Annotated in this window: 58 protein-coding genes (2 of these 58 cut by a window edge); 32 read left to right on the top strand and 26 right to left on the bottom strand. The window is 71.5% G+C overall.

All coding sequences use genetic code 11. From position 1 onward, the window contains the following. The 3 genes in view from ACX9GQ_RS08800 to ACX9GQ_RS08810 are tightly spaced (at most 55 nt apart) and all read right to left on the bottom strand, a layout consistent with a single transcriptional unit that may run on beyond the window. Nucleotides 1-232, bottom strand: partial view of a TRAP transporter substrate-binding protein gene (locus ACX9GQ_RS08800; protein ID WP_459629143.1) — the start only. Its footprint begins 758 nt before the window's first position; 232 of the gene's 990 nt are visible here — the first part of the coding sequence; it begins with the start codon at nucleotides 230-232; the stop codon falls past the left edge of the window. Nucleotides 233-287: 55 nt separating this feature from the next. After that, a complete protein-coding gene (locus ACX9GQ_RS08805) occupies nucleotides 288-1,601 on the bottom strand; it encodes a TRAP transporter large permease (protein ID WP_459629144.1) in 1,314 nt (437 codons plus the stop codon). Nucleotides 1,602-1,604: 3 nt separating this feature from the next. After that, on the bottom strand, nucleotides 1,605-2,147 hold the full coding sequence (locus tag ACX9GQ_RS08810; RefSeq protein WP_459629145.1) for a TRAP transporter small permease: 543 nt from the start codon (nucleotides 2,145-2,147) through the stop codon (nucleotides 1,605-1,607). Nucleotides 2,148-2,367: 220 nt separating this feature from the next. Between ACX9GQ_RS08810 and ACX9GQ_RS08815 the strand changes: the two genes are divergently transcribed. Then, complete coding sequence (locus ACX9GQ_RS08815) at nucleotides 2,368-6,024, top strand: hydantoinase B/oxoprolinase family protein (RefSeq protein WP_459629146.1); 3,657 nt, start codon at nucleotides 2,368-2,370, stop codon at nucleotides 6,022-6,024. Nucleotides 6,025-6,281: 257 nt separating this feature from the next. Here ACX9GQ_RS08815 and ACX9GQ_RS08820 read toward each other — a convergent pair whose 3' ends face one another. Continuing rightward, nucleotides 6,282-6,566, bottom strand: a complete 285-nt coding sequence (locus ACX9GQ_RS08820; protein ID WP_459629147.1) for an accessory factor UbiK family protein — start codon at nucleotides 6,564-6,566, stop codon at nucleotides 6,282-6,284. Nucleotides 6,567-6,880: 314 nt separating this feature from the next. On the opposite strand from ACX9GQ_RS08820, the gene lgt reads away from it, so the two are divergent. The 10 genes from lgt to ACX9GQ_RS08870 all read left to right on the top strand — a co-directional run bounded on the left by lgt (nucleotide 6,881) and on the right by ACX9GQ_RS08870 (nucleotide 14,990). Beyond that, nucleotides 6,881-7,726 (top strand): prolipoprotein diacylglyceryl transferase, encoded by an 846-nt coding sequence (gene lgt, locus ACX9GQ_RS08825; protein ID WP_459629148.1) that lies wholly within the window; start codon nucleotides 6,881-6,883, stop codon nucleotides 7,724-7,726. After that, nucleotides 7,723-8,856 (top strand): class I SAM-dependent methyltransferase, encoded by a 1,134-nt coding sequence (locus ACX9GQ_RS08830; protein ID WP_459629149.1) that lies wholly within the window; start codon nucleotides 7,723-7,725, stop codon nucleotides 8,854-8,856. The genes lgt and ACX9GQ_RS08830 overlap by 4 nt, the downstream gene beginning before the upstream one ends. Continuing rightward, nucleotides 8,853-9,641: a peptidoglycan editing factor PgeF gene (gene pgeF, locus ACX9GQ_RS08835; protein WP_459629150.1), complete on the top strand. Its 789-nt coding sequence runs from the start codon at nucleotides 8,853-8,855 to the stop codon at nucleotides 9,639-9,641. Before ACX9GQ_RS08830 ends, pgeF begins: the two co-directional genes overlap by 4 nt. Nucleotides 9,642-9,780: 139 nt before the next feature. Then, entirely contained in the window at nucleotides 9,781-10,680 is a 900-nt protein-coding gene (locus ACX9GQ_RS08840) for an extensin-like domain-containing protein (protein WP_459629151.1), read from the top strand. A 470-nt stretch (nucleotides 10,681-11,150) separates the two neighbouring features. After that, entirely contained in the window at nucleotides 11,151-11,654 is a 504-nt protein-coding gene (locus tag ACX9GQ_RS08845; protein WP_459629152.1) for a type III secretion system chaperone family protein, read from the top strand. A gap of 161 nt (nucleotides 11,655-11,815) precedes the next feature. Continuing rightward, the gene (proC, locus tag ACX9GQ_RS08850) at nucleotides 11,816-12,655 is read left to right on the top strand and encodes a pyrroline-5-carboxylate reductase (protein ID WP_459629153.1); all 840 of its coding nucleotides are present in this window, start codon (nucleotides 11,816-11,818) and stop codon (nucleotides 12,653-12,655) included. A gap of 89 nt (nucleotides 12,656-12,744) precedes the next feature. Then, nucleotides 12,745-13,533, top strand: a complete 789-nt coding sequence (locus tag ACX9GQ_RS08855) for a TetR family transcriptional regulator (RefSeq protein ID WP_459629154.1) — start codon at nucleotides 12,745-12,747, stop codon at nucleotides 13,531-13,533. 30 nt (nucleotides 13,534-13,563) lie between these two features. Next, nucleotides 13,564-13,923, top strand: coding sequence for a tRNA-binding protein (locus ACX9GQ_RS08860; protein ID WP_459629155.1), 360 nt, complete (start codon nucleotides 13,564-13,566; stop codon nucleotides 13,921-13,923). Between the two features lie 123 nt (nucleotides 13,924-14,046). Next, nucleotides 14,047-14,508: a MaoC family dehydratase gene (locus tag ACX9GQ_RS08865; protein ID WP_459629156.1), complete on the top strand. Its 462-nt coding sequence runs from the start codon at nucleotides 14,047-14,049 to the stop codon at nucleotides 14,506-14,508. Then, complete coding sequence (locus ACX9GQ_RS08870; protein WP_459629157.1) at nucleotides 14,505-14,990, top strand: MaoC family dehydratase; 486 nt, start codon at nucleotides 14,505-14,507, stop codon at nucleotides 14,988-14,990. Before ACX9GQ_RS08865 ends, ACX9GQ_RS08870 begins: the two co-directional genes overlap by 4 nt. Before the next feature lie 11 nt (nucleotides 14,991-15,001). Here the strand turns inward: ACX9GQ_RS08870 and ACX9GQ_RS08875 are convergent, their stop codons facing one another. Next, nucleotides 15,002-15,778: an SDR family NAD(P)-dependent oxidoreductase gene (locus ACX9GQ_RS08875; protein WP_459629158.1), complete on the bottom strand. Its 777-nt coding sequence runs from the start codon at nucleotides 15,776-15,778 to the stop codon at nucleotides 15,002-15,004. Nucleotides 15,779-15,903: 125 nt separating this feature from the next. Between ACX9GQ_RS08875 and ACX9GQ_RS08880 the strand changes: the two genes are divergently transcribed. Then, nucleotides 15,904-16,506, top strand: coding sequence for a hypothetical protein (locus tag ACX9GQ_RS08880; protein ID WP_459629159.1), 603 nt, complete (start codon nucleotides 15,904-15,906; stop codon nucleotides 16,504-16,506). A 174-nt stretch (nucleotides 16,507-16,680) separates the two neighbouring features. Next, a complete protein-coding gene (locus ACX9GQ_RS08885; protein ID WP_459629160.1) occupies nucleotides 16,681-17,625 on the top strand; it encodes a ribose-phosphate pyrophosphokinase in 945 nt (314 codons plus the stop codon). Between the two features lie 10 nt (nucleotides 17,626-17,635). On the opposite strand, the gene ACX9GQ_RS08890 is transcribed toward ACX9GQ_RS08885, so the two are convergent. Next, a complete protein-coding gene (locus ACX9GQ_RS08890) occupies nucleotides 17,636-18,010 on the bottom strand; it encodes a PIN domain-containing protein (protein WP_459629161.1) in 375 nt (124 codons plus the stop codon). After that, a complete protein-coding gene (locus tag ACX9GQ_RS08895) occupies nucleotides 18,010-18,219 on the bottom strand; it encodes an AbrB/MazE/SpoVT family DNA-binding domain-containing protein (protein ID WP_459629162.1) in 210 nt (69 codons plus the stop codon). The genes ACX9GQ_RS08890 and ACX9GQ_RS08895 overlap by 1 nt, the downstream gene beginning before the upstream one ends. A gap of 183 nt (nucleotides 18,220-18,402) precedes the next feature. Between ACX9GQ_RS08895 and ACX9GQ_RS08900 the strand changes: the two genes are divergently transcribed. Continuing rightward, nucleotides 18,403-18,765, top strand: a complete 363-nt coding sequence (locus ACX9GQ_RS08900; protein ID WP_459629163.1) for a YciI family protein — start codon at nucleotides 18,403-18,405, stop codon at nucleotides 18,763-18,765. Further along, nucleotides 18,762-20,000, top strand: coding sequence for an RNA polymerase sigma factor (locus ACX9GQ_RS08905; RefSeq protein WP_459629164.1), 1,239 nt, complete (start codon nucleotides 18,762-18,764; stop codon nucleotides 19,998-20,000). The genes ACX9GQ_RS08900 and ACX9GQ_RS08905 overlap by 4 nt, the downstream gene beginning before the upstream one ends. A gap of 411 nt (nucleotides 20,001-20,411) precedes the next feature. On the opposite strand, the gene ACX9GQ_RS08910 is transcribed toward ACX9GQ_RS08905, so the two are convergent. Beyond that, nucleotides 20,412-20,783, bottom strand: coding sequence for a cupin domain-containing protein (locus ACX9GQ_RS08910; protein WP_459629165.1), 372 nt, complete (start codon nucleotides 20,781-20,783; stop codon nucleotides 20,412-20,414). An 8-nt stretch (nucleotides 20,784-20,791) separates the two neighbouring features. Further along, a complete protein-coding gene (locus ACX9GQ_RS08915) occupies nucleotides 20,792-21,679 on the bottom strand; it encodes a branched-chain amino acid aminotransferase (protein ID WP_459629166.1) in 888 nt (295 codons plus the stop codon). A gap of 187 nt (nucleotides 21,680-21,866) precedes the next feature. Here ACX9GQ_RS08915 and ACX9GQ_RS08920 point away from each other — a divergent pair, with 187 nt between their 5' ends. The 3 genes from ACX9GQ_RS08920 to ACX9GQ_RS08930 are packed head-to-tail and all read left to right on the top strand — an operon-like array spanning nucleotide 21,867 to nucleotide 24,468. After that, a complete protein-coding gene (locus ACX9GQ_RS08920) occupies nucleotides 21,867-22,379 on the top strand; it encodes a MarR family winged helix-turn-helix transcriptional regulator (RefSeq protein ID WP_459629167.1) in 513 nt (170 codons plus the stop codon). Next, nucleotides 22,376-23,095, top strand: a complete 720-nt coding sequence (locus ACX9GQ_RS08925) for a response regulator (RefSeq protein WP_459629168.1) — start codon at nucleotides 22,376-22,378, stop codon at nucleotides 23,093-23,095. Before ACX9GQ_RS08920 ends, ACX9GQ_RS08925 begins: the two co-directional genes overlap by 4 nt. Nucleotides 23,096-23,151: 56 nt before the next feature. Beyond that, the gene (locus ACX9GQ_RS08930; RefSeq protein WP_459629315.1) at nucleotides 23,152-24,468 is read left to right on the top strand and encodes an ATP-binding protein; all 1,317 of its coding nucleotides are present in this window, start codon (nucleotides 23,152-23,154) and stop codon (nucleotides 24,466-24,468) included. Nucleotides 24,469-24,679: 211 nt separating this feature from the next. Here the strand turns inward: ACX9GQ_RS08930 and ychF are convergent, their stop codons facing one another. From ychF to ACX9GQ_RS08970, 8 genes are all read right to left on the bottom strand, one after another. Next, entirely contained in the window at nucleotides 24,680-25,777 is a 1,098-nt protein-coding gene (gene ychF / locus ACX9GQ_RS08935; protein WP_459629169.1) for a redox-regulated ATPase YchF, read from the bottom strand. A gap of 131 nt (nucleotides 25,778-25,908) precedes the next feature. Beyond that, nucleotides 25,909-26,532, bottom strand: a complete 624-nt coding sequence (gene pth / locus ACX9GQ_RS08940) for an aminoacyl-tRNA hydrolase (RefSeq protein ID WP_459629170.1) — start codon at nucleotides 26,530-26,532, stop codon at nucleotides 25,909-25,911. Between the two features lie 119 nt (nucleotides 26,533-26,651). Next, entirely contained in the window at nucleotides 26,652-27,302 is a 651-nt protein-coding gene (locus ACX9GQ_RS08945; protein WP_459629171.1) for a 50S ribosomal protein L25/general stress protein Ctc, read from the bottom strand. 483 nt (nucleotides 27,303-27,785) lie between these two features. Then, a complete protein-coding gene (locus ACX9GQ_RS08950) occupies nucleotides 27,786-28,250 on the bottom strand; it encodes a molybdenum cofactor biosynthesis protein MoaE (protein WP_459629172.1) in 465 nt (154 codons plus the stop codon). Between the two features lies 1 nt (nucleotide 28,251). Next, complete coding sequence (moaD, locus tag ACX9GQ_RS08955; protein ID WP_459629173.1) at nucleotides 28,252-28,503, bottom strand: molybdopterin converting factor subunit 1; 252 nt, start codon at nucleotides 28,501-28,503, stop codon at nucleotides 28,252-28,254. Between the two features lie 4 nt (nucleotides 28,504-28,507). Beyond that, complete coding sequence (pgsA, locus tag ACX9GQ_RS08960) at nucleotides 28,508-29,122, bottom strand: CDP-diacylglycerol--glycerol-3-phosphate 3-phosphatidyltransferase (RefSeq protein WP_459629174.1); 615 nt, start codon at nucleotides 29,120-29,122, stop codon at nucleotides 28,508-28,510. Nucleotides 29,123-29,354: 232 nt separating this feature from the next. Next, nucleotides 29,355-31,577, bottom strand: a complete 2,223-nt coding sequence (gene uvrC, locus ACX9GQ_RS08965; RefSeq protein WP_459629175.1) for an excinuclease ABC subunit UvrC — start codon at nucleotides 31,575-31,577, stop codon at nucleotides 29,355-29,357. A 69-nt stretch (nucleotides 31,578-31,646) separates the two neighbouring features. After that, nucleotides 31,647-32,177, bottom strand: coding sequence for an adenine phosphoribosyltransferase (locus ACX9GQ_RS08970; protein WP_459629176.1), 531 nt, complete (start codon nucleotides 32,175-32,177; stop codon nucleotides 31,647-31,649). Nucleotides 32,178-32,252: 75 nt separating this feature from the next. Between ACX9GQ_RS08970 and ACX9GQ_RS08975 the strand changes: the two genes are divergently transcribed. Both ACX9GQ_RS08975 and ACX9GQ_RS08980 read left to right on the top strand, forming a co-directional pair. Then, nucleotides 32,253-32,468 (top strand): hypothetical protein, encoded by a 216-nt coding sequence (locus ACX9GQ_RS08975; RefSeq protein WP_459629177.1) that lies wholly within the window; start codon nucleotides 32,253-32,255, stop codon nucleotides 32,466-32,468. A gap of 110 nt (nucleotides 32,469-32,578) precedes the next feature. Then, nucleotides 32,579-32,851, top strand: a complete 273-nt coding sequence (locus ACX9GQ_RS08980; RefSeq protein WP_459629178.1) for a hypothetical protein — start codon at nucleotides 32,579-32,581, stop codon at nucleotides 32,849-32,851. Here ACX9GQ_RS08980 and ACX9GQ_RS08985 read toward each other — a convergent pair. The 4 genes from ACX9GQ_RS08985 to petA all read right to left on the bottom strand — a co-directional run bounded on the left by ACX9GQ_RS08985 (nucleotide 32,848) and on the right by petA (nucleotide 36,866). Further along, the gene (locus tag ACX9GQ_RS08985) at nucleotides 32,848-33,720 is read right to left on the bottom strand and encodes an S-methyl-5'-thioadenosine phosphorylase (RefSeq protein WP_459629179.1); all 873 of its coding nucleotides are present in this window, start codon (nucleotides 33,718-33,720) and stop codon (nucleotides 32,848-32,850) included. The two genes, ACX9GQ_RS08980 and ACX9GQ_RS08985, sit on opposite strands and share 4 nt — an antisense overlap. A 408-nt stretch (nucleotides 33,721-34,128) precedes the next feature. Continuing rightward, complete coding sequence (locus tag ACX9GQ_RS08990; protein WP_459629180.1) at nucleotides 34,129-34,998, bottom strand: cytochrome c1; 870 nt, start codon at nucleotides 34,996-34,998, stop codon at nucleotides 34,129-34,131. Nucleotides 34,999-35,011: 13 nt separating this feature from the next. Beyond that, entirely contained in the window at nucleotides 35,012-36,292 is a 1,281-nt protein-coding gene (locus tag ACX9GQ_RS08995) for a cytochrome b (RefSeq protein WP_459629181.1), read from the bottom strand. A 43-nt stretch (nucleotides 36,293-36,335) separates the two neighbouring features. After that, entirely contained in the window at nucleotides 36,336-36,866 is a 531-nt protein-coding gene (petA, locus tag ACX9GQ_RS09000; protein WP_459629182.1) for a ubiquinol-cytochrome c reductase iron-sulfur subunit, read from the bottom strand. A 255-nt stretch (nucleotides 36,867-37,121) separates the two neighbouring features. On the opposite strand from petA, the gene ACX9GQ_RS09005 reads away from it, so the two are divergent. Next, the gene (locus ACX9GQ_RS09005; RefSeq protein WP_459629183.1) at nucleotides 37,122-37,634 is read left to right on the top strand and encodes a tRNA (cytidine(34)-2'-O)-methyltransferase; all 513 of its coding nucleotides are present in this window, start codon (nucleotides 37,122-37,124) and stop codon (nucleotides 37,632-37,634) included. Then, nucleotides 37,631-38,593 (top strand): oxygen-dependent coproporphyrinogen oxidase, encoded by a 963-nt coding sequence (hemF, locus tag ACX9GQ_RS09010; RefSeq protein ID WP_459629184.1) that lies wholly within the window; start codon nucleotides 37,631-37,633, stop codon nucleotides 38,591-38,593. The genes ACX9GQ_RS09005 and hemF overlap by 4 nt, the downstream gene beginning before the upstream one ends. Before the next feature lie 113 nt (nucleotides 38,594-38,706). On the opposite strand, the gene ACX9GQ_RS09015 is transcribed toward hemF, so the two are convergent. After that, nucleotides 38,707-38,844, bottom strand: a complete 138-nt coding sequence (locus ACX9GQ_RS09015) for a hypothetical protein (RefSeq protein WP_459629185.1) — start codon at nucleotides 38,842-38,844, stop codon at nucleotides 38,707-38,709. A gap of 289 nt (nucleotides 38,845-39,133) precedes the next feature. On the opposite strand from ACX9GQ_RS09015, the gene ACX9GQ_RS09020 reads away from it, so the two are divergent. The 9 genes from ACX9GQ_RS09020 (at nucleotide 39,134) to ACX9GQ_RS09060 (ending at nucleotide 49,524) form a co-directional block, all read left to right on the top strand. Continuing rightward, on the top strand, nucleotides 39,134-39,742 hold the full coding sequence (locus ACX9GQ_RS09020) for a DUF1285 domain-containing protein (protein WP_459629186.1): 609 nt from the start codon (nucleotides 39,134-39,136) through the stop codon (nucleotides 39,740-39,742). Beyond that, nucleotides 39,739-40,377 (top strand): CoA pyrophosphatase, encoded by a 639-nt coding sequence (locus ACX9GQ_RS09025; protein WP_459629187.1) that lies wholly within the window; start codon nucleotides 39,739-39,741, stop codon nucleotides 40,375-40,377. The genes ACX9GQ_RS09020 and ACX9GQ_RS09025 overlap by 4 nt, the downstream gene beginning before the upstream one ends. Further along, complete coding sequence (locus tag ACX9GQ_RS09030) at nucleotides 40,374-40,631, top strand: DUF6111 family protein (protein WP_459629188.1); 258 nt, start codon at nucleotides 40,374-40,376, stop codon at nucleotides 40,629-40,631. Before ACX9GQ_RS09025 ends, ACX9GQ_RS09030 begins: the two co-directional genes overlap by 4 nt. Then, nucleotides 40,628-41,881, top strand: a complete 1,254-nt coding sequence (locus ACX9GQ_RS09035) for a CCA tRNA nucleotidyltransferase (RefSeq protein WP_459629189.1) — start codon at nucleotides 40,628-40,630, stop codon at nucleotides 41,879-41,881. The genes ACX9GQ_RS09030 and ACX9GQ_RS09035 overlap by 4 nt, the downstream gene beginning before the upstream one ends. A 130-nt stretch (nucleotides 41,882-42,011) precedes the next feature. Continuing rightward, nucleotides 42,012-42,275, top strand: a complete 264-nt coding sequence (locus tag ACX9GQ_RS09040) for a hypothetical protein (RefSeq protein ID WP_459629190.1) — start codon at nucleotides 42,012-42,014, stop codon at nucleotides 42,273-42,275. A 350-nt stretch (nucleotides 42,276-42,625) separates the two neighbouring features. Beyond that, the gene (locus tag ACX9GQ_RS09045) at nucleotides 42,626-43,630 is read left to right on the top strand and encodes an AAA family ATPase (protein ID WP_459629191.1); all 1,005 of its coding nucleotides are present in this window, start codon (nucleotides 42,626-42,628) and stop codon (nucleotides 43,628-43,630) included. Between the two features lie 11 nt (nucleotides 43,631-43,641). Next, nucleotides 43,642-44,574, top strand: coding sequence for a DUF58 domain-containing protein (locus ACX9GQ_RS09050; protein ID WP_459629192.1), 933 nt, complete (start codon nucleotides 43,642-43,644; stop codon nucleotides 44,572-44,574). Nucleotides 44,575-44,579: 5 nt separating this feature from the next. Then, nucleotides 44,580-47,417 carry a DUF4159 domain-containing protein gene (locus ACX9GQ_RS09055; protein ID WP_459629193.1) on the top strand — a complete coding sequence of 946 codons (2,838 nt, stop codon included), beginning with the start codon at nucleotides 44,580-44,582 and terminating at the stop codon, nucleotides 47,415-47,417. A gap of 13 nt (nucleotides 47,418-47,430) precedes the next feature. Then, complete coding sequence (locus ACX9GQ_RS09060) at nucleotides 47,431-49,524, top strand: hypothetical protein (RefSeq protein ID WP_459629194.1); 2,094 nt, start codon at nucleotides 47,431-47,433, stop codon at nucleotides 49,522-49,524. A 32-nt stretch (nucleotides 49,525-49,556) separates the two neighbouring features. Here ACX9GQ_RS09060 and ACX9GQ_RS09065 read toward each other — a convergent pair whose 3' ends face one another. Together ACX9GQ_RS09065 and ACX9GQ_RS09070 are read right to left on the bottom strand one after the other, a co-directional pair. Then, nucleotides 49,557-50,048, bottom strand: coding sequence for a GNAT family N-acetyltransferase (locus ACX9GQ_RS09065; protein WP_459629195.1), 492 nt, complete (start codon nucleotides 50,046-50,048; stop codon nucleotides 49,557-49,559). Between the two features lie 229 nt (nucleotides 50,049-50,277). Next, entirely contained in the window at nucleotides 50,278-50,766 is a 489-nt protein-coding gene (locus ACX9GQ_RS09070; protein WP_459629196.1) for an NUDIX domain-containing protein, read from the bottom strand. 208 nt (nucleotides 50,767-50,974) lie between these two features. On the opposite strand from ACX9GQ_RS09070, the gene ACX9GQ_RS09075 reads away from it, so the two are divergent. Continuing rightward, nucleotides 50,975-51,853: a metallophosphoesterase family protein gene (locus ACX9GQ_RS09075; RefSeq protein WP_459629197.1), complete on the top strand. Its 879-nt coding sequence runs from the start codon at nucleotides 50,975-50,977 to the stop codon at nucleotides 51,851-51,853. A gap of 17 nt (nucleotides 51,854-51,870) precedes the next feature. Here the strand turns inward: ACX9GQ_RS09075 and ACX9GQ_RS09080 are convergent, their stop codons facing one another. Then, on the bottom strand, nucleotides 51,871-52,512 hold the full coding sequence (locus ACX9GQ_RS09080) for a hypothetical protein (protein ID WP_459629198.1): 642 nt from the start codon (nucleotides 52,510-52,512) through the stop codon (nucleotides 51,871-51,873). Nucleotides 52,513-53,238: 726 nt separating this feature from the next. After that, nucleotides 53,239-53,868: the 3' portion of an SDR family oxidoreductase gene (locus ACX9GQ_RS09085; protein WP_459629199.1), read on the bottom strand. It continues 117 nt past the right edge of the window; only the last 630 of its 747 coding nucleotides appear in the window; its start codon lies off the right edge, out of view — the gene reads right to left on this strand; its stop codon occupies nucleotides 53,239-53,241.

Here is a 53,868-nt window from a genome sequence, read left to right on the forward strand (position 1 = left end):
TCTCCGGCGCCTTGAACAGCGAGGCGTTGGGATGGATCGTGATGCTGAGCTTGCCGCCGGTCGCCTGCTCCACGTCCTTGGCGAACTGGGCGATGTTCTCCGTGTGCAGGTTGTCGGCCGGATAGGCGGTCGGCAGGTTCCACTTGGTCTGCGCGCCGGCGGGGGCGACCAGGGCGAAGCCGGCGATCCCGGCAAGGAGAAGGGCTTGGGTCAGGGTCCTGCGTGTCGTCATCGGTCGGCTCCAGGGGTCGGGGGTTGCGGGGTCGGGGGTTGCGGGAGGGACAGGTTCACTCCGGAAAGGCGAGCCTGGGAAGATACAGCACGATCTGCGGGAACGTCGTGATGATCAGGACCGCGACGTTCAGGAGCAGGAAGAAGGGCAGCGCCGCCTTGGCGATGGTCATCGTGTCCTTCCCGCTCATGTTCTGCAGGACGAACAGGTTGAACCCGACGGGGGGCGTGATCTGGGCCATCTCGACGTGGATGATCAGGTAGACGCCGAACCAGACGAGGTCGAAGCCCGCCTGCTTGACCATCGGCAGCACGATGACCGCCGTGAGCACGATCATCGAGATGCCGTCGATGAGGCAGCCGAGGATGATGTACATGCAGGTCAGCGCCAGCACGAGCATGTGCGGCGAGAGGTTCTGGCCCTTCACCCACTCCGCCAGCGCCGCCGGGATGCCCGTGAAGGCCATCGCCGCGGTGGTGAACGCGGCGCCCGCCAGGATCAGCATGATCATGCAGGTGAGCCGCGTCGCGCTCATGATGCTGTCGAGGAACACCTGCCGGTTCAGCGTTCCGCTCCACCAGGCGAGGATCAGCGCTCCGGTGACGCCCCACGCCGCGCACTCCGTCGCGGTGGCGAAGCCGAGGACGAGGGACAGGAACACCGCGGCGATGAGCAGGAGGCAGGGCAGCAGCTTGGCCGACTGCCGGAACTTCTCCACGAGCGGCATCGGAGGGTCGCGCGGCGGCTGCTTGTCGGGGTTCAGCCACGCCCAGACGATGACGTACCCCATGTAGAGGGCCATCACGAGGAGCCCCGGCAGGAAGCCGCCGAGAAAGACCTGCAGCACCGAGACGTTGGCCGTGACGGCGTAGACCACCATGGGGATGGACGGCGGGATCAGCAGCCCGAGCGTGCCCGACCCGGCGAGGGTGCCGAGACTCAGCCGCTCGTCGTAGCCGCGCTTCTTGAGCTCCGGCAGGGCGATCTTGCCGATGGTGGCGCAGGTCGCGGCGGACGAGCCCGAGACCGCGGCGAAGATGCCGCATCCGACGATGTTGGTGTGGATCAGGCGGCCCGGCAGCCACTGCAGCCACGGCGACAGGCCACGGAACATCTGCTCCGACAGCCGCGTGCGGAACAGGATCTCGCCCATCCAGATGAACAGCGGCAGGGCCGCCAGCGTCCACGACGAGGTGGCGCTCCAAACCGTCGTGGCGAGGACCTGGCCGATGGGCACGTTAGTCGTGAGGACCATGGCCAGCAGCCCGACGAGGCCGAGGCCAATGGCGATCCACACGCCGCTCGCCAGCACGACGACGAGGAAGGCGAGCAGGATGAGCGACAGCTCGGGAAGGGAGAGGACGCCCATGGCTCACACGCCCCCGCCCGAGGCGATGCGCTCGACGAACTCGTCGGGGCTCTCCTCCGGCGGCTCGTAGCTCGGCGGACGCCCCTGCAGCACGGTGACGAGTTCATCGATCACCGCGATGAGCAGGACCGCGAGGCCGACGACGAAGCCGAGCTGCGGGATCCACAGCGGCACGGCGACGGCGCCCTGCGAGATGTCGTTGAAGCGCCACGAGTCGAAGGTGAGGCGGCCGGCCTGCCAGCCGAAGAAGCCGATGAACGCTGCCGCGATGGTGAGCGAGACGATCTCAGCCATCCGCCGCGACCGTCCCTTCAGGCGCTCGATCAGCAGCCCGACGCGGATCATCTCGCCCTTCTTGAAAGTGTGCGCGAGGCCGAGGAACGCCATGGCGACAAGCGACCACGCGGTGAAGTCGTCGCCGGAGGGGATGTTGATCCCGACCTCGCGGCCGAGCGACAGTCCCATCATGAGCAGGAAGATGGCGACGAGGAAGCAGCCGGCGAGGATGCCGGACCCGAGGTAGAGGGCATCCAGGACCTTTCGCATGCGGCTCCCCTCGCCTCTCCAGCAGCCACGATCCGCCGGACCTCGGCCACACACGGGAGCCACGCGGGACGTCGCAGACGACCCGCTCCCCTCCCGCCGTCGGCATTGTCCTGTCCGGCTCTGTGAATGCTAGCGGGGGCGGAATCGCTGTCAACAAAATGTTGACGTTTTGCAGACGAAGGCGTCATTGATCTCCCGCACCTCAGGCAGGGAGTGGGCCATGGCTCGTGCGACGGCGCGCTGGGACTTCTGGATCGACCGCGGCGGCACCTTCACCGACGTCATCGGCCGCGACCCGCAGGGCGGGCTGCATGCCCGCAAGCTCCTCTCCGAGAACCCCGAGGCCTATCGCGACGCCGCGGTGCAGGGCATCCGCGACCTTCTCGGCCTCGCCAAGGGTGCGCCGATCCCGGCCGGCGTCATCGGCGACGTCCGCATGGGCACGACGGTGGCCACCAACGCGCTGCTGGAGCGCAAGGGCGAGCGCACGCTCCTCGTGACCACGCGCGGCTTCCGCGACGCGCTGCGCATCGGCTACCAGGCGCGCCCGCGCATCTTCGACAAGGCCATCGTCAAGCCGGAGCAGCTCTACGCCGGCGTCGTCGAGATCGACGAGCGCGTCCGCGCCGACGGCACCGTCGAGCAGGCGCCGGGCGACGAGGCGGTGCGGGCGGCGCTGCTGCAGGCGATGGTGGAGGGCTTCCGCGCCGTCGCCGTCGTGTTCATGCACGCGTGGAAGTTCCCGGAGCACGAGCGGCAGGTGGCGGCCATCGCCCGCGAGCTCGGCTTCCCGCAGGTGTCCGTGAGCCACGAGGTGAGCCCGCTCATCAAGCTCGTCGGGCGCGGCGACACCACCGTGGTTGACGCCTACCTGACGCCGATCCTGTCGCGCTACGTCGCGCAGGTGGCGGAGGAACTGGACGCGGCGCGCAGCGGCGCGCGGCTGATGTTCATGATGTCGTCGGGCGGCCTCACCGCCGCCGACCTGTTCAAGGGCAAGGACGCCATCTTCTCCGGCCCGGCCGGCGGCGTGGTCGCCCTGGCGCAGACCGGCCGCGAGGCGGGCTTCCCGCGCGTCATCGGCTTCGACATGGGCGGCACCTCGACCGACGTCGCCCACTTCGACGGCGAGTACGAGCGCGCCTTCGAGACGGAGGTCGCCGGCGTGCGCATGCGCGCGCCGATGATGCTGATCCACACGGTCGCCGCGGGCGGCGGGTCGATCCTGCACTTCGACGGCTCGCGCTTCCGCGTCGGCCCCGACTCGGCCGGCGCCAACCCCGGGCCGAAATGCTACCGCCGCGGCGGGCCGCTCGCCGTCACCGACGCCAACGTCATGCTGGGCAAGCTCGACCCGGCCTTCTTCCCGGCGATCTTCGGCCCCGGGCAGGACCAGCCGCTGGAGGTCGAGGCGGTGCGCGAGGCCTTCGCGGCGCTCGCGACCGAGGTCGGCGACGGCCGCTCCCCGGAGGAGGTGGCCGACGGCTTCGTGCAGATCGCGGTCGCCAACATGGCCGAGGCGATCAAGAAGATCTCCGTGGCGCGCGGCTACGACGTCACGCAGTACGCGCTCAACGCCTTCGGCGGCGCGTCCGGCCAGCATGCCTGCCTCGTCGCGGACGCACTCGGCATGACGAAGGTGCTGATCCACCCGTTCTCGTCGCTGCTCTCCGCCTACGGCATGGGCCTCGCCGAAATCCGGGCGAGCCGCCAGCAGGCGGTGGAGGTGCCGTTTGGCGTCGACGCCCTGCCCGTGCTCGCCGCCGAGGCGACGCGCCTCGGCGCGGTGTGCCGCGCGGAGGTCGAGGGCCAGGGCGTCGCGCCCGCCGACGTCACCCTCCACGTGCGCGCCCACGTGCGCTACGCCGGCACGGACACGGCGCTCGAAGTGCCGGTGCCGGTGGAGGCGCTCCTTCGGTCTGCCGCTCCGTCATCCGATGCGGCGCAGGCCCTTCTCGCGACCATGAAGGAGCACTTCCAGGCGGCGCATCGCGCGCGCTTCGGCTTCATCGACGAGACCAAGGCGCTCGTCGTCGAGGCGGTCGGGGTGGAGGCGGTCGGCGGCGGCGCCGAGGTGGGCGTGGCGGAGGCGGATGCCGTTGCGGGCTCGACGCCCTCGGCCTCGGCGCGCACGCGCTTCTTCTCGCAGGGCGCGTGGCACGACGCCCCGGTGTGGCGGCGGGAGGACATCCGACCCGGCGCCGTGATGCCGGGGCCCGGCCTCGTCATCGAGCCGCACCAGACCATCGTGATCGAGGACGGCTGGCGGGCCGAACTGACGGCGCGCGACCACCTCGTGCTGACTCGCGTGGTGCCGCTGGCACGCCGCAGCGCCGTCGGCACCGACGCCGACCCGGTGATGCTGGAGATCTTCAACAACCTCTTCATGTCCATCGCCGAGCAGATGGGCGTGACGCTGCAGAACACCGCCTACTCGGTGAACATCAAGGAGCGGCTCGACTTCTCCTGCGCGGTGTTCGACGCCGACGGCAACCTCGTCGCCAACGCGCCGCACATGCCGGTGCATCTCGGCTCGATGGACAAGTCGGTCGAGACCGTCATCCGCATGAACGGCGACCGCATCCGCCCCGGCGACGTGTTCATGCTGAACGCGCCCTACAACGGCGGCACCCACCTGCCCGACATCACGGTGTGCACGCCCGTGTTCGACGAAGAGGGCCGGCGCATCCTGTTCTGGGTCGCCTCGCGCGGCCACCACGCCGACGTCGGCGGCGTCGCGCCCGGCTCGATGTCGCCGCGCGCCACCACCATCGAGGAGGAAGGCGTCTACATCGACAACTTCCAGATCGTCGAGGAGGGCCGCTTCCGCGAGGCCGAGACGGTGGCGCTGCTCACCGGCGCCACGTGGCCGGTTCGCAACGTGGTGCAGAACGTCAACGACCTGAAGGCGCAGATCGCCGCCAACGAGAAGGGCGTGCGGGAACTGCGCAAGATGGTGGCGGAGTTCGGCCTGCCCGTCGTCGAGGCCTACATGGGCCACGTGCAGGACAACGCGGCCGAGAGCGTGCGCCGCGTGCTCGACCGGCTGCACGACGCGTCGTTCACCTACCCGATGGACCAGGGCTGCGCGATCAACGTGCGCATCCGCGTCGACAAGGCGGCGCGCAAGGCGACCGTCGACTTCACCGGCACTTCGCCGCAGCGGCCCGACAACTTCAACGCGCCGCTGCCGGTGACCCGCGCGGCAGTGCTCTACGTCTTCCGCGTCATGGTGGACGACGAGATCCCGATGAACGCCGGCTGCCTGCGGCCCATCGAGATCGTGGTGCCGGAGGGCACCATGCTGTCGCCGGTCTACCCGGCAGCGGTGGTGGCGGGGAACGTCGAGGTCTCGCAGGCCGTGACGAACTGCCTGTTCGGCGCGCTCGGCGCCATGGCGGCCTCGCAGGGCACCATGAACAACCTCACCTTCGGCAACGACGCCTACCAGTACTACGAGACCATCTGCTCCGGCTCGCCCGCCGGCCCCGGCTGGCACGGCACGTCGGGCGTGCACGTGCACATGACGAACTCGCGACTCACCGACCCGGAGATCCTCGAATACCGCTTCCCGGTGCTGCTGGAGGACTTCCACATCCGCGCCGGCTCGGGCGGGCGGGGCCGCTGGAACGCCGGCGACGGCACGAGCCGCACGATCCGGTTCCTGCAGCCGATGGAGTGCGCGATCCTCTCGTCGCACCGCAAGGTGCGGCCCTTCGGGCTCGAGGGCGGCGAGCCAGGGGAATGCGGGCGCACGCTGGTGCGGCGCAACGACGGCCGCGTCGAGGAACTCGGCGCCTGCGACCAGACGCTGCTGGAGGCCGGCGAGGCCGTGACCGTGATCACGCCCACCGGCGGCGGCTACGGGAAGGCGTAGCCCGGAGGGGCCGCACCGGTCTCACGCCCCGCGCCCCTCATCCGCCCGCTGCGCGGGCACCTTCTCCCCGCAAGCGGGGCGAAGGGGATCCCGGCCATCGCGCTCCTTCCGGCAGCATGCAGACGGCGCGCCGCGGCTCCAGCTCCCGCGCCGGCGCCGGTCCCTTCTCCCCGCCTGCGGGGAGAAGTTGCCCCGAAGGACCGGATGAGGGGTCGTGCCGGCGCCAGGCGGAAACGAATTCCCGTGGGGTCATCGTTTCAGATCTCGCCGGCCTCGTTCTTCGGCGTCTTCGGGATGCCGAGCTTCTCCTCGAGCGCGGCGATGCGGGCGGAGAGGCGCTCGTTCTCGTCGCGGGCGAGGATCGCCATCTCGCGCACCGCCTCGAACTCCTCGCGGCTGACGACGTCCATGTCGCGGATCAGGCGCTCGAGCTGCGCCTTGAACACCCCCTCGGCCTCGCGCCGCACGCCCTGAGCCATGCCGGCGGCGTCGGTGAAGAGGCGGGCGAAGTCGTCCAGGATACGGTTCTGGGCCATGCTCATGCTCCGGTGTCGGCGGCGGACCGGCCGCCTTGCGTGGCGAAGGTCCTAGCACGCGCGTGCAGGGCGCGCACGCCCGGCGACCGACGAGGAGCGAGGCATGGCCTCCCCTTCGCCCGGCGCCCCCTCATCCCCCTCCGCTGCGCTCCGTGACCTTCTCCCCACGGCCGTGGGGAGAAGGGAGGCGCCCGTCCCCCGTTCGGCGACCCGGCCCGCCGCCACGCTTGACGCTGCCGGCGACGCGGCGCATGCACGGGGCCACCCTTGCCTTGCCCACCGCGCGGCGGCCGTGCGTCGCGCCCGTGCCCGGAGCCGCGATGACGACCTTCGTGATCCCCTTCCCGGTGATCGACCCCGTCCTGGTGCAGGTCGGCCCCTTCGCCATCCGCTGGTATGCGCTCGCCTACATCGCCGGCCTGATCGGCGGCTGGCTCTATGCGCGGCGCCTCGCCGCGGATGCGGCGCTGTGGGGCGGGCGGCCGCGGCCGACGGTGGAGGACCTCGACGACCTGCTCGTCTACGCCGCCCTCGGCGTCGTGCTGGGCGGGCGCATCGGCTACGTGCTCTTCTACAACCTCGACTTCTTCCTCCAGCATCCGGGCGAGGCGCTGGCGGTGTGGAAGGGCGGCATGTCCTTCCACGGCGGGCTCATCGGCTGCGGGCTCGCCATGCTGCTGCTGGCGAAGCGGCGCGGGCTGCCGCTGACCAGCCTCTCCGACGTGGCCTGCGCCGTGGTGCCGCTCGGGCTGGGGCTCGGGCGCATCGCCAATTTCATCAACGCGGAGTTGTGGGGGCGCCCCACCGACGTGCCGTGGGCCATGGTGTTCCCCAACGCCGGGCCCCTGCCCCGCCATCCGAGCCAGCTCTACGAGGCCACGCTCGAGGGGCTCGTGCTGCTCGTCGTGCTGTGGCTCGCCATTCGCGCCGGGGCGCTGAAGCGGCCGGGGCTCGTCAGCGGCCTGTTCGGCATGGGCTACGGGCTCGCGCGCATCGTCTGCGAGTTCTTCCGAGAGCCCGACCCGCAGCTCGGCTTCCTCATGGGCGGCGCCACCATGGGCATGCTGCTGTCGCTGCCGCTGGTGGCCGCCGGCCTCGTGCTGGTGCTGCGGGCGCGGCGGGCGGACGCGTCCGCGGCCGCGTCCTCGGAGACCGCCTCCCGGTGACGCCGCTCGGCCGCGAGATCGCCGCGCTGATCGCCGCCGAGGGGCCGATTCCGGTGGAGCGCTACATGGCGCTCTGCCTCGGCCATCCCCGCCACGGCTACTACATGACGCGCGATCCCTTCGGCGCGGAGGGCGACTTCGTCACGGCGCCCGAGGTCTCGCAGATGTTCGGCGAGCTCCTCGGCCTGTGGTGCGTCGACACGTGGCAGCGGATGGGCTCGCCCGCGCCGCTGCGGCTCGTCGAGCTCGGTCCGGGCCGCGGCACGCTGATGGCCGACGCGCTGCGCGCGGCGCGGCTCGTGCCGGCCTTTCTGGCGGCCGCCGACGTCCATTTCGTCGAGACGAGCCCCGTGCTGCGCGCCCGGCAGGCGGCGACGCTGGCAGGCGCGGCGACGCGGCCGGCATGGCACGACGGCCTCGACACGATCCCGCCGGGCCCCGCGATCGTGATCGCCAACGAGTTCTTCGACGCGCTGCCGGTGGCCCAGTTCGTGCGCACGGCACGCGGCTGGTGCGAGCGGCTGGTCGGCCTCGGCGAGGATGGCGCGCTGCGCTTCGGCCTCGCCGCCGAGCCGCACCGCGGCATCGCGCTGGCAGCGCCGGAGGGCGCGGTCGTCGAGGTGCCCGCTGCCGCCACGGCGGTGGTGCGAAGCCTCGCCGCGCGGTTCGCGTCGCAGGGGGGCGCGCTGCTGGCCATCGACTACGGCCACGACGGCGCCGGCATCGGCGACACGCTGCAGGCGGTGAAGCGCCATGCCTTCGTCGACGTCCTCGCCGAGCCGGGCGAGGCGGACGTCACCGTCCACGTCGACTTCGCCGCGCTGGCCCGGGCGGCGGCCGGGTCCGGCGTGCTCGTGCACGGCCCGGTGACGCAGGGCGCGTTCCTCGACGCCCTCGGCCTCGCGGCGCGGGCCGAGAGGCTGGCGCGCGGCGCCGCTCCCGAGCGGGCGGCGGCGGTGCACGCGGCTCGCGAGAGGCTCGCCGGGGGCGGGCCGGGCGGCATGGGAGCATTGTTCAAGGTGATGGCCCTCGGCGACGGCCGGATTGCGGCTCTGGCCGGATTTGACAGGCCCGGCCGTGCCCCGGACGGTGGGGCCGCACCGGGAATCAGCGGAGGCGCGACGGCATGACGGCGCAGGTGGAAGGGGCGGAGGCGATCGAGGCGCGGGAGCTGGACCTTCCCGGCATCCGGCACGGCTTCTTCACCCGCCGCGGCGGCGTCTCGGGCGGCATCTACGAGAGCCTCAACGGCGGCCAGGGCTCGGCCGACGCGCCGGAGGCGGTCGCCGAGAACCGGGCGCGCATGGCCCGCTGGCTCGGCTTGGCGCCGGACCACCTCGTCAACGTGCACCAGATCCACTCGCCCGACGTGGTCGTCGCCGAGGGGCCGTGGACAGGGGCGAAGCCGCGGGCCGACGGGCTCGTCACCCGCACGCCGGGCGTCGGCCTCGCCATCGCCACGGCCGACTGCGGCCCGGTGCTTTTCGCCGACGCCAGGGCCCGCGTGATCGGCGCCTGCCACTCCGGCTGGCGCGGCGCCTTCACCGGCGTGCTGGAGGCGACGCTGGCGGGCATGGAGGCGCTGGGCGCCGAGCGGGCGCATGTCGTGGCGGTGCTCGGCCCCACCATCGGGCCCGACGCCTACGAGGTCGGCCCGGAGTTCGTCGAGCGCTTCGTGTCGCTGCGCGCCGACGATGCGAGCTTCTTCCGGCCGTCGGAGCGGGCGGGGCACAGCCTGTTCGACCTGCCGTCCTACATCGGGCACCGCCTGTCGCATGCCGGCGTCGGCCGCTTCGCGGACCTCGGGCTGTGCACCTATTCCGATCCGGACCGCTTCTTCAGCTACCGGCGCACGGTCCACCGCGGCGAACCGGACTACGGCCGGCTGATCGCGGCGATCACGCTCGCGGCCTGAGAGGCGCGGCCGTCGGCCCCGTCTCCCGACGCGCCTGCCAAAGTCTTTCGGGGTCCCGCGCGCCGGCGTCCAGCTTCGGGACGTTTCGGCCCCGTCATGCTTCACGAAGGCTTAAAGGCACCGACGCAATGTCCCGGACATGCGACGCGGAGCTGTCAAGTACGGCGTCTTCTCCGGCGTCCTCGTCCTCCTGTCCGGATGCGGCCTGTTCAACTTCGAGCAGCGCGAGCCCTGGCGCGACGAGGCCGAGCAGGCGTGCCTGGCCTCGAAGGCGGTGAAGGTGACCGCCTACGTCGAATCCGCGCGCGAGATCGACGGCCCCGGTGCCTGCGGAATGCTCCGTCCCTTCCGCCTCACCGCCGTCGCCGACGGCTCGGTGGGGCTGTCGAGCCGGGCGACGCTGGCCTGCCCGATCATCCCGGTCATCGACCGCTGGGTGGAGGAGGTGGTGCAGCCCTCGGCCGAGCTCTACTTCGGCTCCCCGGTGGTCGAGCTGAAGTCGGGCTCCTACTCCTGCCGCAACGTCAACAACCGCCGCGGCGGGCCGCGCTCCGAGCACGCCTTCGGCAACGCCATGGACGTGATGGCTTTCCGCCTCGCCGACGGGCGCGAGATCACGGTGGCGCGGGGCTGGCGCGGGTCGCCGCGCGAGCAGGAGTTCCTGCGCGAGGTGTTCGTCGGCTCCTGCAGCCACTTCACCACGGTGCTCGGGCCGGGCTCGGACGCCTTCCACTACGACCACCTGCACCTCGACCTCGCCCGCCACTCGCGCGGGCGGACGGTGTGCAAGCCGGTGCTGAAGTTCGACCCGCGCCTTCCGGCCTACCTCGCCTCGCGCGGGCAGATGACGCCGCGCGTCGCCGCCGCGCCGGCTCCGGCCGCGCCGCAGGCGCGCGCGCCACTGCCCACGGGCCGGCCCATGATGCTGGGCATCCCCGGGCTCCTCGGCGGCGGCTCGGACGATCTCGACGACGGCGGCGAGGGTCAGGGCGTGGTCGACCTCGAGCCGGCGCCGCGCCCGCCGGGCGCGATCCGATAGGGCGCCGCAGCTCGCCTTCTGCGCGAGGACGAAGGGCGCCGGCGCACACCGCGGGACCCCCACCCTCGATCCCTCCCCACGAGGGGGAGCGAAGACCCCCTTCACCGCCCGTCGCGCCCAGCACCCAGGCCCCGCTGGTCTCGCGGCATCGAGCGACGCCTCGGTTTCCCTGATCGGCCCTTCGCGCGGCGGCCTCGTCGCCCTTCCGCTGTGGACGGACCCGGTGGTGCGATTGTGCCGCGGGACCGAATCCAAGACGGTCCAACTCGCTCGTTGAACCGCACGAGTCGACCGCGTTATGGTCGGACAGACAGGTGATTCGCCAACGAATCCGGGGGCTTCCGCGAGGGGCGTCCGGGGCGGCGGCGGGTTCGGCCCGCAGGCGGCGCGTCCGCCGGCGGTCCTTGTGGTCCGGTGAGCGCGTGCGACCGCGTCGACGACGCGACCTGCTTCTCGAGCCGGGGATCGGCATGTCCGCATTGGAATTGGAAGTCGTCGAACGCGCCGAGCATCCGCTCGACGTGGTGGAACGCCTCGCCACCGTTCACGACTGGTCCTTCGACCGCGCGGACGAGAACGAGATCTCCGTCTCGGTCTCCGGTGCCTGGGCCGAGTATCACGTCGCCTTCACCTGGCTCGACGAGATGGAGGCGCTGCACATCGCCTGCGCGTTCGACCTCAAGGTGCCGCAGCGCCGGCGGACGGAGCTGCTTGAGCTCGTCTCGATGATCAACGAGCAGCTGTGGGTCGGCCACTTCGACCTGTGGAGCAACGAGGACGTGGTGATGTTCCGCCACTCGCTGCTGCTGGCGGGCGGGGCGGAGCCGAACGGCCGCCAGTGCGAGAGCCTGCTCAAGGTCGCCATCGACGCCTGCGACCGGTACTATCAGGCCTTCCAGTTCGTCCTGTGGGCGGGCAAGACGCCGCGCGAGGCGATGGAAGGCGCGATGTTCGAGACGGTCGGCGAGGCCTGAGCTGCATCGCCGCGGGGCCGGCACAGGCCGCGCCGCCGCCGGTTCCGCTTCCCCTTCGTCTTTCCCGCTGACGCCGGCACCCGCACAGGATGCGTGACAGCGGGCGGTCGCCCGCGCGATAACGGCACCGGCACGGACCGTGCCCGATCGCGAGCGATGCCATGTCCAATCCCGCCACGCCGTCCCCCCTGCTGCCCTCCCCGCTGCTCCTCGTCGGCTGCGGCAAGATGGGCGGCGCCATGCTGGAAGGCTGGCTGCGCATGGGGCTCGACAGCGCCAACACCACGATCCTCGACCCGCACGCCTCGCCCTCGCTCGTGGCCACGTGCGAGCAGCACGGCATCGCGCTGAACCCGAGCCCGGGATCGATCCCGACGCCGGAGGTGATCCTGCTCGGCATCAAGCCACAGATGCTGGACGAGGCCGCGCCTTCGCTGGCGCCGCACATCGGGCCGCAGACGCTGCTCGTCTCGATCCTCGCCGGCAAGACCATCGGCAACCTGAAGAGCCGCCTGCCGGGGCTGAAGGCGGTCGTCCGGGCGATGCCGAACCTGCCCGCCGCCGTGCAGCGCGGCATCACCGGCATGGCGGCGAGCCCCGAGGTGAGCGCGCACCAGCGGGAGCTGGCACAGGGGCTGCTGTCGGGCGTCGGCCGCGTCGAATGGGTCGACCGCGAGGAACTGATCGACGCCGTCACCGCCGTCTCCGGCTCCGGCCCCGCCTATGTCTTCTACCTCACCGAGTGCCTGGCCCGGGCGGGCGTCGCGCTGGGGCTTCCCGAGGACCTCGCCGCGCGCCTCGCCCGTGCGACCGTCGAGGGTGCGGGCGAGCTGATGCACCGCTCCGACCTCTCGCCGGCGACGCTGCGCGAGAACGTGACCTCCCCCGCCGGCACCACCGCGGCGGCGCTTGCCGTGCTGATGGCGAGCGACGGGCTCGACCCGCTGATGCGCGACGCGGTGGACGCCGCGCGCCGCCGCGCCGAGGAACTGTCGGGCTGAGACGGCGGTTGCGACGCCGCGGCCTTGGACGGGCCGCTCGCGCCACCCTATCTTGCCAGTCGACAGAGCATCGAGAAGGAGGCCTTGCCATGGCCAGGAAGCCCGTGAGCCAGCCCGAGAGCAAGCCCGGCGCGAAGAAGGCCGGCGTGAACCGCCGCGCCGCCGCGGCGCCCGCCGGCGCGCCGCCCGCCGGCAGCGTCCGCGACCGCGTCATCGACGCGACGATGGCGCTGGCGGCCGAGCACGACTGGGACGCCTTCGACCTGCGCGAGATCGCCGAGGCGGCCGACGCGTCGCTGGCGGAGCTGCGCGACGCGTTCCCCTCCAAGGGCGCCGTGCTGGGCGGGCTCGCCCGCCGGGTCGACCGCATCGTGCTCGACGGCACGGGCGACGACCTCGACGAGGAGCCGGCGCGCGAGCGGCTGTTCGACGTCCTGATGCGCCGGCTCGACGCGCTGGCGCCCTACCGCGCCGGCCTGCGTCGCATGCGCCCGGACGTGGCGCGCGACCCGCTCTCGCTCGCCGCGCTGAACCAGCTCACCGTCAACTCGATGCGCTACATGCTGGCGGCGGCGAAGATCGACACCGCCGGCCCGATGGGGGCGCTGAAGGCGCAGGGCGCCGCGCTGCTGTGGGCGCGGGTGCTCGACGCCTGGCTCGACGACGACGACCCGGGCCTCGCCCGCACCATGGCCGTGCTCGACCGCGAACTGCGGCGGGCCGGGCAGATCGTCGGCGGGCTCAGCGACCTGTGCCGCATCACCGCGCCCCTGCGCGCGGTGTTCGACCGCGCCGCCGAGCGCGGCCGCCGCTTCCGCGAGCGCCAGCGCGCCCCACGCGATCCCTACGACGACGACGAGAGCGTCCGCGCCGTCTGACCCCGGCGCGACCCACCCTCCGGAGACCCCATGGCCGAGACCGCGCCCCCGGCGCCGACGATCACCTTCGACGATTTCCTCAAGGTCGACGTCCGCGTCGGCACCATCGTGGCGGCGGAGCCCTTCCCGCAGGCCCGCAAGCCGGCCTTCAAGCTGACGATCGACTTCGGGCCGGGGATCGGCACCAGGCGTTCCTCGGCGCAGATCACGGTGAACCACCCGCTGGAGACGCTGGTGGGGCGGCAGGTGCTGGCGGTCGTCAACTTCCCGCCGCGCCAGATCGGGCCTTTCATGTCCGAGGTGCTGACGCTCGGCGTCCCCGACGCCGACGGCAACGTCATGCTGATCGGCCCCGATCGGACGGTCCCGGAGGGCGGGCGCCTCTACTGACCCGGACCGCGCGGCGGCCCTCGCCGCCGAAAGGGGGACTTGCCGGGGGGCGCAGGCTTCATTAGGCCTTCGGCGGCGGTCGTGACGGGCCGCGCGCCAGGAAGACGCCTTCTGGAGGAAGCCTTGCCGTCCCTTGCCTTCGAAGATTTCGTCCCCGGGGCGGTGACCACCTTCGGGCGGCACGCCGTGACGCGCGAGGAGGTGCTGTCCTTCGCGCGGCAGTTCGACCCCCAGCCCATGCACCTCGACGAGGCGGCGGCGGGCCGCTCGATCCTCGGCGGCCTCGCGGCCTCGGGCTGGCACACCTGCGGCATCCTGATGCGAATGCTCGCCGACAACGTGCTCAACGGCAGCACCGGCATGGGCTCGCCCGGCATCGACGAGCTGCGCTGGCTGAAGCCTGTGCGCCCGGGCGACGTGCTGTCGGTACGGCAGACCGTGCTCGAGTCCCGCCGCTCCGCCACGCGGACGGACCGCGGCTACGTCCGCTTCCGCTTCGAGCTCGTCACCGAGGCGGGCGACGTGGTGATGGACCAGACCAACAGCATCATCTTCGGCCTCCGGGGCGCGGAGGCGGCGGCGTGACGACCTTCTACGACGACATCGCCATCGGCGACACGGACGAGCTCGGCCTGCACACCTTCACGGCCGACGAGATCAAGACGTTCGCGGCGGCCTTCGATCCGCAGCCCTTCCACCTCGACGAGGCCGCGGGGGCGGCCAGCCACTTCGGCGGGCTGTGCGCGTCGGGCTGGCACACGGCGGCGATCTGGATGCGCCTGCGCGTCGAGTGCTACCGCCGGCAGGAGGAGGAGGCGACCGCGCAGGGCCGCCCCTTCCCCAGGCTCGGCCCCTCGCCGGGCTTCCGCGACCTCAGGTGGCTGAAGCCGGTGAAGCCCGGCGACACGCTCACCTACTACGCGAAAGTGGTCGACAAGCGCCCCTCCGCCTCCCGCCCGCAGTGGGGGCTGGTGACGCAGCTGAGCTGGGCCGAGAACCAGCGCGGCGAGCGCGTGTTCGAGTTCACCGGCGCCGCCTTCTGGGAGCGCCGCGCCGGCGCCGCCTGACTTGACGGCGGTCAGGGCATCAGCTGGCCGCCGTTCACCTCGATGATCTGGCCGATCATGTAGCCCGACAGCGCGTCCGAGGCGAGGAACAGGAACGCCCCGACGCAGTCCTCCGGCGTGCCGACGCGCCCCATCGGCACCGTCTGGCGCATGGCCTCGATCTGCTGGGCGTTCGAGTAGCGCTCGTGGAAGGGCGTCATGATCACGCCCGGCGCGACCGCGTTGACGCGGGTCCGGTCGGCCCAGAGCTCCTTGGAGATGCCGCGCGTGAAGGTCGAGACGAAGCCCTTCGACGCGGCGTAGAGCACCGCCCCGCCGCCGCCGCCGTTGCGCGCGGCGATGGAGGTGACGTTGACGATGGCGCCGCCGCCGGAGGCCTTCATCACCGGATGCGCCTCGCGCGTCAGCGCCACCACCGAGAGCGCGTTGAGGTTCATCACGCGGTGGTAGTGCTCGTCGGTGAGTTCCGGCAGGCTCTTGCGGCCGAGCATGCCGCCGGCGTTGTTGATGAGCACGTCGAGCCGGCCGAAGCGCCCGGCCGTCGCCTCGACGATCCGCTTCGGAACGCCCGGCTCCGCCACGTCGCCCTGCACGGTGGCGGTGTCGCCGCCCGCGGCAGCGATGGCGGCGGCGACCGCCTCCGCCGCGTCCCGGCTCTCGTTGTAGTGCACCATGACGCGCGCGCCGTTGGCGGCGAAGGCCTTCGCGGCGGCCGCGCCGATGCCGGTCGAGCCTCCCGTCACGAGCACGACCTTGCCGGCGAGGTCGGGGATGGCGAGCTGGGACATGGCGCTTCCTGGGGTTGCGGGCGGTGCTCCACGGCCCGCCCTTTCCGCGACCTTTGCGGCCGCCGCCGCCGGCCGTCAACCGTTCCCGCGGGGCTCCAACTGGACCTCCACCGGCGTTCGGCGTAATGATGCAGGCCTTGCGGGCCGCCGGAGCGGCCGCCGACGGGGACGAGATGCCGGCACGGACGGGCGCCACGACACGCTGGGGAGCGGCCATCGCAGCCGCTCTGGGCGCGCTGGCGCTGGCCGGGTGCCAGCAGGGCCTGATGGAGGGCCAGGCGGTCTCCGCCGCCGGCGTGCCCGTCGCCGTGGAGACCATCGAGGGGGCCCCGCCCGCCCTGCAGGCGAAGGTCAACGCCGAGGTCGCCTCGCAGGCTTCAGCCCGGCGAATCGAGCTGGTGTCGTCGGAGCAGCAGCCGCGCTACCGGCTCAAGGGCTACCTGACCGCCTATTCGACCGGCGACGGCGAGACGGCGCTGGCCATCGTCTGGGACGTCTTCGACGCCTCCAAGAAGCGCGCGCAGCGCGTGTCCACGACGACGCTCGCCAAGGGCGAGGCGGACGACCCCTGGTCGCGGATCGGCGAGACGCAGATCAGCAAGGCGACCGCCCAGAGCATGAACGAGGTGGCCGCCTTCCTCGCCGGCAGCCCGTCCGTCGGCGGCACCGGGCTCACGGGGCCGCGCACGGCGGGTACCTCAGCCATGGGCTTCACCCCGGACGAGTGATCCCGACGGGGCAGGTCTGCACAATCCGGGAGCCATTGCCGCCGTTTTGATGTTGATGTCACGGCGGCATCGTATTGTTCGGGCGGGAGCAGGCTGTTACAGAGCCCGCAGAACGCAGGTCCGGCCGGCGAAGGGCCGGAGTCGCGCCATGCGGGATCAGTGAAGGCCGAGCCGATGAAAGCCGCGATCAAGCTCGTTGCGGGCAACTCCAACCGGGCGCTCGCGGATGCGATCGCGGCCTATCTGGAGACGCCTCTCGCCAGGTGCCAGGTCAGGCGCTTCGCCGACATGGAGGTCTTCGTCGAGATCCAGGAGAACGTCCGCGGCCAGGACGTCTTCGTGATCCAGTCGACCTCGTTCCCCGCCAACGACCACCTCATGGAGCTGCTCATCATCATCGATGCGCTGCGCCGCTCCTCCGCCCGCCGCATCACGGCGGTGCTGCCCTACTTCGGCTATGCCCGGCAGGACCGCAAGGCCGGCCCGCGCACGCCGATCTCGGCCAAGCTCGTCGCCAACCTGATCACCGAGGCCGGCGCCGACCGCGTGCTGACGGTCGACCTGCACGCGGGACAGATCCAGGGCTTCTTCGACATCCCCACCGACAACCTGTTCGGCGCCCCCGTGATGGTCCGCGACATCAAGGAGCGGATGGAACTGTCGAACCTGATGGTCGTCTCGCCGGACGTCGGCGGCGTGGTGCGCGCCCGGGCACTCGCCAAGCGCATCGACGCGCCGCTCGCCATCGTCGACAAGCGCCGCGAGCGCGCCGGCGAGAGCGAGGTGATGAACATCATCGGCGACGTCGAGGGGCGCACCTGCATCCTCGTCGACGACATCGTCGATTCCGGCGGTACCCTCTGCAACGCCGCCGAGGCGCTGCTGAAGGAGGGGGCCAAGGAGGTGCATGCCTACATCACGCACGGCGTGCTGTCGGGCGGCGCGGTGGCCCGCATCGCCGCCTCCAAGCTGAAGACGCTGGTGCTCACCGACTCGATCCAGCCCACCGAGGCGGTCAAGGTCGCCCGCAACATCCGCGTCATCTCCATCGCCAGCCTGCTGGGCGAGGCCATCGGCCGCACGGCGCTGGAGGAGAGCGTGTCGAGCCTGTTCGACTGACGGGCGGGGCTCAGCCCTTCCGGATGAAGTGCACTCCGGGCAGGCCTTCGAAATGCCCGTCGCAGGTCACGAGATCGGCCTTCTGGTCGAGCGCCGTCGCATAGATCAGGGCATCCGCCGTCGCCAGCCGGAAGTCCCGGCACACCGTCGCCGCGGCGAGAGCGATCCCGGTGTCGAGCGGCACGAGGCGGCACGTCATCGTGAAGGCGATGACCTCGTCGACGGCCTCCTCCCCTTTTTCCCGAAGCAGCCATTTCGCCAGTTCGTGCTGGACGAGTGTCGGCACGATCCACCGATCACGCGTGGGCAACATCGACCGGACGGCGTCGGCGGAGGCACTGCCGACGAGCCATTCGATCCATGCCGAAGTGTCGACGACCCGCATCAGGTGCGGTCCGATCGGTCGCGGTAGCCGTCCGTGTTCGCGCCCTTGGCGAGTCCGTGCAGTCGATCCTCATCGGGCACCGGCATCATGAGTACGCCGGCACCCTTCGGGATGAAGACGAACCTCTGCCCGGCGGACCATCCCTGAGCCTCGCGGACAGTCTTGGGCACGCTGATCTGGAACTTCGAGGACAGGGTCGCGGTCGCCATTCTTGCGATCTCCTTATCGATACCGGAAAGGTAAAGACGACTGGGTCCCTTGCCAACCCATCCCTCTTTTTATTTCCGGCCGGTCGAAATCCTCCCCCGCCGCCCGTCATGGCATCGGAAGCGGCATCCGACTGACTTTACCGCCGCCTCCGCCACTGCAACCCTGCGCCGATGGAGGAACCCATGGCCTACGTGCTCCTGATGTACGAACCCCGCGACCTCTTCGAGGACCGTGCCCAGCACGACAAGAGCTCCGCCTACTGGGGCGCCTGGATGGACTACATCGGCGCCCTGCGGGCTTCGGGCCTGATCTCGGGCGGCCAGGGGCTGCAGGGCCCTGCGGCGGCCGTCACCGTCTCGGTGGCGGACGGTCGCCGGCAGGTCCAGGACGGGCCCTACGCCGACACCAAGGAGCAACTCGGCGGCTTCTTCGTGCTCGACACGGAGGACCTCGACACGGCCCTTGAGTGGGCGGCCCGCAGCCCTGCGGCAACGTATGGCCGGGTCGAGGTGCGGCCGGCGCTGCCGCCCATGCCGGCGGCGTGACAGAAGCCCCGTCCGATCCGCGGCGGGCGGCCGAGCGGGCCGCCCGCACGTCCTATGGCCGGCTGCTGGCCTTCCTCTCGGCCCGGACCCGGGACGTCGCCGCCGCCGAGGACGCGCTGGCGGAGGCCTTCCGCGCGGCGCTGGAGACGTGGCCAATCCGGGGCGTGCCGGACAAGCCGGAGGCGTGGCTGCTCACCGCCGCCCGCCGCACCCTCATCGACGCCGCCCGGCGCGCCGCCACCCGCAGCCACGCGACGGAAGCGCTGCTCGACGCGCTGGCCGAGGCGGAGGAGGAGCGCATGGCCGCCGCATCCCGCGACATCCCCGACACCCGCCTCGCCTTGCTCTTCGTCTGCGCCCACCCGCAGATCGACCCCGGCGCGCGGACGCCGCTGATGCTGCAGACCGTGTTCGGCCTCGACGCGGCGCGGATCGCCGGCGCGTTCCTCACGTCGCCCGCGACGATGGGCCAGCGGCTGGTGCGGGCGAAGGCGCGCATCCGCGACGCGGGCCTGCGCTTCGAGGTGCCGGGGCCGGAGGCCTGGGGCGAGCGTCTCGCGGCCGTTCTGGAGGCGGTCTACGCCGCCTACGGCACGGGCTGGGACGACGTGTCGGGCTCCGATCCGCGCCGGGCCGGCCTGGCCGGCGAGGCGATCGACCTCGCCCGCCTGCTGGTCGACCTGCTGCCGGGCGAGCCGGAGGCTCTCGGCCTCCTCGCCCTCGTCCTGCACTGCGAAGCGCGGCGCGACGCGCGCCGGGACGCCGCCGGCGGCTTCGTCGCGCTGGCGGAGCAGGACACGGCGCTGTGGTCCCAGCCGCTGCAGCGCGAGGCGGAGGAGGCGTTGCGAAGGGCGGCGGCACTGGGTCGCCCCGGCCGGTTCCAGACCGAGGCGGCCATCCAGTCCGTTCACGCCATGCGGGCCCGAGCGGGCACCACCGACTGGCCGATGGTGGCGATGCTGCACGACGCGCTGCTCGTGTTCGCGCTGGGCATCGGCGCCCGCGTCAGCCACGCCGCCGCCCACGCGGAGGCGTCCGGGCCGGTCGCAGGACTGCGCCTGCTCGACGCCCTGCCGCAGGACGCGGTGCGCAGCTACCAGCCCTACTGGGCGCTGCGGGCACACCTTCTGGCGCGCTCGGGGGCGGTGGAGGAGGCGCGGGCCGCTTTCGGCCTTGCCATCGGGCTGTCCGAGGATCCTGCGGTGCGGGACTTCCTGCGGACGCGTTGTCCCTGAGCCCCGGCAGGCGCGTCAAGGCGCCCGGCGCCATCGGCGACGGGGGTTCCGGGAGAGGGCGACGGGAGGCCGTCCGGGGAAGAATGGAGGAAGGGGGTGGGCGTGGACCGCCTCCCGTGCCTACTGCTCTGCGGGGCCTCGCCCGCGGAGCCTCCTTTCGGGAGGTCCGCGGCCTCGGCCTGTGTTCCGGTCCGGCCGCCGCGCGACGGGCCGGTGGTCAGGGTGGCGTCAGGGCGTCGTCACAACCCGTCTTTCGCCGCGGAACGGGACACGGGCCCATGCCCCGCGATCCGGCCCCGCTCCGGTCGATCCGGTTTCGCCCAGGCGGCGAGGCCTCGACAACATGCGCGACGATGCATGCGTCGTCAAGCTATTATTCCTATAGATGCGAACAAGCTCACGCCGGGAGCCTCAGCCCTCGCCGCCCTCCGGGCCGTAGAAGATCACCCACGTCTCGAAGTCGCGGGTGAACTTCTCGAAGCGGTGCTCCATGCCCGCCGGGACGAAGATCACGTCGCCCGCCGCGAAGGGACGCCTCTCGCCGTCGCGCACGAAGGTGCCGCTGCCGGCGACGACGACGTAGAGCTCGTCCTGCTCGTGCGGCGTCTGCGGATCGACGGACTGAGGCTGGTAGAGCTCGACGCTCATGCTGCCGCTGCCAAGCACCTTGGCGAAGCGGCAGCCAGAGGCCGTCACGGCCGCGCGGGCCGCCGCGAGGTTGACGTGCCAGGGGCCGGAGCCCGCCGGCGCCGGGCCGCGTGGGGGTGAGCCGTCCTTCGACACCCCCATCGTCAGGCGGCGACGGCCTTCGGGCGCACCTCGGCGGAGTAGTCCTCGACCAGCGTGCGGGTGATGTTGCCCGGCTGGTAGACGTGCTCGGCAATCTGCGAGACCGGCGTCACCTCGGCGGCGGTGCCGGTGATGAAGCACTCGTTGAAGCTCGGCAGCTCGTCCGGGAGGATGCGGCGCTCGACCACCTCGATGCCGCGCCGCTTGGCGAGGTCGATCGTGGTGCGGCGCGTGATACCATCGAGGAAGCAGTCGGCGATCGGCGTATGGATCACGCCATCGCGCGTGAAGAACACGTTGGCCCCGGTGCACTCGGCGACGCGGCCCTGCCAGTCGAGCATCAGCGCGTCGGCGAAGCCGCGCTTCTCGGCGCGGTGCTTGGAGAGCGTGGCGATCATGTAGAGGCCGGCCGCCTTCGCCGCCGACGGAGCGGTCATGGGGTCGGGGCGGCGGTACTCGGCGAGGTCGAGCTTGATGCCCTTCATCTTGGTCGCCATGTCGAACATGGACGGCCACTCCCACACCGCGATGGCGACATGGATCTTCGCGTGCTGGGCGGAGACGGCCATCATCTCGGAGCCGCGCCACGCGACGGGACGGACATAGGCGTCCTTGAGGTTGTTCAGCTCGAGCACCTTGTGCTTGGCGGCGTCCAGTTCGGCGACCGAGTACGGGATGGTGAAGTCGAGGATCTCGCCCGACTTGTGGAACCGCTGCGAGTGCTCCGTCGACTTGAAGATCACGCCGCCGTAGGAGCGCTCGCCCTCGAACACACTGGAACCGTAGTGGAGGCCGTGCGTCAGCACGTGGACCTTCGCGTCGGTCCACGGCACGATCTCGCCGTTGAACCAGATGTAACCCTCGCGGCGGTCGAACGGGATGACGGACATGACGGTCTCCTTGGACTTTGTCGTTCATGGTGGCGGCGGCGGGCGCAGCGACGCCCGCACGGTCCGGTCGGCGCGTCTCCGGCAGGGCCGGGCGCACTTTCCTTTCGCCGCGAGGCCTTGACGAGTAACAATCACTCTGAAATATGTCAACAACGCTGACATAAAAACGACGGAGCCTTCCCCCTCGATGCAGACGGCTCTCGACATCCAGCGCGACGCGGCGGCCGGCGCCGGGCGCGCGCATCACGAGCTGATCGAACTGCTGTTCTTCGCCTACCGGGATTTCGTGGGCGACCCCGACCGGATCCTCGAGCAGTACGGCTTCGGGCGGGCGCACCACCGCGTGCTGCATTTCGTCAACCGAAACCCGGGGCTGACCATCGCAGAGCTCCTCGACATCCTGCGCATCACCAAGCAGAGCCTCAACCGCGTGCTGAAGGAGCTGCTCGAGCAGGAATACGTCGAGCAGCGCGCCGGGCTCACCGACCGCCGCCAGCGGCTGCTCTTCGCCACGGCGCGCGGGCGCCAGCTCGCCCGCGACCTCGCCGACCTGCAGACCCGGCGCATCTCGCGGGCGCTGGCCGAGGCCGGCCCGGAGGCCGCGGAGGCGGCGCGGCGCTTCCTGCAGGCGATGATCGACCCGACCGACCGCGGCACGGTGGAGCGCTTCGCCCACGCCGACGGCGAGGACGGCGCGTGAACGCGGCCCGCCCGCGGCCGGTCCCGGCGGACGACGCGCCGCACGTGCTCGTCGTCGACGACGACCGCCGCCTGCGCGACCTGCTCTCGCGCTTCCTCAGCGAGCACGGCTACCGGGTGACGACGGCGCGCGACGCCGCCGACGCGCGGTCGCAGATCGCCAACTTCGTCTTCGACGGCTACATCCTCGACGTGATGATGCCGGGCGAGAACGGCTTCGACCTCGCCGCGTGGGTGCGGGAGTCCTCGAGCGTCCCGATCCTCATGCTCACCGCCCGCGCCGACGCGAAGGACCGGGTGCGCGGGCTCGAGATCGGCGCCGACGACTACCTGCCCAAGCCCTTCGAGCCGCGCGAGCTGGTGCTGCGGCTCAACAACATCATCCGTCGCACGGCATCGGCCCAGACCACGGCCCCGACGCAGCCCGAGATCGTCCGCTTCGGCCCGTTCGTCTACCGCATCGACAAGGGCGAACTGCGCCAGGGCGAGGAGATCATCAGGATCACGGACCGCGAGCGCGAGATCCTCAGCATCCTGTCGCGCCAGCCCAACGAGACCGTGCCGCGCGAGGCGCTGTCGGCCTCGGGCGAGGCCTCCAACGAACGCACGGTCGACGTCCAGATCAACCGCCTGCGGCGCAAGATCGAAGTCGACCCGGCCAACCCGCAGCACCTGCAGACGGTCCGCGGCAGCGGCTACCGGCTGGTCGTGGAGTAGGACCCGCCGTGGCGACCGCAGAGCTCCCGCGGCGCCCGGCACTCGGCCGCAGGATCATGCGGTTCGTCGGCGCGCGGCTGCCGAAGGGGCTCTTCGCCCGCGCCCTCATCATCATCATCGCGCCGATGGTGATCCTGCAGTCGGTGCTGGCCTATGCCTTCATGGAGCGCCACTGGCAGACGGTGACGCGCCGCCTCTCGGCCGCCGTGACGCAGGACATCGCGGCGCTGATCGACATCGCCCAGAGCTACCCGCAGGACAAGGACTACGAGACGCTGACCCGCATCGCGGCGGACCGACTGGCGCTCGACATCGAGATGCTGCCGCCCGAGCCGCTGCCCCCGCCGACGCCGAAGCCGTTCTTCTCGATCCTCGATTCCAGCCTCTCGCGCGAGTTGCGCCAGCAGATCGGCCGGCCGTTCTGGATCGACACGGTGGGCCGCTCGAACCTCGTCGAGATCCGCATCCAGCTCGACAAGGGCGTGCTGCGCGTCCTCACGCGCCGTTCGCAGGCCTACGCCTCCAACTCGCACATCTTCCTGATGTGGATGGTCGGCACCTCGCTGGTGCTGCTCGGCATCGCCGTCATCTTCCTGCGCAACCAGATCCGCCCGATCCTGCGGCTCGCGGAGGCGGCGGAGAGCTTCGGCAAGGGCCGCGAGATCGACTTCTCGCCGCGCGGCGCGCGCGAGGTGCGGCAGGCCGGCCACGCCTTCATCGAGATGCGACGGCGCGTCGAGCGCGCCATCGAGCAGCGCACCGCGATGCTCAACGGCGTGAGCCACGACCTGCGCACCATCCTGACGCGGTTCAAGCTGTCGCTGGCTCTGATGGAGGACGAGGACGCGCCGGAGGTCGAGGCCCTGAAGAAGGACGTCGACGAGATGAGCCGCATGCTGGAGGCCTACCTCGCCTTCGCCCGCGGCGACGCCGGCGAGCAGCCCGCCGCCACCGACATGGGCGCGCTGCTGGAGGACCTGAAGGTCGACGCCGAGCGCTCGGGCCACGCGACCGAGGTGACCGTCAGCGGCGATCCCGTCGCCACGGTACGCCCGGACGCCTTCAAGCGCTGCATCGGCAACCTCGTGTCGAACGCCGCGCGCCACGGCGACCGCATCGCCATCACCGCCGTGCGCGACGCCCGCTGGCTGACGATCACCGTCGACGACGATGGTCCCGGCGTTCCGCCGGACCAGCGCGAGGAGGTGTTCAAGCCCTTCGTGCGGCTGGACGAGGCCCGCAACGTCGACGAGGGCGGCACCGGCCTCGGCCTCGCGATCGCCCGCGACATCGCCCGCTCCCACGGCGGCGACATCATCCTCGGCGACAGCCCGCTCGGCGGCCTGCGCGCGACGGTCCGGATACCGGTCTGAGCGAATGCCCCTCATCCGCCCCTTCGGGGCACCTTCTCCCCGCAAGCGGGGCGAAGGGCGGGCGGCGCCACTCCGGCGGATGGGAGAGATGCCGCGGCGTCGCCGAGGGCCGAAAGCAGCAGCGACCGGGCGTCCCTTCTCCCCGTCCCACGGGGAGAAGGTGCCGCGGCGCAGCGGAGGCGGATGAGGGGCGGGTCGTCCCGCCGTGTCCTCAGTTGGCGAAGCGGAAGTGCAGGACGTCCCCGTCGGCGACCACGTAGTCCTTGCCCTCGAGGCGGAAGCGGCCTGCGTCGCGCGCCCCGGACTCGCCCTTGTGCCGGACGTAGTCGTCGTAGGCGATCGTCTCGGCGCGGATGAAGCCCTTCTCGAAGTCGGTGTGGATCACGCCCGCCGCCTGCGGCGCGCGGGTGCCCTTCGTGATCGTCCAGGCGCGGGCCTCCTTCGGGCCCACGGTGAAGTACGTCACGAGGTGCAGCAGGTCGTAGCCGGCGCGGATGACGCGGTTCAGGCCCGGCTCGTCGAGACCGACGGCCTCGAGGTACTCCTTCTGCTCGTCCGGGGCGAGGACGGCGATCTCGCTCTCGATCTTGGCCGAGACCACGACCGCGACCGCGCCCTCCTCCTTCGCCCGCTCGAACACCTTCGCCGAGAAGGCGTTGCCGTCGTGGGCGGAGGCCTCCTCGACGTTGCAGACGTAGAGCACCGGCTTGGCGGTGAGGAGGTTGAGCATCTGGAAGCTCTTCTCCTCCTCGGCCTTGCGCTCGACGAGGCGGGCCGGCTTGCCGTCCTGCAGCAGCTTCAGGCAGCGCTGCACGAGGTCGAGCTGCTCCTTCGCCTCCTTGTCGCCGCCGCGGGCCTTCTTCTCGAGCGCGGTGACGCGCTTCTCGAGGCTCTCGAGGTCGGCCAGCATCAGCTCCGTCTCGATGGTCTCGATGTCGGCGATGGGATCGACCTTGCCCTCGACATGGGTGATGTCGCCGTCCTCGAAGCAGCGCACGACGTGGGCGATGGCGTCCACCTCGCGGATGTTGGCGAGGAACTGGTTGCCGAGCCCCTCCCCCTTCGAGGCGCCGCGCACGATGCCGGCGATGTCGACGAAGGTGATCCGCGTCGGGATGATCTGCGCCGAGCCGCCGATGGAAGCCAGCGTGTCGAGGCGCGGGTCGGGGACCGCGACGTCGCCGACGTTCGGCTCGATGGTGCAGAACGGATAGTTCGCCGCCTGCGCCGCCGCCGTCTGCGTGAGCGCGTTGAAGAGGGTCGACTTGCCGACGTTCGGCAGGCCGACGATGCCGCACTTGAAGCCCATCAGGTCACCAGTCTCTCGAGGTCCGCAGGCTTATGCCGGAAAGGATCGGCGAGGAGAACCCCCTCGCAGCCGTGCGTGGTCCATTGCGTGGTTCATGTCGTCGCCGCGGCCGTCCGTCAACTGGCGGGCCGTCAGGAGAGCTTTCCGCCGCCGCCCTCCTTCACGCCCTTCACCTCGCCGCAGCCACGACCCTCCATGGCGAGGTGGACCTTGCTCTGGAAGGCGCCGTCGTCGCCTTTGGCGAGCAGCGGCGCGTGGTCGGCGACGGCGCGGCACAGGTCCTCGACCCAGGGCTGCTCGGCCTTGGCGAAGTCGTTCAGCACATAGGCGTGGACGAGCTCCTTGACGCCGGGATGGCCGATGCCGAGGCGCACGCGCCGGTAGTCATTGCCGCACTGGGCGGTGATGGAGCGCAGGCCGTTGTGGCCGGCGTTGCCGCCGCCGAGCTTCACGCGGAGCTTGGCGGGCGGCAGGTCGAGCTCGTCGTGGAAGACGACGACGTCGGCGAGCGGGATCTTGAAGAAGCGCATGGCCTCCCCGACCGCGCGGCCGCTCTCGTTCATGTAGGTCTCGGGCTTGAGCAGGATGACGCGCTCGGTGCCGATGGTGGCTTCCGCGGTCTCGCCCTGGAACCGCCGGCGCCACGGGCCGGCGCGGTGGACGCGCGCGATCTCGTCCACGGCCATGAAGCCGATGTTGTGCCGGTTGCCCGCATAGCGCGAGCCGGGATTGCCGAGTCCGACGAACAGCAGCATGGGCGGCTCCTGCTCCCCGCACCGATGCGGGGTTCAACGCGCGGCGACCGCCGGGGCGGCGCCCGAAAGCAATGCGCCCCGCCGAGGCGGGGCGCACGAGCATCCGCGTGGGCGGAGCCTTACTTCTTGGCCGGGGCGGCCTTCGCCGGGGCGGCGGCCGGAGCGGCAGCCGCGGCCGGGGCGGCCGGCTCGTCCTTCATGCCCGACGGCGGGACGATGGTAACGACCGTGAAGTCGCGCTCGGCGATGACCGGCTTGCAGTTCGCCGGCAGCGTCACCGCCGAGATGTGCACCGAGTCGTTGATGTCGAGGCCGGCGAGGTCGACCGTGATCGACTCCGGGATGTTGTCGGCCGGGACGAGCATCTCGATCGCGTGGCGCACGATGTTGAGCGTGCCGCCGCGCTTGATGCCGGGCGCCGTCTCCTGGTTGACGAAGTGCACCGGCACCTCGACGCGGATGGACTGGCCGGCCTTGAGGCGCAGGAAGTCGATGTGGAGGGGCGTGTCCTTCACCGGGTCGAGCTGGTAGTCGCGCGGCAGCACGCGGGTCTTGGCGCCGTCGACGTCGATCTCGAACTGCGTGGTGAGGAAGTGCCCGGCGAAGATCAGCAGCTGGGCCGCCTTCTGGTCGAGCGAGATGGAGACGGGCGGCTCGCCGGCGCCGTAGATCACGGCGGGGATGAGGCCCTGACGACGCACGGCACGCGCGGCCCCCTTGCCGCCGGTCGGCCGCGACGAAGCCTTGAGCTGCTTCACGGTGGTGGACATGATGTTGTTCCTTCAAGAGAAAAGGGCCGGCGAGGTCAGGTGGACCCGCGGCCCCGTCTTCACGACGTGCGCCCGTGCCTCCAGGGGTGTCTGGCGAGCGCGGCGTGGCCATAGCAGAAAAGCCGTGCCGAAACAATGCCGGCCGGTGATGTCGAGCGTGGCGAGACTCCCACCCCTGCCCCTCCCGACAAGGGGGAGGGGACGCGCGCGAACGTGCGGACCCACTGGTCAAGCTGGCCGGAAGGGAAAGGGGGGGAAGATTACGGCTCGGGCGTCGGCCACCCCGCCGGGCGTCGGGCTCCCTTCCCTCCCCCTTGTGGGGAGGGACCGAGGGTGGGGGTCGCGCCGGATTCGACGAGTCGTCAGGGGAGACCGCCGCCGGCCAGCGCCTCGCGGGAACTGCAAGGCCCCGCCCCTGCCCCTCCCCGCGAGGAGGAGGGGACGCGCGCGACGTGCAGCCACTCATGGAGAGGGAGCGGGCGCTCAGCGGCCCCAGCGGGCGCGGGCCTCGTCGTCGCTCTCCTTGGCCTCGACCCAGTCGCCGGCTGTGCCGTCGGCGCGGTGCTCCTTCTTCCAGAAGGGGGCGTCGGTCTTGAGGTAGTCCATCAGGAACTCGGCCGCGGCGAAGGCGGCGGCGCGGTGGGCGGACGCCGTGACGACGAGGACGATGTCCTCGCCAGGCGCGATGCGGCCATGGCGGTGGATGGCGGTCACGCCCTGCAGCGGCCAGCGGGCCGCGGCCTGCCGCGCGACGCGCTCCATCTCGGCCTCGGCCATGCCGGGGTAGTGCTCGAGTTCCAGCGCCGCCAGCGTGCCGGCCTCGCCCCGGCAGAGCCCGGCGAAGGTGACGACGGCGCCGATGTCGGTGCGCCCGCGGGTGAGGGCGGCCACCTCGGCGGCGAGGTCGAAGTCCTCCGCCTGCACGCGCACCGTGACGGGGCAGTCCACCTCAGCCCCCCGTCATGGGCGGGAAGAAGGCGATCTCCCCCGCCCCGGCGATGGGCGTGTCGGGCTTCACGTGCCGCTTGTCGAGGGCGGCGCGCACCACCTTCGGGTTCTCGAAGGCGTAGGCGTACTCCTCGCCCCGCGTCGCAAGCCAGGCGGCGAGATCGGAGACGGTCACCACGCCGGCCGGAACCTCGACGGTCTCCTCCGGCTTGCCGATGCGCTCGCGCACCCAGGCGAAGTAGACGAGCTTCATCGCCTCACGCCCCGTGGTCGATGACGTGGTGGATGCCGGCGCGGAAGTAGTCCCACCCCGTGTAGAGGGTGAGCAGGGCGGCGACCCACAGCAGCACGAGCCCGATGACGACGGTGCCGGGCAGCACCGCCTCGCCCGCGGGCCCGGCGATGAGGAAGCCGACGGCGACGAGCTGGAGCGTCGTCTTCCACTTGGCGATGGCCGAGACCGGGACACTGACGCGCAGCTCGGCAAGGTATTCGCGCAGGCCCGAGACGAGGATCTCGCGCGACAGGATGACGATGGCCGCCCACAGCGACCAGCCCTGGATGGTGCGGTCGGCGACCAGCATCAGCAGGCAGGCGGCGACCAGCAGCTTGTCGGCGATGGGATCGAGCATGCGCCCGAGCGCCGACTGCTGGGACCAGGCGCGGGCGAGGTAGCCGTCGAAATAGTCGGTGATGCCGGCCACGGCGAAGACGCCGAGCGCCAGCCAGCGCATCCAGTACTCCTCCGGCCAGAACATGCAGATGACCACGACGGGCACGGCCACGACGCGTCCGTAGGTCAGCACATTCGGAAGGTTGAACGGATGGGCCCGCATCGGGTTCGCCAGCGACATCGGAATGGGACAGAACATACCGGATCGGATCGGGTCAACCCATCAATCGATCACGACCCGTTCCGTTGCAGCCGCAAGGGCATCCAGCGCGGTCCGGCGGGGCGCATTCCGGCAAGCGCAGGTCGGAAGGTGTACACCTGTTGCGCTGTGGGATGGCGTGCCACCCAACCTCTCCGCTCCCGTTTCAAGGACGCCGCGCCTCCCTGCCGTCATCCCGCCGACCGGCGAAGCCGCAACTTCTGGCGGGACGCTACCCCCTGCCCTCATGGAAGAAGTCGTAGACGGCCTTCGCCGTCGCCATGTTGACGCCGGGGGCCTTGGCAAGGTCGTCGAGCGAGGCGCGGGCGATGGCCTTGGCGGTGCCGAAGTGCAGCAGCAGGGCCCGCTTGCGGGCGGGGCCGATGCCGGCGATCTCGTCGAGCGGGCTCTTGGTGAACTCGCGCTTGCGCTTGGCCCGGTGCGTTCCGATGGCGAAGCGGTGCGCCTCGTCGCGCAACCTTTGCACGAAGTAGAGCGCTGGATCGCGCGGCGCGAGCTTGAACGGCTCGCGGCCGGGGATGAAGAAGGTCTCCCGCCCTGCATCGCGGTCCGGTCCCTTGGCCACGCCGACCAGCGGCACGCCCGAGACCCCGAGTTCCGCGAGAACGCCGAGCGCGGCGTCGAGCTGGCCGCGCCCGCCGTCGATCAGCACGAGGTCCGGCCAGGCCGGCATCTCGGAGGGATCGCCGGGCGCCGCGCCTCCCCCGTCATCCCCGGCGGCCTGCGCAGCGCGCCGGGAAGGGGATCCAGCCTGTCCTGATCCAGCCTGTCCTGATCCAGCCTGTCCTGCGACGCCGTCTGGGTCCCCTTCCCGCGCCTCCGGCGCGCCGGGGATGACAGTGGAAGGCGGAGCGCCGGGGGTGACGGCGGAAGGAGGCGCGCCGGCACTGCCGGAGGTGGCCCGCGGGTTCTCCTTCATCAGCCGCGAGAAGCGCCGGGTGAGGACCTCGCGCATCATGGCGTAGTCGTCGCCCGGGGTGAGCTCGGTCGACTTGATATTGAAGGTCCGGTAGTGCGGCTTGGAGAAGCCCTGCGGGCCGGCGACGACCATGCCGCCGACGGCATTGGTGCCCATGATGTGGGAGTTGTCGTAGACCTCCACCCGCCGGATGGGCCCCGCCACGCCGAACGCGGCGCCCAGCGCGGCCAGCAGCTTCTGTTGCGAGGAGGTGTCGGCGAGCCGTCGGGCCAGCGCCTCGCGGGCATTCTGGGCGGCGTGGTCGACGAGGTCCTTCTTCTCCCCACGCTTGGGGATCGCCACCTCGACGCGGTGGCCGGCGCGGGTCGACAGCGCCTCGCACAGGAGGTCGAGGTCCTCGATGTCGTGCGACAGCAGAACGAGGCGGGGCGCCGGCTTGTCGTCGTAGAACTGCGCCGCGAAGGCGCCAAGCACCTCGGCCGCCGGGGTCGAGCGATCGGTGCGCGGGAAATAGGCGCGGTTGCCCCAGTTCTGGAAGTTCCGGAAGAAGAACACCTGGATGCAGAACTGCCCCGCCTCCTCGTGGAGCGCGAAGACGTCGGCCTCCTCCACGCCCTGCGGGTTGATGTCCTGGCTGGCCTGGATGGCGGAGAGCGCCGCGAGGCGGTCGCGATAGCGGGCCGCGCGTTCGAACTCGAGGTCGTCCGAGGCGCGCTGCATCTCGTCGGCCAGCGCCTTCTTCACGCCCTGGCTGCCGCCGCGCAGGAAGTCGCGCGCCTGCGCGACGAGGCGCGCGTATTCGACGTGCCCCACCTCCCCCGTGCACGGCCCGGCGCAGCGCTTGATCTGGTGGAGCAGGCAGGGTCGCGTGCGGTTCTCATAGTAGCTGTCCGAGCAGGAACGCAGCAGGAAGGCGCGCTGCAGCGCGTTCAGCGTGCGGTTGACGGCCCAGACGCTGGCGAAGGGGCCGAAATAGTCCCCCGGCCGGTTGCGCGCGCCGCGGTGCTTGGTGAGCTGCGGCGACACGTGGTCGCCGGTGATGAGGATGTAGGGGAACGACTTGTCGTCGCGCAGCAGCACGTTGAAGCGCGGCTTCAGCTGCTTGATGAGGTTCGCCTCGAGCAGGAGCGCCTCGGTCTCCGTCTCGGTGGTGACGAACTCCATCGCCGCCGTCTCGACGATCATGCGGGCGATGCGGTTCGTGTGGCCGACGCCGCGCGTGTAGGAGGCGACGCGCTTCTTGAGGCTGCGCGCCTTGCCGACGTAGAGCACGTCGCCCTTCGCATCGATCATGCGGTAGACGCCTGGGCCGTTCGGCAGCGTCTTCCAGACACGCTGGATCACCGCGACGCCGGCGCGCAGCCGGGCGCTGCCCGCCTCGTCGTCGAAGGAGAGATCGGCTCCCGAATCGGCCTCGGCGAGATCATCCGCGTCGTCGGCGGCCAGCTCGGCGAGATCCTCGTCGTCCTCCGGCTCGGGCGGACGATCGGGCGATGAAGGGGGGCGGGGCGACATGGCGGCAGATGTAGGACGCCGGGCGGCGCAGGGGAAGCGTCCCCTCGCCCCCTCGTCCCGCGTCGGCGGTCAGTGGCCCTCGAAGCCGATCAGCGTTCGCACGGGCACGCCCATGGCGCGGAGCCTGTCGGCGCCGCCGAGGTCCGGCAGGTCGATGACGAAGCAGGCCGCGACGATCTCCGCGCCGATGCGCTGCAGGAGCTGGCAGGCCGCGGTCGCCGTGCCGCCGGTGGCGATGAGGTCGTCGACGAGGATGACCCGCTCGCCCCTCTGCACGGCGTCCTCGTGCATCTCCATCTCGTCGATGCCGTATTCGAGCGAGTAGGCGATGGAGACCACCGCGTGCGGCAGCTTGCCCTTCTTGCGGATGGGCACGAAGCCGGCGCTGAGCTGGTGCGCGACGGCGCCGCCGAGAATGAACCCGCGCGCCTCGATGCCGGCGATCTTGTCGATCTTGGTGCCGGCAAAGGGCTGCACCAGCTCGTCCACCGCCCGGCGGAAGGCACGGGCGTTGCCGAGCAGCGTGGTGATGTCGCGGAACAGGATCCCCGCCTTGGGGTAATCGGGGATCGTACGGATGGCATCCTTGAGATCGAGCATCGACGGGTCCGGATTTCGGGTCTTCAGTGGATCATATCGGAGCGGCGCCGCCGTTCCAGCCTCGGAGGACCCACCATGAGCGCTCCCGCGGGACCGGGCGACAGGCCGGTCGTGATCACCGACATCGACGTGCCGTTCGCGCGGCTCGTCGTCTTCTTCTTCAAGGCCGGGCTTGCGGCCATCCCGGCGACACTCGCCGTGTGGCTGGTGCTCGGCATCGTCATGGGCGTCCTCGGCACGCTGTTCGGCGTCGGGCCGTGGTGGCGCGGCGCCTGGATGATGATGCACTGATCAGCGTTACCCTTGGCCTCTTGACGTGCATCAGTGTCTCCACGGCACAGGAGGCTCAGGCTTTTCCATCGGACCGAGGATTGAGGCCGTTCCAAATGAGTAGGAGCCATATGGAACGCGCGACAACCTTCATGGGCCGCCTTGGCAAGACCATGATGATCGCGTGGTGGATCGCCGCGCCAATCATGGTCATGCTGGCTTGGTGGCTCTTGATCTACATAGGTCAAGACGAGGCGGTCTATCTTTCTGTCGCGTTCCTCATCCTCGTCCTTGCGGGTCATGTGGCGTTCGGGCTGCTTTTCCTCCTGTGGACCCTCGGAGGGTTCATCAAGGGAAAGTGGATCGGCGGAAATTCGCGCGAGCCGAACCCACCGCCGCGCTAGCCAAGCACCCGCCCCGCCACGGCGTCGAGCTTCGCGAGCAGCGCCGGGTCGCGCTGGGCGGGGGCGGTCATGATGGCGAAGTCCAGCGCCTTGTGGGAGCCGACGGGGCACTCCTCGCGCGCGGCGGGGAAGTCGCGGGCCACCCGCGCGACGACACGGCGCGCCTTCTCCGTGTTGCCGTGCATCACCTCGATGACCGACTTCACGTCGACGTGGTCGTGCTCGGGGTGCCAGCAGTCGAAGTCCGTGACCATGGCGAGCGTGGCGTAGGTGATCTCGGCCTCGCGGGCGAGCTTCGCCTCCGGCATCGCGGTCATGCCGATGACGTCGAAGCCGAGACCCTTGTAGGTCATCGACTCGGCGTAGGAGGAGAACTGCGGCCCTTCCATGCAGACATAGGTGCCGCCCTTCTGCACGGCGACACCCTCGGCCTCCGCCGCCGCCGCGAGGCGCGCCGCAAGGCGCGGCCCGACCGGGTGCGCCATCGACACGTGCGCGACGCAGCCGGTGCCGAAGAAGCTCGACGGGCGTCCGTGCGTGCGGTCGACGAACTGGTCGACGAGGACGAAGAGCCCCGGCGGGAGTTCGGGCTTGAACGAGCCGCAGGCCGACAGCGAGACGATGTCGGTGACGCCGGCGCGCTTCAGCACGTCGATGTTGGCGCGGGCGTTGATCTCGGACGGAGGGATGCGGTGGCCGCGGCCGTGGCGCGGCAGGAAGACGATCTCGGTGGTGCCGATGCGCCCGCGCCGCAGCGCGTCGGACGGCTCGCCCCACGGGCTGGCGATGCGCTCCTCGCGGAAGTCCTCCAGACCGGGCAGGTCGTAGATGCCCGACCCGCCGATGATGCCCAGGACCGCCTTCGCCATGCCGTGTCTCCCTGCCGTGCTGCGGCAAGGTTAGGCCGTGGCCACAGGCCGCGAAAGGGCGGATGCGCCGGGGGTATCCCTCGCGTGACGGAGAGACGGCAGGGCGAGCACGCTCCCTTCGCCCCCGACGGGGGAGAAGGTGGCTGCGCGCAAGCGCAGTCGGATGAGGGGGCGGCGGGCGCGAGGCTCCGTCAACCCCGGCCACGCCAACGCCGCGGACGCGGGCTGTGGCCCGCTATCGCCCCTCATCCGGCGCTTCGCGCCACCTTCTCCGCGCAGGCGGGGAGAAGGGAGAGCCGTCCCGCCCGCGCCCGCGGAAGACAGGAGGGGGACGCCCGGAATGCAAAAGGCCCCGGCTTTGCCGGGGCCTTTAGGTGCGGTGTGCGATGGACCTCGCGGCCCGATCCGTCACGCGTGGGCGTGGCCCTCGACGCGCGACCAGATGCGCTTCTTGGTGAAGTAGAGCAGGCCGGCGAAGACGAGCAGGAAGGCGAGGACCTTGAAGCCCAGCTCCTTGCGTGCCTCGAGGTGAGGCTCGGCGGCCCACATCAGGAACGCCGTGACGTCCTTGCTGTACTGCGCGACGGTCTCGGGCGCCTGCGGGCGGCCGGAGGCGTCCTTGGGATACTCGACCTGGCCGTCGTTGAGCACCTTCGGCATCGAGATCACGTGGCCGGGGAAGTACTTGTTGTAGTACTTGCCGTCCGGCAGCTGGAAGCCCGCCGGCGGATCCTCGTAGCCGTTGAGGAGCGCGGCGACGTAGTCCGGGCCCTGCTCGACGTACTGCGTGAAGATGTCGAACACGAACCACGGGAAGCCGCGCTCGTAGGTGCGGGCCTTGGCCATCACCGACAGGTCGGGCGGGTAGGCGCCGCCGTTGGCGGCCATCGCCTGCTGCTTGTTGGCGAAGGGCGAGACGAAGCGGTCGGCCGGACGGCCGGGACGCTCGAACATGTCGCCCGTCTCGTTGGGGCCGTCGGTGACCTTGTACTCGGCCGCCAGCGCCTTGACCTGCGCCTCGGAGAACTCCGGGCCGCCGGGCTGCGACAGGTTGCGGAACGAGACGAGGCTCATCGCGTGGCAGCTGGCGCAGACCTCGCGGTAGATCTTGTAGCCGCGCTGCAGCTGCGTGGGATCGTACTTGCCGAACGGGCCGGAGAACGACCACTTCTCGCGCGGAGGCTGCACCACCTCGCCGGCGGCGAACGCCGGGGCGGAGGCGGCGATCACGGCGGCGAAGGCCGCAGCCGCGATCGCGGGGAGCTTGAACGTCTTCATCGGATGATCCCCCTCAGCCCTTGGTGCTCGGCGACGAGGCGGCGCCCGCCGCCATGGCCGTGGCCGACCCCTGCTTGTTGCCCAGCACGGCCTCGGCAATCGAGCCCGGCAGGCGGCGCGGGGTCTCGAAGAGCCCGAGCAGCGGCAGGATGATGAGGAAGTGCGCGAAGTAGTACGCGGTCAGGATGCGGGCCGCGATGACGTAGCCGCCGTCCGCCGGCTTGGCGCCGAGCCAGCCCAGGCCGATGCAGACCGCCACGAAGACCCAGAAGAACTGCCGGTACAGGGGCCGGTAGGCCGCCGACTTGATCTTCGAGGTGTCGAGCCAGGGCAGGAACACCAGCACCGCGATGGAGCCGAACATCAGCAGCACGCCGCCGAGCTTGTCCGGCACCGCGCGCAGGATCGCGTAGAAGGGCAGGAAGTACCACTCCGGCACGATGTGGGCGGGCGTCACGGCCGGGTCGGCCATGATGTAGTTGTCGGCATGGCCGAGGTAGTTCGGGATGTACATCACGAACCACATGTACATCATGATGAAGACGACCAGCGCGAGCGCGTCCTTCACCGTGAAGTACGGGTGGAAGGGCAGCGTGTCCTTGTCGGTCTTCTTCTCGATGCCGGCCGGGTTGTTGGAGCCCGGCACGTGCAGGGCCCAGATGTGCAGGATCACGACGCCCGCGATCATGAAGGGCAGCAGGAAGTGCAGGGAGAAGAAGCGGTTCAGGGTCGGGTTGTCGACCGAGTAGCCGCCCCACAGGTAGGTCACGATCGTCTCACCCACGACCGGGAAGGCCGAGAAGAGGTTGGTGATGACGGTGGCGCCCCAGAACGACATCTGGCCCCACGGCAGCACGTAGCCCATGAACGCGGTGGCCATCATCAGCAGGAAGATGATGACGCCGAGGATCCAGAGGATCTCGCGCGGGGCCTTGTAGGAGCCGTAGTAGAAGCCGCGGAACATGTGCACGTAGACGGCGATGAAGAACATCGACGCGCCGTTGGCGTGCAGGTAGCGGATCAGCCAGCCGTAGTTCACGTCGCGCATGATGTGCTCGACGGAGTTGAAGGCCATGCTCGCGTGCGGCGTGTAGTGCATCGCCAGCACGACGCCGGTGACGATCTGTGCCACCAGCATGAAGGCGAGGATGCCGCCGAAGGTCCACCAGTAGTTCAGGTTCCGCGGGTTCGGGAACACGACGAACGAGGAGTGGATGAGGCCGACGATGGGGAGGCGGCTCTCGAACCACTTCCCAACGGCACTCTTCGGAACGTAGGTGGAATGTCCGCTCATGTGTAAATCCTGCGACTGTCGCCGGGAGGGGCGAGTCTGCGGCTCAACCGATCTGGATCTTGGTGTCGGAAACGAAGGCGTAGGGCGGGACAGGGAGGTTGGTCGGCGCCGGTCCCTGGCGGATGCGGCCCGACGTGTCGAAGACCGAGCCGTGGCACGGGCAGAACCAGCCGTGGTAGGGGCCCTCGTTGCCCAGCGGCACGCAGCCGAGGTGCGTGCAGTTGCCGTACACGACGAGCCACTCGGCGTGGCCGGACTTGACGCGGGCCGAGTCGGGCTGCGGGTCGCGGAGATCGGCGAGCGGCACGTTCTGCGCCTCCTCGATCTCCTTCTTGGTCCGGTGGCGCACGAAGATCAGCTTGCCGCGCCAGAACAGCTTGACGATCTGGCCCTCGGCGATGGGCGAGAGATCCATCTCGACGGGCGCGCCCGCCGCGACGGTCGCCGCGTCCGGCGCCATCTGGCTGATGAACGGCCAGATCGCCGAGGCGACGCCAACGGCGCCGACGGCGCCCGTCGCGATGAAGAGAAAGTCCCTGCGGGTGGGTTCGGCCACAGTCGTCGCCACGGTCATCATCCTTCGCAACACCGCCCGGGCCGCGAGGGCGGCTTTCCGGGCGTTCTCGATCCGAACGGTCAGGCGTTCCCGGCCATATGTTGGGCGCAAGCACGCGCCATCAATGCGACCGGGCGTCGCCGCGCGGCGGGTGTTTCGCACGCGCGACAGGGCTTGTCTATAGTCCGGAATGCTGATCAGACAGCGTTGTTGCCCGTTTTCGCCGCATGTGGCGAGCAGGGGCGCCGACTGCCCCGCCCCCGCGTCCCGCCCATGCCGCTGCGCCTTGCCCTGTTCCAGCCCGACATCCCGCAGAACACCGGGACGATGATGCGCATGGCGGCCTGCCTCGGCGTGGCGGTCGACATCATCGAGCCGGCGGGATTTCCGGTGTCGGACAGGGCGTTCCGCCGCGCCGGCATGGATTATCTCGATCATGTGACCGTGGAACGGCACGTCTCGTGGACGGCGTTCCGGGCCGCCTTCTCGCCCGGCGGCGCGCTCGCGGGGCGACGCCTCGTGCTGGCGACGACGCGCGGCGCCGTCGCGCACACCGCCTTCTCCTTCCGGCCGGACGACGTGCTGCTGATGGGCCGCGAATCGGCGGGGGTGCCGGACGAGGTCCACGACGCGGCGGACGCGCGCGTCGTCATCCCGCAGCGCCCCGGCCTGCGCTCTCTCAACGTCGCCGTCGCGGCCGCCCTGCTCGTCGGGGAGGCCTTGCGCCAGCGCGACGCGTTTCCGAAACTCCCCGCCGGGGAGACGCACGAAGGATCGCCGCCATGACAGCGCCGCAGGCCGCCAGGCCGCACTCGCATTCACCGTTCACGGCGGTATCGCCCCTGCCGGACGACGCGACCCTCGGGGCGCGCAAGGCCGAGGCCTCGGCCTGGTTTCGCAGCCTGCGCGACCGCATCTGCGCCTCCTTCGAGACGCTGGAGGACGAAGCGACGGGACCGTTCGATCCCGAGGCCGACGCCGGCACGGCCGGCCGCTTCGAGCGCAAGGCGTGGTCGCGGACGGACGGCTCCGGCGCCCCGGGCGGCGGCGGCGAGATGTCGATCATGCGCGGGCGCGTGTTCGAAAAGGTGGGCGTGCACATCTCGACCGTCTACGGTGAGTTCGCGCCCGAGTTCCGAGGCCAGATCCCCGGCGCGTCGCAGGATCCGCGCTTCTGGGCGTCGGGCATCTCGCTCATCGCGCACCCGTGGAACCCTTTCGTGCCGACGGTGCACATGAACACCCGCTTCGTGGTGACGACGCGGGCGTGGTTCGGCGGCGGGGCGGACCTGACCCCGGTGCTCGACCGGCGCCGGGTGCAGGACCATCCGGACACCATCGCCTTCCACGCCGCCATGCGGCAGGCCTGCGACGCACACGCCGCGATCGCGCCCTACGCCAACTACAAGGCGTGGTGCGAGGAGTACTTCCACCTGAAGCATCGGAACGAGCCGCGTGGGATCGGCGGCATCTTCTACGACTACCACGACAGCGGCGACTGGGCTGCCGACCTCGCCTTCACCAAGGACGTGGGCCTCGCCTTCGACCGGGTGTACCCGGAGATCGTCCGCCGCAACGTGGAGACGCGCTGGACGGACGCCGACCGCGAGGAACAGCTCGTGCGGCGCGGACGGTACGTGGAGTTCAACCTGCTCTACGACCGCGGCACGATCTTCGGCCTGCGGACGGGCGGCAACGTGGAGAGCATCCTGTCGTCGATGCCCCCGCGGGTACGTTGGCCCTGACAGGGGCGCAACGTCCTACTTCCCGCTTCGCTCCAAGCGAGTGCGGGTTGTCTGCCAGGGCTTGTCGAAGACGTGAGTTCCCGTGCCGCGGCCTGCGGCACCGGGCCGTCGTGCTAGTGGCCCTGCCGCCCGGCGTAGCGGCGCTCCACCTGCTCGTCCGATTCCTTCGCGACCGCCATCGCGGCGGCGACGAAGTAGCCCAGCCAGAACACGAGGAGATAGCTGAAGCCGGTGATGATCCAATCGAGCATCGTCAATGCCTTCTGAAAATGACCGCTGGGAAAAGACGACGGCCCGGACAATGGACGCGGGCCGGCGAACGCGACGCTCGACAACAACGGCTCCACCCTAGGCATTCGCGCCGGCTCGGGTGAAGCAATCGGAGGTTGAATCGCCGCGTTTTCCTCAAGGGGCGCCTCGTTTTCCTTAACGGGTGCCGGGGTTCCGAAGGCCGGGCAGGCAGCGGCGGGGGTCAGGCTCGCGCAACGGCCGGATCGACGGGTGCTTGGTGGGCCGACCGGATCGGCCTATAGGAACGGCATGAGCCAGGAGACGCGCGACCCGCGGGCCGCCGCGACAAGCCCGCTGGAGAGCCTCACCACCGCGGCCCGTGCCGCCACGGGGCGCGGATTGCCGCCGGTTCATCGCTGGAACCCGCCCTGGTGCGGCGACATCGACATGCGGATCGCCGCCGATGGCACGTGGTTCTATGCCGGGACGCCGATCGGTCGCCCGGCGCTGGTGCGACTGTTCTCGACCATCCTGCGCAAGGATCCCACGGGCTACGTGCTGGTGACGCCGGTCGAGCGGGTGGGCATCGAGGTGGACGACGTGCCCTTCCTGGCCGTCGAGATGGCCGTCTCCGGGGAGGGATCGGCGCGCGCCCTCTCCTTCCGCACCACCGTCGACGACTGGACGACGGCCGGCGTGGACCGGCCGCTGCGCTTCGAGCGGGAGGCGACCGGCGGCCTGAGGCCCTACGTGCTGGTGCGCGACGCGCTGTGGGCACGGGTGAACCGGCCCGTCTTCTACGACATGGTGGAACTGGGCGAGGAGGCGGACACGCCGGAGGGCCGCAAGTTCGGCGTCCGCTCGGGCGGCGTTTTCTTCCCCATGGCCGACGCCGGCGACCTCGAGGGGCTGGCGTGAGCGTCCAGGAGGTCTCCTTCTCCCCGGAGGCGCTCGAGGCGCGGGCGCTGGCGCGCCTGTCGCTGGCACCGCCGACGGGCCCCGGGCGGCGCGGCGACCACGACCTGATGCCGCACCTCGCGCCGGACCCCTCGGTGGTGCATCGCCCCGCCGCCGTGCTGATCCCCGTGGTCGCGCACCGCGACGAGGCGACGGTTCTGCTGACGCGCCGGGCGGCGCACCTGCGCGACCATTCGGGCCAGGTCGCCTTCCCCGGCGGCAAGATCGACCCCTCCGACGGCACGCCCGTCAACGCGGCCCTGCGGGAGGCGGAGGAGGAGATCGGGCTCGCCCGGCGCTTCGTGCGGCCGCTCGGCTACCTCGATTCCTACGTCACCGGGACGGGCTTCCACATCGTGCCGGTGGTGTCGCTGGTCGACCCGGCCTACGAGATCGCGCTCAACCCGTCGGAGGTGGACGCCGCGTTCGAGGTGCCCCTCGCCTTCCTGATGACGCCCGGCAACCACGAGCGCCACCAGCGCGAGTGGAAGGGGTTGATGCGGCACTACTACGCCATGCCCTATGGCGAGCACTTCATCTGGGGCGTGACCGCGGGCATCCTGCGCGGCATGTACGAAAGGCTTTACGGGACATGAGCCGCGCGCTCGCCGAGGAATTGCTGCTCTTCCTGCTGCCCTTCCTGCTGTTCGGGCTGTTCCTGGCGCTGCGCCGCCGCTCGCCGTTCCAGCGGGTGCACTGGGACGGTCACGTGTCGTGGCTGTTCCTCGCGGGGCTCGCGGTCGCCTTCGGCTACCTGATGTGGACGGGCTTCACGGCGGAGCGGGGCACCGGTCCCTACGTTCCCGCGCACATGGAGAACGGCCGCTTCGTGCCGGGGCGCATCGAATGACCGGGCCGGCGCAGGCCCGCCTGCCGGCGGGCTGCTTCATCGCCCGGGCGGACCTGCAGGCCCTGCTCGCCGTGCTGGACCGGGACGGCGAGGAGGCCCGCGTGGTGGGCGGGGCCGTGCGCAATGCGCTGCTCGGCCTCGAGCCGGGCGACATCGACGTCGCCACCACCGCCCTGCCGAAGGAGGTGATGCGCCGGGCGCGGGCGGCGGGCCTGAAGCCCGTGCCGACCGGGCTCGAGCACGGCACGATCACCGTCGTCGTCGAGGGCACGCCCTTCGAGGTGACGACCCTGCGCGAGGATGTCGACACCGACGGCCGGCGCGCGACCGTCGTGTTCGGCCGGGAGTTCTCGCACGACGCAAGGCGACGGGACTTCACCATCAACGCGCTCTACGCCACGGCCGACGGCACCGTGACCGACACGGTGGGCGGCCTCGCCGACCTCGCGGCGCGGCGCGTGCGCTTCATCGGCGACGCGGAGACCCGCATCCGCGAGGACTACCTGCGCATCCTGCGTCTGTTCCGCTTCCACGCCGAGTACGGCGAGGGTCCGCTCGACGATGCGGCGCTGACGGCGGCGATCCGGCTGCGAGCCGGCCTCGGCATCCTCTCCGCCGAGCGCGTGCGGGCCGAGGTGATGAAACTGCTGATGTGCCGCCGCGCCGCCGAGACCCTCGAGGAGGTGGCGGAGACCGGTTTCGCAGACCGGATCCTCGGCGGCGCGCCGGACGTGCGCGCCTTCGCCCGCCTCGTCGACACGCAGCCGGGTGCCGACGCGACGCTGCGGCTCGCGGCGCTCGCGATCCGGATTCCGGAGGATGCGGACCGGCTGCGCGAGCGGCTGCGTCTCTCCAACGCGGAACACCAGCGGCTGGAGCGCATCGGAACGCTGCTGGGCCGCCTGCACGGGCGCCTTCCCGTGCCGGACGACGCGCTGCTGCGGCGGCTTTCCTTCCACGAGGGGGCCGCGACGACGCGCGACGCGCTCGCCGTCGCCGCGGCGCGGCATGGCGTCGACCCCCGAACGGTGCTGGCGCAGGCGGACCGCCCGCTCCGGGAGGGAGGCCGCCCCTCCCCGTTCCGGGGACCGGATCTCGTGAAGCGCGGCGTGCAGCCCGGCCCCCGCATGGGCGCGATCCTGCTCCGGGCGCAGGACGCCTGGCTCGACGCCGGATGTCCGGACGCCCCCGCCGCACTCGCTGCCCTGCTGGATGCCGCTGTGGCGGCCTTGCCGGCCGAGGCGCCGTGAGCCCGTTTCGACTCCCTTTCCCCCCTCCGGCGCGCTAGATTGGCCTGAGCCGGTCGCCGTGTCCGGCATCGCGTCCGGCCGCCGCGTGCCCTGACGGCCAAAGGTCCCTCGCTCCAGAGGGGAGACACCGATGACCCGGGAGCCGCCTCGCCCCGCCGATGTCGCACGTCGCCTCGCCCGCCGGAGCAGCGAGCGGCAGCAGGCGTCGACACCGCGCAGCGGCGGCTGGCAGCGCGAGACCTTCTGCCTCCCGCGCGACCAGGCGCGGGAAAAGGCGCGGGAAACGTTCACCCGCTTCCCCAAGGCCGCCTACATGACCGAGATCGAGTGGTGGCGGGAGCTGGACGACGGCCAGATCGAGTTCACCATCCGCCGCCTGCCGTCCGCCGACTGACCTGGGCTCGGCCGCTCATTCCCCTCCGTTCCGCTGCGGGACCCTCTTCCCGCAGGGCGGGGAGAAGGGCGCGGCGTCGGTGTCGATGACGGTTCCGTGAAGACGTCGGCCCGCCTCCGTTTCGCCAGAAGGGCCGGCGAGCCTTGAAGCATGCCGGGCGAAGCCCAGAATCGACGAGATGGCCGCGCCGGCCACGGGGGCGTGGCCCAGGTCTTGAATGGTCGTCCACCACGAAAACGTGTGTGCCGCCGCAAAGAGCGGGAGAGGTGCGGGCTTGAAGGATGCCGCCGCACCGGGTGACACTGGCTCAACAGGCGCCCTTGCCGGCGCGTCGACGCGATGAGGATCCGATGAGCGAGACCGCCAACGCCGCCAGCCTCGACAGCATGATCGTCCGGGCCGCCGAAACGGCGGTGGAACAGGTCGGCCGGGCCCGGGAGGCGATCGCGACGGTCGTCTTCGGCCAGTCGCAGGTCGTCGAGAACGCCCTCATCACGATCCTAGCGGGCGGCCACGGGCTCGTCGTCGGCGTGCCCGGCCTCGCCAAGACGAAGCTCGTCGACACGATGGGCACCGTGCTGGGGCTCGAGGCGCGACGCATCCAGTTCACGCCCGACCTGATGCCCTCCGACATCCTCGGCTCCGAGGTGCTGGAGGAGGGACAGGGCGGCCGCCGCGCCTTCCGCTTCATCAAGGGGCCGATCTTCGCCCAGCTGCTGATGGCGGACGAGATCAACCGCGCCTCGCCGCGCACGCAGTCGGCGCTGCTGCAGGCGATGCAGGAGTACCACGTGACGGTGGCGGGCGAGAGCCACGACCTGCCCCGCCCGTTCCACGTGCTGGCGACGCAGAACCCGGTGGAGCAGGAGGGCACATACCCGCTCCCCGAGGCGCAGCTCGACCGCTTCATCATGCAGATCGACGTCGGCTACCCCGACGCCGCGACCGAGCGCCGCATCCTCCTCGAGACGACCTCCGACGGGCAGTCGAAGCCGAAGCCGGCGATGACCTCCGAGGACCTGATGGCCGCGCAGCGCCTGATGCGGCGCCTGCCGGTGGGCGAGAGCGTTGTGGACGCGATCCTGAAGCTGGTCCGCTCCGCCCGCCCGGGCGAGGGCGATGCCGAGGTCGACGCCCAGCTCGCCTGGGGCCCCGGCCCCCGCGCCGGCCAGTCGCTGATGCTCGCCGTGCGTGCCCGCGCGCTGATCCAGGGACGGCTGGCGCCGTCGCTGGACGACGTGGTGGCGCTGGCCGAGCCCGTTCTCAAGCATCGCATCGCGCTCAACTTCGCCGCCCGGGCGGAGGGCATGACGGTCGGCGGGATCATCCGCCGGCTCGTCGAGCGGATCGCCTGAGGCGCGCCGGGATGGTGAAGGTCCGCGTCCTGGACGAGGACGAGCGCAGCGTCGGCACGCGCCACGCCACCGACGCGCTGGAGCTCGCCCGTCGCCTGCCGCGGATCGCCATCGAGGCGCGGCGCATCGCCGCCACGGCGGCGCATGGCATCCATGGCCGCCGGCAGGCCGGACCCGGCGAGGCGTTCTGGCAGTTCCGCGCCTTCACCGCCGGCGAGCCCGCGAACCGGATCGACTGGCGCCGCTCGGCGCGCGACGACCGCTACTACGTGCGCGAACGCGAGTGGGAAGCGGCTCACACGGTGTGGCTGTGGATCGACCGGTCGCCGTCGATGGGCTTCGCCTCGGCGCTGGCGCAGGGCTCGAAAATCGAGCGCGCGCTCGTGCTCGGGCTGGCGCTGGCGGACGTGCTGGTGCGCGGCGGCGAGCGCGTCGGGCTGATGGACCTGACCCACCCGATGGCGACGCGCGGCATCGTCGACCGGCTGGCCGAGGCCATGGTGGCCAACAAGTCGCCTGCCGACCTGCCGGGCGGGCGGGCGCTGCCGCCGCTGACCGAGGCGGTCCTCGTCGGCGACTTCCTGACGCCGGCGGCCAGGGTGCGCGAGACCATCGAGCGGCTGTCGGCGCGCGGCGCGCGCGGACACCTGGTGCTGGTGGTCGACCCCGTCGAGGAGACGTTCCCGTTCGAGGGGCAGGCGGTGCTCGCCGACCTCGAGGGGCCGGACACGCTGCGCGTGGGCGACGCAGGGTCGTTCCGCGACCTCTACCTGGAGCGGATGCGCGGCCACCGCGAGGCGCTACGTGAGGCGTGCACGCGGCGCGGCTGGAGCTTCGCGGTCCACCGCACCGACCGGCCGGCCTCCGAGGCTCTGCTGGCGCTCGCCGGCCGTATCGCCAGCAATGACGCCGTGGGGCGGCCCGCCGCCGCCGGGGGAGGCTGAGCCCGATGTTCGAGGCGCTCCCGCTCGGCTTCACGACCCCCGCCGTCCTGCTGGCGCTGGTGACGCTGCCGGCCCTGTGGCTGCTGCTGCGCGTGACGCCGCCGCAGCCGCGCCGCATCGACTTCCCGCCGCTCAAGCTCATCATGGACCTCGTGCCGCGGCAGGAGACGCCGCAGCGCACGCCGTGGTGGCTGCTGCTTCTGCGCCTCATCGTCGCCGCCCTGGTCATCTTCGCCATGGCCGGGCCCGTGTGGAACCCGACCAAGGACACGGCCGCCGGCACGGGGCCGATCCTTCTCGTCGTCGACAACGGCTGGGCCGCAGCCCCGGACTGGGCGGAGCGCGTCGCCGCGGCGGAGAGCCTGCTGCGCGGCGCGTCGCGGGCCGGGCGGCCCGTCGCCGTGCTCGCCACCGGCGAGACGGTTCAGGACGTGCAGATGGGTGACGCCGGCGCGGCGCTGGAGCGGGTGCGGGCGATGAAGCCGGCGCCGCACACGCCGGACCGGCTCGCCGTGCTGCTCCCGCTCGGGCGTTTCCTCGCCCGCGAGACCGCCGCCGAAGTCATCTGGATCAGCGACGGCATTGCCGTCGACGGGACGAGCGGGTTCGTGACCTCGCTCGCCGAGGCGACCAAGGGGCGCACGGTCACCGTGCTCTCGGGCGCCGTCGCGCGGCCGCTTGCGCTGGCCGGCGTGAACAACACGGCGGCCGGCCTCTCCGTCACCGTCCTGCGGGCGGCGCCGAACGGCCGCGACGCGGGCATGGTGCGCGCCGTCGACCGGCGCGGCCTTCCCCTCGCCGAGACGCCGTTCGCCTTCGACGGCGGCGCGACGTCAACCGAGGTGCTGATCAAGCTCCCCGTCGACCTGCGCAACGACATCGCCCGCCTCGACATCGCCGAGGAGCGGACAGCGGGCGCCGTGGCGCTCGTCGACGAGGCGAGCCGCCGGCGGCGTATCGGGCTCGTCTCGGGGGCGACGTCCGACACGGCGCAGCCGCTGCTGTCGCCGACCTACTACGTGGCCAAGGCGCTGGCACCCTATGCCGACATCCGCGAGCCGCGGCTCGGCCCGGCCGAGGCGATCCGCACCCTTCTCGACGAGAAGGTGCCGATGCTGATCCTCGCCGACACCGGCGCGCTGCCGCAGGACCTGCGCCAGCGGCTGGCGCAGTACGTCGAGGGCGGGGGCGTCCTGCTGCGCTTCGCCGGTTCGCGCCTGGCGGCAGCGGGCAACGACGATCTCTCGCCGGTGAAGCTGCGCCGCGGCGGCCGCGCCCTCGGCGGCGCGCTGTCGTGGGAGAGCCCGCGCACGCTGGCGCCCTTCGACCGGGCGAGCCCCTTCTACGGCCTGACGCCGCCGGCCGACGTCGGCATCACCCGCCAGCTGCTGGCCGAGCCGGACGCCGACCTGACCCGCAAGACCTGGGCAGCGCTGGTCGACGGCACGCCGATCATCACCGCAGAGCGGCGGGGCCAGGGCCTCACGGTCCTCGTGCACGTCACGGCCGACACCACATGGTCGAACCTGCCGCTCTCCGGCCTGTTCGTGGAGATGCTGAAGCGCGTCGTCGCGCTCGCCGGTACCGGCGAGGCGCAGGCGCAGGCCGGCACCAGCGGCGGCGCGCCGGTGTTCGCGGCGCCGCTGCGCACGCTCGACGGGTTCGGCGTGTTCAACCCGCCGCCCGCCACCGCCCGCCCCATCGCCGTCGGAGGAGACCGCGTGGCCAGCCTCGACCATCCGCCCGGTTTCTACGGCCAGGCCGACGCCCCGCTGGCCGTCAACACCCTGCAGCCCGGCGCCACGCTGGTTGCGCTCGACTATGCGCCGCTCGGCGCGCGCGTCGAGCCGCTGGCGCGCGGCGAGAGCGTCGACGCCCGGCCGTGGCTGGTGGCGCTGGCGCTGCTTGGCTTCGCCCTCGACACGCTGGCGGTGCTCTGGCTCTCCGGGCGCCTCGGGCTCATCCGCCGCCGTGCTGCGCCCGCGGCGCTCGTGCTGGCGGCGGGCCTCGGTGCGCTTGCCGCCCTCGCCCTCTCCGGCGCCGCGACACCGGCTGGGGCGCAGGAGCGCACGCCGCCGTCGCAGCGGCCGGCGATCAGCCCCAAGGAGGCGGACGCGGCACTGGCGACGCGCTTCGCCTACGTGCTCACCGGCGACGCCTCCGTCGACGAGACCAGCCGGGCGGGCCTCACCGGCCTCGGGCAGTTCCTGTCGGCCCGCACCGCGCTCGATCCCGCCGAGCCGGCGGGCGTCGATCCGTCGCGCGACGAGCTCTCGGTCTACCCCATCATCTACTGGCCGATCGTCGCAGGGCGCCCGGCCCCCAACGACGCGGCGGTGCGCAAGCTCGACGCCTTCATGAAGAACGGCGGGACCGTCATCTTCGACACACGCGACGCGATGTCGGCACGGCCCGGCGGGCCGCCCACGCCCGAGACGCGGACGCTGCGCCAGATCCTCGCCGGCATCGCCGTCCCGGAGCTGGAGCCCGTGCCGCGCGACCATGTCGTGACGAAGGCCTTCTACCTGATCGATAACTTCCCCGGCCGCTACGCCGACGGGCAGACCTGGATCGAGGCGCTGCCGCGCGAAGGCCCCGACGCCGAGCGGCCGGCCCGCGCCGGCGACGGCGTGTCGCCGATCATCATCACCTCCAACGACCTCGCCGCCGCCTGGGCGACGGGCCGCCGCGGCGAGCCGCTCTACCCGCTGACGCCGGGCTACCCGCGCCAGCGGGAGTTCGCCTTCCGGGCGGGCGTCAACCTCGTGATGTACGCGCTGACCGGCAACTACAAGGCCGACCAGGTGCACGTGCCCGCGCTGCTCGAGCGGCTCGGCCAGTGACGGGACCCCGGCCATGACCTCGATCGACTGGTCCCCCCTCCTGCCGCTGCCGATCGTGATCACGATCGCGGTCATCGCCGCGGCGGCCGGCATCCTCGCGCTGCTCGTGCGCCAGACGGGCGCGACGCTGCGGGCGCTCGCCATCGCCTTCTTCATCCTGGCCCTGTTCAATCCGTCTCTCGTGCGCGAAGAGCGCGACCGGCTGAAGGACGTCGTGGCGGTGGTGGTGGACCGCTCGGGCTCGCAGGCGCTCGACAAGCGGGCCGGCCAGACCACGGCGGTCGTCGAGCAGCTGTCGCGCCGGCTCGCGGCGCTGCCGGACGTCGAGGTGCGTACCATCGAGGCCCGCGAGAACACCGGCGGCAGCGACGGCACGCGGCTGTTCTCTGCGCTGCAGTCGGGGCTCTCGGACGTGCCGCCGGAACGCGTCGGCGGCGCCATCCTCGTCACCGACGGCGTCGTGCACGACGTGCCGGATGCGGCGGCGGCGCTGGGCTTCCGCGCGCCGGTGCACGCCCTCGTCACCGGCCATACGCAGGAGCGGGACCGGCGCGTCGCCCTTCTCGACACGCCGCGCTTCGGCATCGTCGGCAAGGAGCAGGCGATCCGGCTGCGCGTCGAGGATCCCGGCCGCACCGAGCCGGTGCGCGTGGTGCTGCGGCGCGACGGCGTGCAGCTGCTGGAGCGCCGCGCGGTGCCCGGCGAGGTGCTGCGCCTGCCCGTGCGCATCGAGCACGGCGGCACCAACGTCATCGAGATCGAGGCCGAGGAGGCCCCGGGCGAGCTGACCGCCTACAACAACAAGGCCGTCGTCCCCGTCGAAGGCATCCGCGAGAAGCTGCGCGTGCTGCTCGTCTCCGGCCAGCCGCACGCCGGCGAGCGCACGTGGCGCAACATCCTGAAGTCGGACGCCAACGTCGACCTCGTCCACTTCACCATCCTGCGCCCGCCGGAGAAGCAGGACGGCACGCCGATCAACGAGCTGTCGCTGATCGCCTTCCCGACGCGCGAGCTGTTCGAGACGAAGATCGCCGAGTTCGACCTCATCATCTTCGACCGTTATTCCAACCAGTCGATCCTGCCGTCGATCTACTTCGCCAACATCGTGCGCTACGTGCGCGAAGGCGGGGCCGTGCTGGTCGCCGCCGGGCCGGAATTCGCGGGGCGCACCGGCCTTGCCGGGACGCCGCTCGGCGCGGTGATGCCGGCGCGGCCCGATGGCAGGATCATCGAGCGCGCCTTCCTGGCGCAGGTCACGCCGACGGGCGGACGCCACCCCGTGACGCGGGCCCTGCCGGGCGCTCCCGAGGGCGACGGCGAGCCGCAGTGGGGCGAGTGGCTGCGCCAGATCTCGGCCGAGACGCGCGCGGGCACGACCGTCATGGCCGGCCCCGACCAGAAGCCGCTGCTGGTGCTGTCGCGCGAGAACAAGGGCCGGGTCGCCCTGCTGCTCTCCGACCATGTGTGGCTCTGGGCCCGCGACTTCCGCGGCGGCGGCCCGCACCTCGACCTGCTGCGGCGCCTCGGCCACTGGCTTATGAAGGAGCCGGACCTCGAGGAGGAGGCGCTTCGTGCCACCTCGAAGGGCGCCGTCGTGACGGTGGAGCGCCAGACGCTTGCCGACGAAACCGCCCCGGTCACGCTCACCGCCCCGTCCGGCGGAACGTCGACCGTGACGCTCGCTGCGGCCTCTCCCGGTCTGTGGCGCGCGACGACCGAGGTGAAGGAGCCGGGGCTCTACCGGCTCAGCGACGGTTCGTTGACGGCCTTCGTCAGCGTCGGGCCGCCGAACCCGCGCGAGTACCAGGAGGTGCTCTCGACGGCGTCCATCCTGACGCCGATCGCGGACGCCACCGGCGGTTCGGTGCGGCGCGTCGCGGAGCGCCCGGACGAGACGCCGCGGGTGCCGAGCGTCGTGACGCTGTCCAGCGGAACGCGCTTCTCCGGCGCAGATTTCATCGCCATCCGCTCAACCGACTCGTCCGTGGTGAAGGGCGTCGGCGTGACGCCGATCTTCCTCGGCTTCATCGGCCTCGTGCTGCTGGCGCTGAGCCTGCTGGCTGCGTGGCTCGGCGAGGCGCGGCTGGCCAAGGCCGCCCGCGGCTGACCGGTCTCCCTCGCCCGAGGCGAGGCGGGCTTTCAGTGGATCGGGCCGCGGGCGCCGGCGAGGACGCCGGGCTCCAGCTCGAGCGCGAGAAGGCGCTCGGGATCGACGGGCCCCGGCATCTCCAGCTTTCCGCGCGGCACCTTCACGAAACCGGCCCGGCCGTAGAACGGCTCGTCGCCGACGAGGAGCACCAGCCGGTGGCCGGCCTCCTGCGCGGCCGCGAGCGAGCGGCGCACGAGCGCCATGCCGATGCCGCGGTTCATGAAGGCGGGCTCGACCGTGACGGGTCCGAGCAGGAGCGCGGGAACCCCGCCCGCGACGATGCGCGTCAGCCGGATGGAGCCGACGAGCAGGGTGCCCACCATTGCGGCAAAGGAGAGGTCCGGCTCGTGCTGCTTGCCCTCGCGCAGGCGGAAGGCCGTGCGGGCGAAGCGGCCCGGGCCGAAGGCGCGCTCGTGCAGCCGGTCGATCGCTTCGGCGTCGGTCGCGGTCTCGTGGCGGATCGTCAGGAACAGGTCGGTCATGGTCGGGCCTTGGGGTCGCAGCGGCGGACAGGCTGCGGAGGAGCGGTGTGCCCGCATTCGGGCCACCACGGCGGCTCCGGACGGGGCACGGATATGCGTGCCGGATCGAGGAGGATCCCCTCCCCGCTCATCGCTGCCGTCGTCGCTCCTGCCTGACCATGATGCCCCCGTGCCCGCCCCGAAACGGGCGGGGTTGGCTAGCACGACCGCAACGGGCCGTCCACAGGCATCACCAGTAGGGCGACAGGGGCGCGCGGCCCGCGATCTCGTCCAGCCGCGCCCGCGTCGCCCGCGTCGTGGCCTCCGGCAGGGCGTCCAGCGGGAAGAAGCCGCTGGCGCGGATCTCCCGGTCCGGCACACGGGGTGCGGTCTGCCGGAACGTCCGGCAGACGTAGACCGCGACATGGTCGCGCGGGGAGGCTCTCCTGTTGAAGAAGAGGCCATGGAGGGCGGGCTCGCCTTCCATGACGATGTTGCCCTCCTCCATCACCTCGCGCGACAGCGCCTCGAGCACCGTCTCGCCGGACTCGACGCCGCCGCCCGGCAGGTACCAGCCGGGCGTATAGGTGTGCTCGACGAGGAAGACGCCGCGCTCGGGGTGGATCAGGGCGCCACGCACGCCGAGCGTCATCGGGCGCGAGAGGCGGAACCACTGGTGCATGGCGCGCTGCAGCATCCGGGCCCGCACTCCCGGGCGCCGACCGTCGTCGCCGCTCATCGTCTCCACCATCCCATGCGACCGGTGTAGCAGACGCCGTGGCCGTTGCCACGGGTCAGGCACGCCCCTGGCGGCACGGACGGCCCGGCCTGCCCGCGAGGGACGCTGCGCGGCCATCGCCGTCTCGCAGGGATGTGAGCGCGCGGGCCGCGCCATGCCGGGCGGGCGCTTGACGACGGGGGAGGAACCGGAGAGAGGTGACGCCCACATGTTCCGCCTCGCCCATCTCTCCGATCCCCATCTCGGTCCCCTGCCCCAGCCCCGGCTGCGCGAACTCGCGGGCAAGCGGATCACGGGCTACATGAACTGGCGCCGGGGGCGGGACCGCATCCATGACATGGGATTGCTGGACCGGCTGCTGGCCGACATGCGCTCGCACGCGCCGGACCACATCGCCTGTACCGGCGACCTGATCAACATCGGCCTGCACGGCGAGTTCGCCGTCGCACGCGCCTTCCTCGAGAAGCTCGGCACGCCGGACAAGGTCAGCTTCGTCCCCGGCAACCACGACGCCTATGTCCGCACGTCGATGCGCGACGTGGAACGCTACCTGTCGCCGTGGATGACGACGGATTCCGGCCGCTTCGAAGGTTTTCCCTACGTGCGAATGGTGGGCCCCGTGGCGCTCGTCGGCGTGTCGTCGGCGGTGCCGACGGGACCGTTCGTGGCCTCGGGCACGCTGGGAGTGGAGCAGCGGGGGAAGATCCAGACGGTGCTGTCCTTCCTCGGGCAGACGCCGCTGGCGCGAGTCGTGCTGATCCATCATCCGCCCTATCGCGGCGGTACGGGCGGGCGCGGGCTCACCGACGCAACCGCCTTCGAGGACCTGCTCGGCAAGACCGGCGCCGAACTCATCCTGCATGGGCACAACCACGTCACGTCGGTGAACCGGATCGCCGGACCCAAGGGGCCCATCCCCTGCGTCGGCGTGCCGTCGTGCTCGGCCGTCCGCGGCACGCTCACGCACAGGGCGGGGTACCACCTGTTCGACATCGACCTGACCGAGACGGGGCCGGTGATCACGGGACGCACGCGCGGGCTCCTGCCCGGCGGCGAGATCGGCGACGTGGGGCCGCTGCCGCTCTAGATTGCTACGCTTGGCGGTCAGAAGCGCGGCAGGAGGCCGAGGAGGTCGATGCCGCGGGCCCTGAGCAGCATGGCGCCGTAGAGCAGGCCGGCGCCGGCCATCATGCCGAGCAGGGTCGTGAAGACGAGGTCGCCCGTGGTGTGGCGGCGCGCGGAATCCGGCACAGCAGCGGGACCCGGGGCCACCTCTGCAGCCGGCGAGGCCTGGGTGACGGGATCGCCCTGCGACAGCGCGCGCTCCCGCTCCACCAGCCGGCGCCCGAGATAGGCGGTGACGGCCTCCGCCAGCGGGTCGACCTTGTCGCTTTCGGCGATGAGGACCCGGCCCGCCCTCGTCTCCTGGATGAAGCGGAAGGTCCGCCGGTCGCGCGCCATCTCGACGAACGCGACCATGTCGACGAAGAGGCGCGGCTTCTCGCCGGGCACGAGACCGATGTCGAACAGTTCCGCGTCGCGCGGGAGCTGCGCGAAGACGGGCTCCAGCGTCTCGCGGAGCATCTCCAGCCGCGCGAGTTCGGCCCCCCTCAGTTCCGCCGCCACGGTCGAACGCTCCGCCTCCTCGATCCGGGCACGACGCACGGCCGCGCGCAGGTCCAACGCGGGAGACCCCTGCACGGGTGCGGCGGGCTGAGGGAAAGGATGGACGGATTCGTCCTTCATCGGCGGACCCCGGTGACGCAACGTCGGGATGACGTAAACAAACCGTAAACGAAGAGACCGCGAACCGGAAGCCGGGGCCGAAGGCGGCTGTGGAGAAGGGGCGAGCGCGACGGAGGGGACGGAGGGGACGGAGGAACAAGGACGGAGAGACGCGGACAGTCCCCCACCCCCGCCCCCTCCCCACAAGGGGAAGGGGAGCGGAGAGGTGGCGGCGTCGTGAACGGTGTGGCTGGGGCAAGCCGCCTCGGCACCGAAGCCGGCGGCGCGTCCAGGAGTTGAAGCGATCGGGGCGTGTCCCCCTCCCCCCTTGTGGGGAGGCGCAAGGGGGTGGGGACCGCGCAGGGGACAGTCATTGCGGGCGCCTGCCGCGTCAGGCGGGGCGGCTCCCCTGAAGAGAAATGCGCGCAAGAAGCTGGCTGGCGGTCCGGGGGAAGCCGACCGTTCCGCCCAGCGCCAAGAAAAAAGCCCCGCCGGAAGGCCGGCGGGGCGAAGACAGGGGTCAGGGTCGAAAAAGTCGGAGGAGCGGGTCGCCGCCCCAACACGGACAACCTAGGCGATCAGCCCCCGCTCCGATGTGCGATATCGCACATCGCGGAACCGGCCGGTCCCTTACACATTAAGCCCATGACGGGCTGGCCAGCCCAACCCGGCAGACCTGACGACCCCATATCCCTTGCAACCCCGCCGGGCAGAAATCCGCGCGGGGTTCCTTTTTTCCGTCTGGCGTCAGATGCATCGGCCCCCATCGACCTGCAGGACGTCGCCGGTCACCATCTCCGCTTCGTCCGAGCACAGGAAGACGGCGGCGTTACCGATGTCCTGGGGTGTCGAAAGCCGCCCCCAGGGGATGGTGGCCTTGAAGGCGGCGCGCTTCTCCGGCGTGTCCTCGCCCATGAAGGTGGCGAGCAGCGGCGTCTCCCCGGCCACGGGCGCGATGGCGTTGACGCGGATGCGGTCGGGGGCGAGTTCCACCGCCATCGACTTCGACATCAGGTTCACGGCGCCCTTGCTGGCGTTGTACCAGGTGAGACCCGGTCGCGGCCGGATGCCGGCCGTGGACCCGATGTTGAGGATGACCCCGCCGCCCTGCCGGCGCATGTGCGGGATCGCCGCCTGCGCGTAGAGGTAGATGGACTTCACGTTCACCGCGAAGACGCGGTCGAATTCCGCCTCGTCCACCTCCAGCATCGGCCGGTTGCGGTGGGAGATGCCGGCGTTGTTGACGAGGATGTCCAGCCGGCCGAAGCGCGAGACCGCCGCCGCGACGGAGGCGTTCACGTCGGCGGCCTTCGCCACGTCGGCGCCGATGCCGACGGCGTTCGGCAGCGAAGCGGCCACGGCCTCCGCCTTCTCGCG

It is taken from the genome of Alsobacter sp. R-9 (assembly GCF_054612375.1).

Coding starts and splice junctions, on each gene's coding strand:
- ACX9GQ_RS08980 (WP_459629178.1), top strand. CDS start 32,579: ATGGAACGCGCGACAACCTTCATGGGCCGCCTTGGCAAGACCATGATG.
- ACX9GQ_RS09020 (WP_459629186.1), top strand. CDS start 39,134: ATGAGCCAGGAGACGCGCGACCCGCGGGCCGCCGCGACAAGCCCGCTG.
- ACX9GQ_RS08975 (WP_459629177.1), top strand. CDS start 32,253: ATGAGCGCTCCCGCGGGACCGGGCGACAGGCCGGTCGTGATCACCGAC.
- ACX9GQ_RS08880 (WP_459629159.1), top strand. CDS start 15,904: ATGATGCAGGCCTTGCGGGCCGCCGGAGCGGCCGCCGACGGGGACGAG.
- pgsA (WP_459629174.1), bottom strand. CDS start 29,122: ATGTTCTGTCCCATTCCGATGTCGCTGGCGAACCCGATGCGGGCCCAT.
- ACX9GQ_RS08815 (WP_459629146.1), top strand. CDS start 2,368: ATGGCTCGTGCGACGGCGCGCTGGGACTTCTGGATCGACCGCGGCGGC.
- uvrC (WP_459629175.1), bottom strand. CDS start 31,577: ATGTCGCCCCGCCCCCCTTCATCGCCCGATCGTCCGCCCGAGCCGGAG.
- ACX9GQ_RS08945 (WP_459629171.1), bottom strand. CDS start 27,302: ATGTCCACCACCGTGAAGCAGCTCAAGGCTTCGTCGCGGCCGACCGGC.
- hemF (WP_459629184.1), top strand. CDS start 37,631: ATGACAGCGCCGCAGGCCGCCAGGCCGCACTCGCATTCACCGTTCACG.
- ACX9GQ_RS09065 (WP_459629195.1), bottom strand. CDS start 50,048: ATGACCGACCTGTTCCTGACGATCCGCCACGAGACCGCGACCGACGCC.
- pth (WP_459629170.1), bottom strand. CDS start 26,532: ATGCTGCTGTTCGTCGGACTCGGCAATCCCGGCTCGCGCTATGCGGGC.
- ACX9GQ_RS09035 (WP_459629189.1), top strand. CDS start 40,628: ATGACCGGGCCGGCGCAGGCCCGCCTGCCGGCGGGCTGCTTCATCGCC.
- ACX9GQ_RS08890 (WP_459629161.1), bottom strand. CDS start 18,010: ATGCGGGTCGTCGACACTTCGGCATGGATCGAATGGCTCGTCGGCAGT.
- ACX9GQ_RS08810 (WP_459629145.1), bottom strand. CDS start 2,147: ATGCGAAAGGTCCTGGATGCCCTCTACCTCGGGTCCGGCATCCTCGCC.
- petA (WP_459629182.1), bottom strand. CDS start 36,866: ATGACCGTGGCGACGACTGTGGCCGAACCCACCCGCAGGGACTTTCTC.
- moaD (WP_459629173.1), bottom strand. CDS start 28,503: ATGAAGCTCGTCTACTTCGCCTGGGTGCGCGAGCGCATCGGCAAGCCG.
- ACX9GQ_RS09040 (WP_459629190.1), top strand. CDS start 42,012: ATGACCCGGGAGCCGCCTCGCCCCGCCGATGTCGCACGTCGCCTCGCC.
- ACX9GQ_RS09045 (WP_459629191.1), top strand. CDS start 42,626: ATGAGCGAGACCGCCAACGCCGCCAGCCTCGACAGCATGATCGTCCGG.
- lgt (WP_459629148.1), top strand. CDS start 6,881: ATGACGACCTTCGTGATCCCCTTCCCGGTGATCGACCCCGTCCTGGTG.
- ACX9GQ_RS09030 (WP_459629188.1), top strand. CDS start 40,374: ATGAGCCGCGCGCTCGCCGAGGAATTGCTGCTCTTCCTGCTGCCCTTC.
- proC (WP_459629153.1), top strand. CDS start 11,816: ATGTCCAATCCCGCCACGCCGTCCCCCCTGCTGCCCTCCCCGCTGCTC.
- ACX9GQ_RS08900 (WP_459629163.1), top strand. CDS start 18,403: ATGGCCTACGTGCTCCTGATGTACGAACCCCGCGACCTCTTCGAGGAC.
- ychF (WP_459629169.1), bottom strand. CDS start 25,777: ATGGGCTTCAAGTGCGGCATCGTCGGCCTGCCGAACGTCGGCAAGTCG.
- pgeF (WP_459629150.1), top strand. CDS start 8,853: ATGACGGCGCAGGTGGAAGGGGCGGAGGCGATCGAGGCGCGGGAGCTG.
- ACX9GQ_RS08995 (WP_459629181.1), bottom strand. CDS start 36,292: ATGAGCGGACATTCCACCTACGTTCCGAAGAGTGCCGTTGGGAAGTGG.
- ACX9GQ_RS09070 (WP_459629196.1), bottom strand. CDS start 50,766: ATGAGCGGCGACGACGGTCGGCGCCCGGGAGTGCGGGCCCGGATGCTG.
- ACX9GQ_RS08895 (WP_459629162.1), bottom strand. CDS start 18,219: ATGGCGACCGCGACCCTGTCCTCGAAGTTCCAGATCAGCGTGCCCAAG.
- ACX9GQ_RS09055 (WP_459629193.1), top strand. CDS start 44,580: ATGTTCGAGGCGCTCCCGCTCGGCTTCACGACCCCCGCCGTCCTGCTG.
- ACX9GQ_RS09080 (WP_459629198.1), bottom strand. CDS start 52,512: ATGAAGGACGAATCCGTCCATCCTTTCCCTCAGCCCGCCGCACCCGTG.
- ACX9GQ_RS08845 (WP_459629152.1), top strand. CDS start 11,151: ATGTCCGCATTGGAATTGGAAGTCGTCGAACGCGCCGAGCATCCGCTC.
- ACX9GQ_RS09015 (WP_459629185.1), bottom strand. CDS start 38,844: ATGCTCGATTGGATCATCACCGGCTTCAGCTATCTCCTCGTGTTCTGG.
- ACX9GQ_RS09005 (WP_459629183.1), top strand. CDS start 37,122: ATGCCGCTGCGCCTTGCCCTGTTCCAGCCCGACATCCCGCAGAACACC.
- ACX9GQ_RS08875 (WP_459629158.1), bottom strand. CDS start 15,778: ATGTCCCAGCTCGCCATCCCCGACCTCGCCGGCAAGGTCGTGCTCGTG.
- ACX9GQ_RS08805 (WP_459629144.1), bottom strand. CDS start 1,601: ATGGGCGTCCTCTCCCTTCCCGAGCTGTCGCTCATCCTGCTCGCCTTC.
- ACX9GQ_RS08915 (WP_459629166.1), bottom strand. CDS start 21,679: ATGTCCGTCATCCCGTTCGACCGCCGCGAGGGTTACATCTGGTTCAAC.
- ACX9GQ_RS09060 (WP_459629194.1), top strand. CDS start 47,431: ATGACCTCGATCGACTGGTCCCCCCTCCTGCCGCTGCCGATCGTGATC.
- ACX9GQ_RS08990 (WP_459629180.1), bottom strand. CDS start 34,998: ATGAAGACGTTCAAGCTCCCCGCGATCGCGGCTGCGGCCTTCGCCGCC.
- ACX9GQ_RS08840 (WP_459629151.1), top strand. CDS start 9,781: ATGCGACGCGGAGCTGTCAAGTACGGCGTCTTCTCCGGCGTCCTCGTC.
- ACX9GQ_RS09075 (WP_459629197.1), top strand. CDS start 50,975: ATGTTCCGCCTCGCCCATCTCTCCGATCCCCATCTCGGTCCCCTGCCC.
- ACX9GQ_RS08820 (WP_459629147.1), bottom strand. CDS start 6,566: ATGAGCATGGCCCAGAACCGTATCCTGGACGACTTCGCCCGCCTCTTC.
- ACX9GQ_RS08860 (WP_459629155.1), top strand. CDS start 13,564: ATGGCCGAGACCGCGCCCCCGGCGCCGACGATCACCTTCGACGATTTC.
- ACX9GQ_RS08970 (WP_459629176.1), bottom strand. CDS start 32,177: ATGCTCGATCTCAAGGATGCCATCCGTACGATCCCCGATTACCCCAAG.
- ACX9GQ_RS09050 (WP_459629192.1), top strand. CDS start 43,642: ATGGTGAAGGTCCGCGTCCTGGACGAGGACGAGCGCAGCGTCGGCACG.
- ACX9GQ_RS08885 (WP_459629160.1), top strand. CDS start 16,681: ATGAAAGCCGCGATCAAGCTCGTTGCGGGCAACTCCAACCGGGCGCTC.
- ACX9GQ_RS08855 (WP_459629154.1), top strand. CDS start 12,745: ATGGCCAGGAAGCCCGTGAGCCAGCCCGAGAGCAAGCCCGGCGCGAAG.
- ACX9GQ_RS08920 (WP_459629167.1), top strand. CDS start 21,867: ATGCAGACGGCTCTCGACATCCAGCGCGACGCGGCGGCCGGCGCCGGG.
- ACX9GQ_RS08985 (WP_459629179.1), bottom strand. CDS start 33,720: ATGGCGAAGGCGGTCCTGGGCATCATCGGCGGGTCGGGCATCTACGAC.
- ACX9GQ_RS08930 (WP_459629315.1), top strand. CDS start 23,152: ATGCGGTTCGTCGGCGCGCGGCTGCCGAAGGGGCTCTTCGCCCGCGCC.